This is a genomic window from Brevundimonas variabilis, assembly GCF_014199945.1.
Lineage (GTDB): Bacteria > Pseudomonadota > Alphaproteobacteria > Caulobacterales > Caulobacteraceae > Brevundimonas > Brevundimonas variabilis.
Window position 1 is genome coordinate 1 of sequence record NZ_JACHOR010000004.1, and the last position, 55,356, is coordinate 55,356.

The 55,356-nt window shown below is 67.0% G+C and carries 59 protein-coding genes and 1 pseudogene; 22 read left to right on the plus strand and 38 right to left on the minus strand.

The window, feature by feature from the left end; all coding sequences use genetic code 11:
- The 3 genes from GGR13_RS11350 to GGR13_RS11360 all read left to right on the plus strand — a co-directional run.
- The coding region (locus GGR13_RS11350; RefSeq protein WP_183213670.1) for a response regulator at positions 1-440 on the plus strand (440 nt) is incomplete at its 5' end.
- A 196-nt stretch (positions 441-636) separates the two neighbouring features.
- Positions 637-2,577 (plus strand): HAMP domain-containing methyl-accepting chemotaxis protein, encoded by a 1,941-nt coding sequence (locus GGR13_RS11355; protein ID WP_183213671.1) that lies wholly within the window; start codon positions 637-639, stop codon positions 2,575-2,577.
- Positions 2,578-2,745: 168 nt separating this feature from the next.
- Positions 2,746-2,985, plus strand: coding sequence for a hypothetical protein (locus GGR13_RS11360; protein ID WP_183213672.1), 240 nt, complete (start codon positions 2,746-2,748; stop codon positions 2,983-2,985).
- 133 nt (positions 2,986-3,118) lie between these two features.
- Here the strand turns inward: GGR13_RS11360 and GGR13_RS11365 are convergent, their stop codons facing one another.
- Both GGR13_RS11365 and GGR13_RS11370 read right to left on the minus strand, forming a co-directional pair.
- The gene (locus GGR13_RS11365; protein ID WP_183213673.1) at positions 3,119-3,373 is read right to left on the minus strand and encodes a hypothetical protein; all 255 of its coding nucleotides are present in this window, start codon (positions 3,371-3,373) and stop codon (positions 3,119-3,121) included.
- 3 nt (positions 3,374-3,376) lie between these two features.
- Complete coding sequence (locus tag GGR13_RS11370) at positions 3,377-3,556, minus strand: hypothetical protein (RefSeq protein ID WP_183213674.1); 180 nt, start codon at positions 3,554-3,556, stop codon at positions 3,377-3,379.
- 162 nt (positions 3,557-3,718) lie between these two features.
- Here GGR13_RS11370 and GGR13_RS11375 point away from each other — a divergent pair, with 162 nt between their 5' ends.
- Entirely contained in the window at positions 3,719-3,871 is a 153-nt protein-coding gene (locus GGR13_RS11375) for a hypothetical protein (protein WP_183213675.1), read from the plus strand.
- Between the two features lie 260 nt (positions 3,872-4,131).
- Positions 4,132-4,716 carry a helix-turn-helix transcriptional regulator gene (locus GGR13_RS11380; protein WP_183213676.1) on the plus strand — a complete coding sequence of 195 codons (585 nt, stop codon included), beginning with the start codon at positions 4,132-4,134 and terminating at the stop codon, positions 4,714-4,716.
- A gap of 18 nt (positions 4,717-4,734) precedes the next feature.
- On the opposite strand, the gene GGR13_RS11385 is transcribed toward GGR13_RS11380, so the two are convergent.
- Positions 4,735-4,983: a hypothetical protein gene (locus GGR13_RS11385; protein WP_183213677.1), complete on the minus strand. Its 249-nt coding sequence runs from the start codon at positions 4,981-4,983 to the stop codon at positions 4,735-4,737.
- Between the two features lie 238 nt (positions 4,984-5,221).
- Here GGR13_RS11385 and GGR13_RS11390 point away from each other — a divergent pair, with 238 nt between their 5' ends.
- From GGR13_RS11390 to GGR13_RS11405, 4 genes are all read left to right on the plus strand, one after another.
- Positions 5,222-6,016, plus strand: a complete 795-nt coding sequence (locus GGR13_RS11390; RefSeq protein WP_183213678.1) for an ImuA family protein — start codon at positions 5,222-5,224, stop codon at positions 6,014-6,016.
- Positions 5,901-7,463 carry a Y-family DNA polymerase gene (locus GGR13_RS11395; protein WP_183213679.1) on the plus strand — a complete coding sequence of 521 codons (1,563 nt, stop codon included), beginning with the start codon at positions 5,901-5,903 and terminating at the stop codon, positions 7,461-7,463. The genes GGR13_RS11390 and GGR13_RS11395 overlap by 116 nt, the downstream gene beginning before the upstream one ends.
- Positions 7,460-10,825, plus strand: a complete 3,366-nt coding sequence (locus GGR13_RS11400) for an error-prone DNA polymerase (protein ID WP_183213680.1) — start codon at positions 7,460-7,462, stop codon at positions 10,823-10,825. The genes GGR13_RS11395 and GGR13_RS11400 overlap by 4 nt, the downstream gene beginning before the upstream one ends.
- Positions 10,826-10,959: 134 nt before the next feature.
- Entirely contained in the window at positions 10,960-12,090 is a 1,131-nt protein-coding gene (locus tag GGR13_RS11405; protein WP_183213681.1) for an extracellular catalytic domain type 1 short-chain-length polyhydroxyalkanoate depolymerase, read from the plus strand.
- Between the two features lie 15 nt (positions 12,091-12,105).
- Here the strand turns inward: GGR13_RS11405 and GGR13_RS11410 are convergent, their stop codons facing one another.
- The 3 genes from GGR13_RS11410 to GGR13_RS11420 all read right to left on the minus strand — a co-directional run bounded on the left by GGR13_RS11410 (position 12,106) and on the right by GGR13_RS11420 (position 14,078).
- Positions 12,106-12,831 (minus strand): alternative oxidase, encoded by a 726-nt coding sequence (locus tag GGR13_RS11410; protein ID WP_183213682.1) that lies wholly within the window; start codon positions 12,829-12,831, stop codon positions 12,106-12,108.
- Positions 12,832-12,970: 139 nt separating this feature from the next.
- On the minus strand, positions 12,971-13,546 hold the full coding sequence (locus GGR13_RS11415) for a pyridoxamine 5'-phosphate oxidase family protein (protein WP_183213683.1): 576 nt from the start codon (positions 13,544-13,546) through the stop codon (positions 12,971-12,973).
- A gap of 106 nt (positions 13,547-13,652) precedes the next feature.
- Positions 13,653-14,078 carry a c-type cytochrome gene (locus GGR13_RS11420; RefSeq protein ID WP_221230651.1) on the minus strand — a complete coding sequence of 142 codons (426 nt, stop codon included), beginning with the start codon at positions 14,076-14,078 and terminating at the stop codon, positions 13,653-13,655.
- Positions 14,079-14,199: 121 nt separating this feature from the next.
- On the opposite strand from GGR13_RS11420, the gene GGR13_RS11425 reads away from it, so the two are divergent.
- Positions 14,200-15,033, plus strand: coding sequence for a universal stress protein (locus tag GGR13_RS11425; protein WP_183213684.1), 834 nt, complete (start codon positions 14,200-14,202; stop codon positions 15,031-15,033).
- 3 nt (positions 15,034-15,036) lie between these two features.
- Here the strand turns inward: GGR13_RS11425 and GGR13_RS11430 are convergent, their stop codons facing one another.
- The 7 genes from GGR13_RS11430 to GGR13_RS11460 form a co-directional block, all read right to left on the minus strand.
- A complete protein-coding gene (locus GGR13_RS11430) occupies positions 15,037-15,699 on the minus strand; it encodes a YoaK family protein (RefSeq protein WP_183213685.1) in 663 nt (220 codons plus the stop codon).
- Positions 15,700-15,809: 110 nt separating this feature from the next.
- Positions 15,810-17,270 carry an AMP nucleosidase gene (locus GGR13_RS11435; protein WP_183213686.1) on the minus strand — a complete coding sequence of 487 codons (1,461 nt, stop codon included), beginning with the start codon at positions 17,268-17,270 and terminating at the stop codon, positions 15,810-15,812.
- 52 nt (positions 17,271-17,322) lie between these two features.
- A complete protein-coding gene (locus GGR13_RS11440) occupies positions 17,323-18,180 on the minus strand; it encodes an alpha/beta hydrolase (protein WP_183213687.1) in 858 nt (285 codons plus the stop codon).
- A gap of 71 nt (positions 18,181-18,251) precedes the next feature.
- Complete coding sequence (gene dapD, locus GGR13_RS11445) at positions 18,252-19,109, minus strand: 2,3,4,5-tetrahydropyridine-2,6-dicarboxylate N-succinyltransferase (RefSeq protein WP_183213688.1); 858 nt, start codon at positions 19,107-19,109, stop codon at positions 18,252-18,254.
- Positions 19,106-19,768: a pyrimidine 5'-nucleotidase gene (locus GGR13_RS11450; protein ID WP_183213689.1), complete on the minus strand. Its 663-nt coding sequence runs from the start codon at positions 19,766-19,768 to the stop codon at positions 19,106-19,108. Before GGR13_RS11450 ends, dapD begins: the two co-directional genes overlap by 4 nt.
- Entirely contained in the window at positions 19,765-20,691 is a 927-nt protein-coding gene (gene argB / locus GGR13_RS11455; protein WP_183213690.1) for an acetylglutamate kinase, read from the minus strand. The genes GGR13_RS11450 and argB overlap by 4 nt, the downstream gene beginning before the upstream one ends.
- Before the next feature lie 159 nt (positions 20,692-20,850).
- Complete coding sequence (locus tag GGR13_RS11460) at positions 20,851-21,600, minus strand: Bax inhibitor-1/YccA family protein (protein ID WP_183213691.1); 750 nt, start codon at positions 21,598-21,600, stop codon at positions 20,851-20,853.
- A 126-nt stretch (positions 21,601-21,726) separates the two neighbouring features.
- On the opposite strand from GGR13_RS11460, the gene thpR reads away from it, so the two are divergent.
- Genes thpR through mmcB form a run of 4 tightly spaced genes read left to right on the plus strand, consistent with a single transcriptional unit; the run spans position 21,727 to position 23,945 of the window.
- Positions 21,727-22,263: an RNA 2',3'-cyclic phosphodiesterase gene (gene thpR, locus GGR13_RS11465; protein WP_183213692.1), complete on the plus strand. Its 537-nt coding sequence runs from the start codon at positions 21,727-21,729 to the stop codon at positions 22,261-22,263.
- A complete protein-coding gene (locus GGR13_RS11470; RefSeq protein WP_183213693.1) occupies positions 22,260-22,835 on the plus strand; it encodes a GNAT family N-acetyltransferase in 576 nt (191 codons plus the stop codon). Before thpR ends, GGR13_RS11470 begins: the two co-directional genes overlap by 4 nt.
- Positions 22,836-22,874: 39 nt before the next feature.
- Positions 22,875-23,417, plus strand: a complete 543-nt coding sequence (locus GGR13_RS11475) for a lipocalin family protein (protein ID WP_183213694.1) — start codon at positions 22,875-22,877, stop codon at positions 23,415-23,417.
- A gap of 60 nt (positions 23,418-23,477) precedes the next feature.
- A complete protein-coding gene (gene mmcB / locus GGR13_RS11480) occupies positions 23,478-23,945 on the plus strand; it encodes a DNA repair putative endonuclease MmcB (protein WP_183213695.1) in 468 nt (155 codons plus the stop codon).
- 33 nt (positions 23,946-23,978) lie between these two features.
- On the opposite strand, the gene GGR13_RS11485 is transcribed toward mmcB, so the two are convergent.
- On the minus strand, positions 23,979-24,533 hold the full coding sequence (locus GGR13_RS11485) for an ActR/PrrA/RegA family redox response regulator transcription factor (RefSeq protein WP_183214094.1): 555 nt from the start codon (positions 24,531-24,533) through the stop codon (positions 23,979-23,981).
- A gap of 66 nt (positions 24,534-24,599) precedes the next feature.
- Positions 24,600-26,081: an ActS/PrrB/RegB family redox-sensitive histidine kinase gene (locus GGR13_RS11490; protein ID WP_343060370.1), complete on the minus strand. Its 1,482-nt coding sequence runs from the start codon at positions 26,079-26,081 to the stop codon at positions 24,600-24,602.
- Between the two features lie 55 nt (positions 26,082-26,136).
- Between GGR13_RS11490 and GGR13_RS11495 the strand changes: the two genes are divergently transcribed.
- Both GGR13_RS11495 and GGR13_RS11500 read left to right on the plus strand, forming a co-directional pair.
- On the plus strand, positions 26,137-26,763 hold the full coding sequence (locus GGR13_RS11495) for an SCO family protein (protein ID WP_183213697.1): 627 nt from the start codon (positions 26,137-26,139) through the stop codon (positions 26,761-26,763).
- A complete protein-coding gene (locus GGR13_RS11500; protein WP_183213698.1) occupies positions 26,763-27,572 on the plus strand; it encodes an exodeoxyribonuclease III in 810 nt (269 codons plus the stop codon). Before GGR13_RS11495 ends, GGR13_RS11500 begins: the two co-directional genes overlap by 1 nt.
- 86 nt (positions 27,573-27,658) lie before the next feature.
- Here GGR13_RS11500 and GGR13_RS11505 read toward each other — a convergent pair whose 3' ends face one another.
- The 9 genes from GGR13_RS11505 to GGR13_RS11545 all read right to left on the minus strand — a co-directional run bounded on the left by GGR13_RS11505 (position 27,659) and on the right by GGR13_RS11545 (position 35,060).
- On the minus strand, positions 27,659-28,066 hold the full coding sequence (locus GGR13_RS11505; RefSeq protein ID WP_183213699.1) for a helix-turn-helix domain-containing protein: 408 nt from the start codon (positions 28,064-28,066) through the stop codon (positions 27,659-27,661).
- 106 nt (positions 28,067-28,172) lie between these two features.
- Positions 28,173-29,777, minus strand: a complete 1,605-nt coding sequence (lnt, locus tag GGR13_RS11510) for an apolipoprotein N-acyltransferase (RefSeq protein ID WP_183213700.1) — start codon at positions 29,775-29,777, stop codon at positions 28,173-28,175.
- A 10-nt stretch (positions 29,778-29,787) separates the two neighbouring features.
- Positions 29,788-30,264: an rRNA maturation RNase YbeY gene (ybeY, locus tag GGR13_RS11515; RefSeq protein ID WP_183213701.1), complete on the minus strand. Its 477-nt coding sequence runs from the start codon at positions 30,262-30,264 to the stop codon at positions 29,788-29,790.
- 10 nt (positions 30,265-30,274) lie between these two features.
- Positions 30,275-31,270 (minus strand): PhoH family protein, encoded by a 996-nt coding sequence (locus GGR13_RS11520; RefSeq protein ID WP_183213702.1) that lies wholly within the window; start codon positions 31,268-31,270, stop codon positions 30,275-30,277.
- Positions 31,271-31,275: 5 nt separating this feature from the next.
- The gene (miaB, locus tag GGR13_RS11525) at positions 31,276-32,682 is read right to left on the minus strand and encodes a tRNA (N6-isopentenyl adenosine(37)-C2)-methylthiotransferase MiaB (RefSeq protein ID WP_183213703.1); all 1,407 of its coding nucleotides are present in this window, start codon (positions 32,680-32,682) and stop codon (positions 31,276-31,278) included.
- 66 nt (positions 32,683-32,748) lie between these two features.
- On the minus strand, positions 32,749-33,231 hold the full coding sequence (locus GGR13_RS11530) for a Fur family transcriptional regulator (RefSeq protein ID WP_183213704.1): 483 nt from the start codon (positions 33,229-33,231) through the stop codon (positions 32,749-32,751).
- A gap of 36 nt (positions 33,232-33,267) precedes the next feature.
- On the minus strand, positions 33,268-33,717 hold the full coding sequence (locus tag GGR13_RS11535; RefSeq protein WP_343060372.1) for a GNAT family N-acetyltransferase: 450 nt from the start codon (positions 33,715-33,717) through the stop codon (positions 33,268-33,270).
- Positions 33,714-34,406 carry a tRNA (adenosine(37)-N6)-threonylcarbamoyltransferase complex dimerization subunit type 1 TsaB gene (tsaB, locus tag GGR13_RS11540; RefSeq protein WP_183214096.1) on the minus strand — a complete coding sequence of 231 codons (693 nt, stop codon included), beginning with the start codon at positions 34,404-34,406 and terminating at the stop codon, positions 33,714-33,716. The genes GGR13_RS11535 and tsaB overlap by 4 nt, the downstream gene beginning before the upstream one ends.
- 216 nt (positions 34,407-34,622) lie before the next feature.
- The gene (locus GGR13_RS11545; protein ID WP_183213705.1) at positions 34,623-35,060 is read right to left on the minus strand and encodes a DoxX family protein; all 438 of its coding nucleotides are present in this window, start codon (positions 35,058-35,060) and stop codon (positions 34,623-34,625) included.
- Between the two features lie 44 nt (positions 35,061-35,104).
- Here GGR13_RS11545 and GGR13_RS11550 point away from each other — a divergent pair, with 44 nt between their 5' ends.
- Positions 35,105-36,382: a bifunctional folylpolyglutamate synthase/dihydrofolate synthase gene (locus tag GGR13_RS11550; RefSeq protein ID WP_183213706.1), complete on the plus strand. Its 1,278-nt coding sequence runs from the start codon at positions 35,105-35,107 to the stop codon at positions 36,380-36,382.
- On the opposite strand, the gene trxA is transcribed toward GGR13_RS11550, so the two are convergent.
- The 12 genes from trxA to GGR13_RS11610 form a co-directional block, all read right to left on the minus strand.
- Entirely contained in the window at positions 36,379-36,720 is a 342-nt protein-coding gene (gene trxA / locus GGR13_RS11555) for a thioredoxin (RefSeq protein ID WP_183213707.1), read from the minus strand. The two genes, GGR13_RS11550 and trxA, sit on opposite strands and share 4 nt — an antisense overlap.
- Before the next feature lie 74 nt (positions 36,721-36,794).
- Positions 36,795-40,274, minus strand: coding sequence for a double-strand break repair helicase AddA (gene addA, locus GGR13_RS11560; protein ID WP_183213708.1), 3,480 nt, complete (start codon positions 40,272-40,274; stop codon positions 36,795-36,797).
- Positions 40,271-43,360 (minus strand): double-strand break repair protein AddB, encoded by a 3,090-nt coding sequence (gene addB / locus GGR13_RS11565; RefSeq protein WP_183213709.1) that lies wholly within the window; start codon positions 43,358-43,360, stop codon positions 40,271-40,273. The genes addA and addB overlap by 4 nt, the downstream gene beginning before the upstream one ends.
- A complete protein-coding gene (gene murU, locus GGR13_RS11570) occupies positions 43,357-44,070 on the minus strand; it encodes an N-acetylmuramate alpha-1-phosphate uridylyltransferase MurU (protein WP_183213710.1) in 714 nt (237 codons plus the stop codon). The genes addB and murU overlap by 4 nt, the downstream gene beginning before the upstream one ends.
- On the minus strand, positions 44,067-45,155 hold the full coding sequence (gene amgK, locus GGR13_RS11575) for an N-acetylmuramate/N-acetylglucosamine kinase AmgK (RefSeq protein WP_183213711.1): 1,089 nt from the start codon (positions 45,153-45,155) through the stop codon (positions 44,067-44,069). Before amgK ends, murU begins: the two co-directional genes overlap by 4 nt.
- Positions 45,148-45,606, minus strand: a complete 459-nt coding sequence (gene tsaE, locus GGR13_RS11580; RefSeq protein WP_183213712.1) for a tRNA (adenosine(37)-N6)-threonylcarbamoyltransferase complex ATPase subunit type 1 TsaE — start codon at positions 45,604-45,606, stop codon at positions 45,148-45,150. Before tsaE ends, amgK begins: the two co-directional genes overlap by 8 nt.
- On the minus strand, positions 45,603-46,463 hold the full coding sequence (locus GGR13_RS11585) for a 1-acyl-sn-glycerol-3-phosphate acyltransferase (protein ID WP_183213713.1): 861 nt from the start codon (positions 46,461-46,463) through the stop codon (positions 45,603-45,605). The genes tsaE and GGR13_RS11585 overlap by 4 nt, the downstream gene beginning before the upstream one ends.
- Before the next feature lie 40 nt (positions 46,464-46,503).
- Positions 46,504-47,511: an HlyD family secretion protein gene (locus GGR13_RS11590; protein WP_183213714.1), complete on the minus strand. Its 1,008-nt coding sequence runs from the start codon at positions 47,509-47,511 to the stop codon at positions 46,504-46,506.
- A 20-nt stretch (positions 47,512-47,531) separates the two neighbouring features.
- Complete coding sequence (locus tag GGR13_RS11595) at positions 47,532-48,287, minus strand: ABC transporter ATP-binding protein (RefSeq protein ID WP_183213715.1); 756 nt, start codon at positions 48,285-48,287, stop codon at positions 47,532-47,534.
- The gene (locus GGR13_RS11600; RefSeq protein ID WP_183213716.1) at positions 48,284-49,456 is read right to left on the minus strand and encodes an ABC transporter permease; all 1,173 of its coding nucleotides are present in this window, start codon (positions 49,454-49,456) and stop codon (positions 48,284-48,286) included. Before GGR13_RS11600 ends, GGR13_RS11595 begins: the two co-directional genes overlap by 4 nt.
- Before the next feature lie 99 nt (positions 49,457-49,555).
- The gene (locus tag GGR13_RS11605) at positions 49,556-49,738 is read right to left on the minus strand and encodes a hypothetical protein (RefSeq protein WP_183214148.1); all 183 of its coding nucleotides are present in this window, start codon (positions 49,736-49,738) and stop codon (positions 49,556-49,558) included.
- Positions 49,735-50,184: a hypothetical protein gene (locus tag GGR13_RS11610; RefSeq protein ID WP_183213717.1), complete on the minus strand. Its 450-nt coding sequence runs from the start codon at positions 50,182-50,184 to the stop codon at positions 49,735-49,737. Before GGR13_RS11610 ends, GGR13_RS11605 begins: the two co-directional genes overlap by 4 nt.
- A gap of 175 nt (positions 50,185-50,359) precedes the next feature.
- On the opposite strand from GGR13_RS11610, the gene flbT reads away from it, so the two are divergent.
- Positions 50,360-50,782: a flagellar biosynthesis repressor FlbT gene (flbT, locus tag GGR13_RS11615; RefSeq protein ID WP_183213718.1), complete on the plus strand. Its 423-nt coding sequence runs from the start codon at positions 50,360-50,362 to the stop codon at positions 50,780-50,782.
- Positions 50,745-51,122: a flagellar biosynthesis regulator FlaF gene (gene flaF / locus GGR13_RS11620; RefSeq protein WP_183213719.1), complete on the plus strand. Its 378-nt coding sequence runs from the start codon at positions 50,745-50,747 to the stop codon at positions 51,120-51,122. Before flbT ends, flaF begins: the two co-directional genes overlap by 38 nt.
- A 236-nt stretch (positions 51,123-51,358) precedes the next feature.
- On the opposite strand, the gene GGR13_RS11625 is transcribed toward flaF, so the two are convergent.
- The gene (locus tag GGR13_RS11625) at positions 51,359-51,997 is read right to left on the minus strand and encodes an exopolysaccharide biosynthesis protein (RefSeq protein WP_183213720.1); all 639 of its coding nucleotides are present in this window, start codon (positions 51,995-51,997) and stop codon (positions 51,359-51,361) included.
- 186 nt (positions 51,998-52,183) lie between these two features.
- Entirely contained in the window at positions 52,184-52,450 is a 267-nt protein-coding gene (locus GGR13_RS11630; protein WP_343060374.1) for a DUF6356 family protein, read from the minus strand.
- 139 nt (positions 52,451-52,589) lie between these two features.
- Here GGR13_RS11630 and GGR13_RS11635 point away from each other — a divergent pair, with 139 nt between their 5' ends.
- The 3 genes and pseudogenes from GGR13_RS11635 to GGR13_RS11645 all read left to right on the plus strand — a co-directional run.
- Positions 52,590-53,780 (plus strand): acyl-CoA dehydrogenase, encoded by a 1,191-nt coding sequence (locus GGR13_RS11635; RefSeq protein WP_183213722.1) that lies wholly within the window; start codon positions 52,590-52,592, stop codon positions 53,778-53,780.
- Positions 53,781-53,833: 53 nt separating this feature from the next.
- Positions 53,834-54,532, plus strand: coding sequence for an FtsZ-binding protein FzlA (fzlA, locus tag GGR13_RS11640; protein ID WP_246347827.1), 699 nt, complete (start codon positions 53,834-53,836; stop codon positions 54,530-54,532).
- 501 nt (positions 54,533-55,033) lie between these two features.
- Positions 55,034-55,345 (plus strand): annotated as a pseudogene (locus tag GGR13_RS11645) (glutathione S-transferase family protein); the annotation flags it as partial.
- Positions 55,346-55,356: the final 11 nt, after the last annotated feature.

Genomic DNA, 55,356 nt, shown 5'->3' on the forward strand with positions numbered 1-55,356 from the left:
TCCTCAAGCGCAAACCCGTCGACCTCATCCTCGTCGACTGCGCCATGCCCGAAATGGACGGTTACGACTTCGTCAAATGGCTCAGACGCGAGATGGACGCCCCGCTGAACACCACCCCGGTCGTTATGCTGACCGGCCATGCGGCTTCGTCCAAGGTGTTCAAGAGCCGGGATTGCGGGGCCAGCTTCGTCGTCACCAAGCCGCTGACGCCGGCCGTCCTGTTGCAGCGCATCCGCTGGCTTGCCCGGGACGAACGCGAGTTCGTCACCTGCGACACCTATGTCGGCCCGGACCGGCGCGTGCGGAATCTGGGGCCGCCCATCAATACGGCAGGTCGGCGCGCGAGCGATCTTTCGGCGCATGTCGGCGAGGCGACCGAGGAGAACATGGACCAGTCGGCCATCGACAATCTGATGAAACCCCGGCGCATCTCCTTGTGAGTCCAGCAGGCCCGCGACCCGCCGGGCCAGTCAGTCGGGACCCGGTCCCAGCCTCTGATCGACGGCCGGGTGACTACGTATAAGTCCGTAGTCCTGCGGTTACGCTTGTTTACCATGTTGGCGGCAAGGTTCAGGACCTGTGTCGGAGGGCATCAGGCGTATTGTCGCCGCGCCCCTCCAAGCCAGGAGCACCTCCTTGCGAACCCTGAGTATCCGCAATCGACTGAATCTCGCCTTTGTGGGCGTTCTGGCCATCTCGGTCGTCGTCGCCGCCGTCGCCGCCGTCCAGGTCCATGCGATCAAGGAAAACCTGCAAGCCGTCAACGAGATCAACTCGGTCAAGCAGCGCTATGCGATCAATTTCCGCGGCAGCGTCCATGACCGGGCGATCGACGTCCGCGATCTGACGCTGCTGACGGCGCCCGCCGACATCGAACAGACACTGGCGTCCATCGAGACCCTGACCGCGAAATACGCCGAGTCCGCAGGCCCGCTCGATGCCCTGATGACCGGGGCCGAAGTCACGGCAGAAGAGACGGGCATTCTCGACAGCATCAAGCAGACCGAGACCCGCACGCTGCCGATGGTCGAGCGGATCATTGCCCTGCAGGCCGCCGGTGACATCGACGGTGCCAAGACCCTGCTTCTGACCGAGGCGCGGCCCGCCTTCGTCGAATGGCTCGCGCGCATCAACCAGTTCATCGATCTGCAGGAAGCCCGCAACAAGGCGATCGGTGCCGAGACGACCGAGGCGGTCAGGACCTTTACCCTGCTGATCTTCGGGCTTTGCCTGCTGGGACTGATGCTGGGCGGCGCGATCGCCTACTGGGCGACGCGATCGATCGCCCCGCTGGCACGGTTGACCCAGATCATGGGCGGAATGGCGCGTGGCGAGTTCGAGGTCGATATTCCATCCCGGGCGCGCCAGGACGAGATCGGTTCGATTGCCAATGCGCTGGAGGTCCTGCGTCAGGGGGGCGTCGAGAACGAGGCCCTGAAGGCTGCAGCCCTCAATTTCCAGAACGATCTGGATCGGCAGTTGCGCGAGAAACAGGCCGCGTTCGAGGCCTCGGGCGTCGAGCAGAAAAGGCTGGTCGCAGCGATGGCGCGCGAACTCGACAGGCTTGCGAACGGAGATCTGGGCGCCCGCGTCACGGAAAATCTCGCGACGGAGTACAAGCAACTCCAGGACGACTTCAATCGCGCCGTCTCCCAGCTGGACCAGGCCCTGGGCTCCGTGCGGGAAACGACGGGCTCGATCCGGAACGGGTCGGAGGAAATCGCGGCCGCGTCCGATGAGCTGGCCAAGCGCACGGAGCAGCAGGCAGCCTCGCTGGAAGAAACCGCTGCGGCGCTCGAACAGATTACTGTCACCGTGCGGCGCACAGCCTCGGGTTCCCAACAGGCGGCGCAGGCCGTCGCCTCGGCGCGGGGGGACGCGGAGGCGTCTGGTGACATCGTTCAGCGCGCGATCGCGGCCATGAGCCAGATCGAGGCATCGTCAACCGAGATCAACCAGATCATTGGCGTCATCGACGAGATCGCCTTCCAGACCAATCTGCTGGCCCTGAATGCCGGGGTGGAGGCTGCGCGGGCCGGGGATGCGGGCCGTGGCTTCGCCGTTGTCGCCCAGGAAGTGCGTGCCCTCGCCCAGCGATCAGCCGAGGCGGCCAAGGAGATCAAGGCCCTGATCTCGACCTCCGGACAGCAGGTCAGCCAGGGCGTGTCTCTCGTCGGTGAAACAGGCGAGAGCCTGGCACGCATCGTCGGACAGGTGGCTGCCATCGACGGCCTTGTTTCCGAGATCAGTGCGTCGGCCCAGGAACAGGCTTCCAGCCTCGGCCAGGTCAACACCGCCGTAAGCCAGATGGACCAGATGGTGCAGCAGAACGCCGCCATGGTCGAGGAAGCGACGGCCGCGTCTCACGCGCTGAAGACGGAGTCCGGGGAACTCAACGCCCTGGTGTCGCGATTCAACATCACCGGATCGCCAACATCATCCTCAAGCCATCCTGTCCACGCCGCTCAGGCCCGGATTGCCGACTTTGCGCGTCCCGCGGCAAGACCGGTCTCTCGCCCTGCGCCGCGCTCTGTCGGCAATACCGCCGTCAGGGCCGACGAATGGGAGGAGTTCTAGCCGTGCACCGGCTCCGGTCCGGCCTGTGACGCCAGTCCTGCCGGACCGGACCCTGTTGCATGGATGCCGGTCTGCGTTTGCAGGTCAGGCGATGGAACGCCTTTTCGCATCAGGTCTTGAAGTGCCGAGGCCGTCGGAGTAACGCGCCTCGGCCCCTCGAAGCGCTTCATGATCGACCCATTCGTGCCATCCAAGACCGGACAGACCGACGCCTATCCCGTGCAATGCCGGGCCTGCGGCGACAAGACGGAACTCGTGCTCCGGTGGAACACCGTGGGCGAGGTCCGCAAGGCCTGGGACGGGGTTGGCAAGGCCCGCGTCAACCTCCGTCAGCCGCGCATGTCGACGGGGCAGTGCGGCCAGTGCGGATCAAACGATCTCGCGATCGGAGCGGTGAGAATCGCCTAGGTTGACGGGCACCGGCGATCCGCCCCCGGCTCTCTGTACCGAGCGGCGGGTTCATCCTCCCCTCGAAACCCCGAGGCTCAACGCCGGTCAACAGCCATGACTGGCCTGGCCCTGCGAGGGGCTGCACCGGCCGTCAGGATGACGGTGGCCATTTCCAGACCGTGCGGATCCGACCGCTTGTGTAGGACAGGATCACGATCGTCGGCTGACGCTTTCCGCACTGCTGGCACACCATGCGCGGCTGGATCCGGCGAAGCGGGGTCCGCTTCATTTCTGCAGACCAGAGACCCCAGCAAGGGGCCGCCCGGTGTCCACACAGGCATGAGAGTTCGATCTGGTCGCAACTCAGCTTGTCGGTGACGGTGCAGTCGTCGCCATAGGACGGCATCGTTCACGACCGTTTGCCTGCGGCACGGGACATGCCGGCGCAGAGGCTGGCGATGAAGGCCCGGTGCGCCTCCGGCGAGGCGATGATCTGGCGGGCCTGGTCGTCTGTCAGGCGGGCACTGGCGAGCCTTGCCGTCAAGCCGCTCAGGTCGGCGCCAAGGGGGGATGTGGGGGCCTGTTGCATGGAGGGTCTCCGTTCGGGGCGCCGACCCCGGAAACACCCTAGTCGAAAATAGAACAAAGAAAGAACATATGCCCTGTGGTTTGCTGTGGAAACCGTGGAGAACTTCACGATTCCGGGCGAACAGCTGCAACCGGATTGTCGAGCCTTCCGTATCCTGCTGACATGACGACACCTACCCACGAAGACATCGAACTCGACCAGCAGTGGCGTGAGGTTTTCGGCCAACCCCTTCCGATGCTTGGGGCCTCTGGCATCGCCCGCATGGTCCTTCAGCAGTACCGGGATCAGATCGTCGAGAGCGCCGACGCCCGATAGGATGGATCATTGCGGACCAGGTCCACACAGTCGGGACCGGGTGGTATTTCCGTGTAAGGATCTCGCCCTGGAACCCATCGGCGTCTTGCGCGATCCTTGCGTCCTGGCCTCGATTTGCGCCGGTGACGGTTCGCCCTTAAGGCGAACACTGATACATTGTGTCCATATGACAACGATATAAAATACTCATTATTGAGGACGAGCTTTTCCCTAATAACTGGTTGATAGCGCGTCTAGTGAAGCAGTCAGGGTTGCGGACAATGTACGAAGCGCCGATGCCCGGGACCCTGCAGACGACACCGGCTGAGCTGGCAATCGTCTGTATCGAGTCATGGCCGCATGCCACGCTTTTTCTGGAATCCGCAGAGCCAGCCGTGTTCTGGATGAATCCCGCTGCTGAGAAATGCCTGCGGGATTGGGGGGCGACGCTCGCGGGGCGCCGGATTCAGCTGGCCCAGAGGGAGCGCCAGAAGGCGTTCGAGGACTTCCTTTCGAGAGCGACGTCGGAGGTCTCGTCCTGGGTGATGGACCTGTCCGGAGATGGGCGGGCGCTGGTGTTCCGGTGTCGCCTGATCGGCGAGACGGGGTTCCGCCTGCTGACGGTCTTCCATCCCGAAAACCCTCCCACCTCGGTGCCGGATGTCGGGGCCCTGTTCGGGCTCACGCCTTCCGAGACCCGCATTCTCGAGGGCATCGTCGACGGCCGGCGTGCGGACGATCTGGCCGAGTCTCTGGGTGTCAGCATCGAGACCGTCCGGACTCACATCCGGCGGTTCTACAACAAGCTGGGCGTCAACAGCCGCGAGCAGATGATCGCCAAGGTCAGCGCCTATCGCGTTCCCTGATCCTGATGTCCTGACCCTTTACGGGCGCGAGGCATCATCCGAGATCGACAGCTCGGCCCTGAGAATGAAACGGTTCTGATGGTCGAACACTTCTGCCACGGAACAGTCCCCTGGCCGTGGGCGCGTCTCGACCACGGCGTCCGAAAGACAGGCGACGGCGCGGGTGGCGATCGTATCCGGCGTCGCCGTCACGCCAACGGTGTCGATCCAGCGCTGGCCGTTCTTGACGATGTCGATGCGATAGACGGTGGAAACGTTGCCAGGCACCTGATGGGTCCGCTCGAAGCTATGATTTCGCGATATGGAACCTGCAACCTTTGCGGTCAATGAACGTCGATATCTAACGCGGCGTTTGCCGTGATTGTGATCGCGCCGTCGTGCCGGCTGATCCCCATGGTCCGACGATCCGAAATGAATCGCGGATGGTCTGCCGCACCATGATCGTGAGCTCTTGACTCTAAGCCCCAAGAGAGAGGCATATATGAGAACATAACAGGAACAAATAGTGCCTTCGACGTATCAGATCGCGCAGCTCAAGACCCGCCTGGCCAGCCTTTCCCGTCACGATACGGGCGGCGAGCCGGAAAGGTTTCTGCTCGGGATCGACCGTGTCGATGCGTATCTGGACCCCGGACCTTGCCTCTTTTGCCTGCACGACATTCATGCCCGGACCGCCGCCGATGCCGTGGCCGCCAATGCCTTTGCGCTGGGGCTGGCGACGCGCGCGACGCGGGAGCGACCCATGGTCTGGGTCTTCCAGAACCTGGCCGGACAGGAGGCCGGGGGGCTGAATGGCTCGGGGCTGCACGAATGGGGGGTCTCGCCCGACCGGGTCCTGATCGTGCGGGTCCGCGATGCTACGGCCCTGCTGGCGGCGGGCGAGGAGGCCCTGAAGAGCGGGGCGGTCGGCTCGGTGCTGATGAGTGGCTGGGGCGAGGCCAGGGCCATGAGCCTGACGGCCAGCCGGCGTCTGGCCCTGGCTGCCCGGGCCGGCAGCAGCACGGCCTTCGTCGTGCGGGCAGCATCCATGTCGGCCCCCAGTGCGGCCGAAACCCGCTGGTCGGTGGGCTCGGCCCTGTCGACCGGGCTGGAGGCCGGAGTGCCGGGGCGACCCGCCTTCGTCGCGGCCCTGACCCGCAGCCGTCAGGGGGCGGCCCCCGCCCAATGGACGCTGGAGTGGGATCGTGAGCGCCGCGCCTTCTGCGAGCCCGCGCCGGTATCTGGCCGTCGACTTTCCGTTCCTGTCCCCGGATCGGCTGCGGCGCGAGGCCCTGCGGCAGGGCTCCGCCGAACCGGATGAGGATGCGGTCGTGCTGGTCGAGAAGATCCGGGGGGCCTTGCGGCTTGCGGCGCTGAGCCCGGAGGCCTGTGCGCTGGGCCTGACACGCGGCATGACCCTGGCCGATGCCCGGGCCCGGACCCCCGCCCTGAGCGTTGTCGTGCATCAGCCCGATGCCGATGCCGCCCTGTTGCGGCAGGTGCTGGACGATTTCGGCCGGTTCACCCCGATGGCGGCCCTGGACGGGGATGCCGGCCTGATTCTGGATGTCACCGGCTGCACCCATCTGTTCAGCGACGAGGCGGGGCTGGTCCGGGCGGTGGAGAGGCGCGCCGGTCGTATCGGCCTGGCTGTCCGCACCGCGCTGGCAGGAACGCCCGAGGCTGCGCGGGCCTTGGCCCGGTTCGGGCGGAGCGGGCAGGTTTATCAGCCCGGTCAGGATCGCGACGCGGCGCGCACCCTGCCGATCTCGGCCATGGAGCTGGGGGAAAAGGATCAGCAGGCCCTGACGCGGGCCGGGCTGCGGACGCTGGGGGATCTGGAAGACCGTCCGACCGCAGCCCTGGCGGCCCGGTTCGGGAGCGACCTGCCCGTGCGGCTGGGGCGTATTCTGGGGCGGGAGGATGTGCGGATCACCCCGCTGCGGCCGCCACCCCCCTGTGTCGTCGATCGCATCCTGTTCGAGCCCATCACCGAGACGACCCATGTCGAGGCGGTGATCGGCGATCTGCTGGCCGAGGCCGCGGTGTGGCTGGAGCAGCGCAGCCTGGGCGGGCGTGCGTTCGAGGTAGCCTTCTTCCGTCTGGACGGGGCGACCCGGCGGATCACGGTCCGGACCGGCCGGGCGACGCGGGATGCCCCCGGCGTGATGCGGCTGTTCCGCGAGCGGCTGGCCGCCCTGGCCAGTCCGCTGGACCCCGGGTTCGGCTTTGACCAGTTGCGGCTGTCGGTCCCCGTGACCCAGACCCTGATGGCGGCCCAGCCCGGCTTCGAGGCCCCGTCCACGGCCACGCGGGATCTGGACGGGCTGATCGACCGGCTGACCGCCCGTCTGGGCCCCGAGGCCGTGTGCCGGTTCGAGGCGGTGGAGTCGCATCTGCCTGAGCGCGCGGCGCGTCTGGTCTGGGCCGGGAGGCGCGAGAGCGGCACGCCCTGGCCTGCGCGCGATCCGGAGTCCCCGCCGCTTCGCCCGTTCCAGATGTTCGATCCGCCCCAGCCGATCGAGACCGTGTCCCTGGCCCCCGATGGCCCGCCCGCCCGGTTCCGCTGGCGGCGGGTCACCCATGACGTCGCGCGCGCCGAGGGTCCGGAGCGGATCGGCGGGGAATGGTGGCGACGCCCAAACCATCGCACCCGTGACTACTACCGGGTCGAGGACCGGGACGGTCGTCGCTTCTGGCTGTTCCGGGCCGGTTTCTATGGCGATGACCCGGAGCCGCGCTGGTATATCCACGGCCTGTTCGCATGACCGGGTCCGAGGATGCTCCGGCCTATGCCGAACTGGCGGTCGCCAGCAATTTCTCCTTCCTGCGGGGGGCCTCGCATCCCAAGTCGCTGATCCTGAGTGCGATCCTGCGCGGCCACATCGGCATGGGTCTGGCGGACCGCAATACAGTGGCGGGCGTCGTGCGGGCCTGGACCGCGCTGAATACCCTGAGGGAGGAGGGGCTCTCGCCGCCGGAGAAACTGCGCGACGGCGGCTCGCCCGGCGAGACAGTCTTCGTCGAGGACCCGATGAACGACCCGGCCCTGTCGGAACTGGTCAAGGCGCGTGCTCAGAGCTTCCATCTGGCCACCGGGGCCCGGCTGGCCTTCAACGACGGGACGCCGGACATCGTCGCCTATCCGGAAAACCGCGCAGGCTGGGGCCGGCTGACCCGGCTGCTGACCCTGGGCAACCGCCGCGCCGTGAAGGGCCAGTGCGAGATCGGCCTTGCCGACCTGCTGGCCGATCCGGAAGACCTGCTGCTGATCGTCATGCCCGAGCGCCGGCTGGAGGGTCTGGCCTCCCTGCTGTCCCGCCTCGATGCGGCCGTGCCCGGGTCGGTGTGGATGTCGGCAGCCATGCTGCGCCAGGGCGATGACCGCCGGCGACTGGCGCGGCTGAAAGCGATCGCCGCCGCCGCCGACGTGCCCCTGCTGGCGGTCAATGACGTCCTGTACCACGACCCGTCCGAGCGCGATCTTCAGGACGTCCTGACCTGTATCCGCGAGGGGGTGACGATCGAGGCGGCGGGGCGGCGGCTGCTGGCCAATGCCGAGCGCTACCTGAAACCGCCCCTCGAGATGGCCCGGCTGTTCGCCGATGCACCGGAAGCCCTGGACCAGACCCGGGCCCTGCTGGACCGGGTCCGGTTCGATCTGAAGGACCTGACCTACAACTATCCGCAGGAGCCGACGCCGCCGGGCTGGTCCTCCCAGGCCTGGCTGGAGGACCTGACCTGGCAGCATGCCCGCATGCGCTATCCCGACGGCGTGCCGGCCCGGGTGGAAGAGCTGCTGAACAAGGAACTGGCCTTCATCCAGACGCAGAATTTCGCCCCCTATTTCCTGACCATCCACGACATCGTGCGGGTGGCCAACTCAAAGGGAATCCTGTGCCAGGGGCGGGGGTCGGCGGCCAATTCGGCGGTCTGCTATGTGCTGGGCATCACCTGTGTGGACCCGGCCGAGAACGACCTGCTGTTCGAACGCTTCCTGTCCGATCACCGGGGCGAGCCGCCCGACATCGACGTCGATTTCGAACACGAGCGGCGCGAGGAGATCATCCAGCACATCTATGACCGCTATGGTCGCCACCGGGCAGGCATTGCCGCGACCGTCATCCGCTATCGACCCAAGAGCGCCATCCGCGAGGTGGGCAAGGTGCTGGGCCTGACCGAGGATGTCACGGCCCGGCTGGCCGCCAGCCAGTGGGGCAGCTGGGGCTCCGACATCGGCGATCGCCATGTCGAACAGGCGGGGCTGGATCCCGCCAATCCGATGATTGGCCGGGCGGTGGCCATGGCCACGCGCCTGCTGGGTTATCCGCGCCACCTGTCCCAGCACGTCGGCGGCTTCATCCTGACCCAGGACCGGCTGGACGAGCTGGTGCCCATCGGCAATGCGGCCATGCCGGACCGCACCTTCATCGAATGGGACAAGGACGACATCGACGACCTGCGGCTGATGAAGGTCGATGTCCTGGCGCTGGGCATGCTGACCTGTATCCGCAAGGCGCTGGACCTGATGCGGGACCACGAGGACGCGCCCTATGAACTGCACACCGTCCCGACCGAACAGGGCGATGTCTATGACATGCTGTGCCGGGGCGACTCGATCGGCGTGTTCCAGGTCGAGAGCCGGGCCCAGATCAACATGCTGCCCCGGCTGAAGCCCCGCACCTTCTATGACCTGGTCATCCAGGTCGCGATCGTTCGGCCGGGCCCGATCCAGGGGGACATGGTCCACCCCTATCTGCGACGCAGGGCAGGGCTGGAGCAGCCGGACTATTCGAAGCCCGGCCCCGGCTTCGACCAGAACGAACTGCGCGAGGTGCTGCACAAGACCCTGGGCGTGCCCCTGTTCCAGGAACAGGCCATGAAGGTGGCCATGGTCGCCGCCGAGTTCACGTCCCGGGAGGCCAACGGCCTGCGCAAGGCCATGGGCACCTTCCGCGGCGACGGCACCCTGTGGAAATACGAGGGCCGGATGGTCAACCGCATGGTCGAGCGCGGCTATACCCCCGAGTTCGCCCAGCGCTGTTTCGACCAGATCAAGGGCTTCGGCTCCTATGGCTTTCCCGAGAGCCACGCGGCCAGTTTCGGCAAGCTGGTCTACATCTCGTCCTTCATCAAATGCCGCTATCCGGCGGCCTTCGCCTGTGCCCTGCTGAATTCCCAGCCCATGGGCTTCTATGCCCCGGCCCAGATCGTGCGCGACGCCCAGGAGCACGGGGTCGAGATCCGGCCCATCGATGTGAACCTCAGCGACTGGGACAACACGCTGGAAGGTCGGCCAGGATCGCTGGCGCTGAGGCTGGGCTTTCGCCAGATCGACGGCTTCCGCGAGGCCTGGGCCCGTTCGCTGATGGCTGCCCGTGACCCGTCCTTTGCCGGGGTCGAGACCCTGGCCCGGCGCGCCAGTCTGCCGGCGGCGGCGATGCGCAAACTGGCCGATGCCGATGCCTTCCGCTCCATCGGCCTGGATCGGCGCGAGGCCCTGTGGGCCGTCCGGCGCCTGCCCGACGACGCCCCCCTGCCGCTGTTTGCCGCCGCCGATGCCCGCGAACTGGGCGAGGAGGACGATGCGAACCTGCCCCGGATGCGGCTGGGCGAGCATGTCGCGGCCGACTACCAGACCACGCGGCTGTCCCTGAAGGCCCATCCGATGGCCATCCTGCGTCCGGTGTTCGCCGCAGAGGGCATGCTGACCTGTGCCGGCCTGCAGACGAAACGCAGCGGCACCAGGGTCCGCACGGCCGGTGTCGTCCTGGTCCGCCAGCGCCCGGGCAAGGGCAATGCCATCTTCATCACCCTGGAGGACGAGACCGGCGTCACCAATCTGGTCCTGTGGGCCCGGATGTTCGAGGAATACCGCGGGGTCGTCATGGCCGCCCGGCTGATGGGGGTGGAGGGGGTGGTCGAAAAAAGCCCCGAGGGTGTCGTCCACCTGATGGCGCATCGGGTGTTCGATCGCTCGGACGAACTGGACCGGCTGTCCGACGGGCACAGGCCCGAGATCACCCTCAGCCGCGCCGACGAGATCGTGCGACCCCAGCCGCCCCGGCACCCGACCCATGCCCATCCTCGGAACGCGCGCATCCTGCCGGGCTCGCGCGACTTTCACTGACGGCCGGACGCGTCCGGAGCATCCCCATTTCCCGCCACATCGCGCCGGTCTTCCGGATTGTGCAGTTGCGAACAAGCAATGTTGCGGCGCAATATCCATATGCGGCCTGTCAGCCCTGTGGAGAGACATGAACCATGACCAGCCTCGGCCAGACCGTCGCCGCCCTGACCCGCCGCCGCCGCGAGGCCGCGCGATCGACCGGCACGCAGAATACGCGGATGACCGCGGTCGCGCTGTCATCCAACCCGGGCGACCTGAGGATGCTGGTCCATGTTCCCGAAAGCCTGGCACCCGGAGCACCGCTGGTCGTGGTGCTGCATGGCTGCACCCAGACTGGCGAGGCCTATGCCGCGGGCGCAGGCTGGTTGGCGCTTGCAGATCGGTTCGGCTTCGTGGTGCTGGCTCCCGAACAGGTGCCGGGCAACAATCCGAACCGCTGCTTCAACTGGTTCCAGGCCGAGGATACCGCGCGTGGCCGCGGCGAGGCGGCCTCGATCGCGGCCATGACGCGACAGGTCATCGGGGACCATGGCATCGACCCGGCCCGGGTCTTTGTCACCGGCCTGTCTGCCGGTGGAGCCATGACCGCAGCCATGCTGGCCAGCTACCCGGATCTATATGTGGGCGGGGCCATTATCGCCGGCCTGCCGTTCGGGGCGGCCAACACCCTGTCCGAAGCCATGGGAGCCATGATGCAGCCAAGGGCCCAGGCCAGCGCCGTCTGGGGTGACAGGGTTCGCCAGGCCTCCCCGCACACGGGGCCGTGGCCGTCGATCTCGATCTGGCATGGTGACGCCGACGCGACTGTCCGGCCCGCGTCCGCAGATGCCCTCATCCAACAATGGACGGACGTCCACGGCCTGACGGGAGGTCCACAGCGCGCCCGGACGCCCGATGGGCGGCTGTTCGATGTCTGGCTTTCGCCGGACGGTCAGCCGCGCGTCGAGCATCACCGCATTTCGGGCCTGCAGCATGGGACGCCGCTCAGGACCGACGGACCCGACGGAGTCGGGATCGCAGGTCCTTTCCTGATCGACATCGGCATCTCGTCCAGCCTCGAGATCGCGCTGGGGTGGGGCATTGCGCAGACCGAACCCGGTCTGGCGACCGGGTCTGTTCCACACGGCCGGACTGACCGCGCACCGCCTCAGGCAGCAAAGGAAACGCCGTCAGAAACCGCGCCGACCCGATCGCCGTCACCCCGCGCGGATGGGCTCACAACGGTCATCGAGAATGCCCTGAAGGCCGCCGGGCTCATGCGATAGCCCGGAACGGATGGCTCAGGCGTTCATCCGGATTTCTTCGGCATGGGGCGGGTAGGGCGAGGCTGTGTCCCAGTCGACCGGCGCACCGCTGAGTGTGCTGGCAAATCCGTGGTTGACGTCGCGGTGATGGGCTTCATCCGCCCGCACCTTCAGCACCACATCGCGCAGCGTCGCATCAGCCGGCAGCTTCCAGTAGTGGATCGCGATCGCCGGAGCGGGCACGTTCGGTGACCGGCCCTCGTCGATCTCCTTGAGGTACAGGGTATAGCTGACGACGGCCTCTTCCTCGAAATAGCCGACCAGACGGTGAGCCGTCCGGGCCGACACGAGATAGAGCAGGAAGAAGATGATGTAGAAGATGGCCTGGGCCAGCTGCACGACCAGCCGTTCGAAATAGGTCGGCTTGGCCACCTCGATGAAGGTCATCAGGTGCATCCGCTCGTTCTCGGCCTCCTCCATGAGGGTGCGGATCCAGCCCTCGTCATCCTTCATGCGGCGCAGGCAGGTCAGGTGCTGGATCGTTGCGCCGACCATGCCGGGCACGGCCGCGACGGTTTCCAGCACAATGGCGCGGTGCCCGTATCGCTTGGCAAAGAAGGTGTCGGCCAGAACACGCAGAAGCTTGGTGAAGGCCAGGGCGAACCGGTCGGATAGCCCATGCGGCGCGTGGTGAATGACCGGCTCTGCGTCACGCTCCTCGTCAAGGCCTTGCTTGTCGGGTGTCAGGATGGCGTTGGCCATGGGTCTTCTCGTCTACTGTTTGATCGCGAGTTGCCGCTCGGTCCTCAGACAGGCTGTGCAACGAACGGCAGGGTCCCGGATGATTCCGGTCCTTGGTCTCGCGTCATTCGTGAACGTAGGCGCGCCATATGGGTTCACATCATGTCGGGGCTGAGGAGTGCGTTAATGAGGCTGCGCCCCGGAAGGGCGCTTCGGTTCGGGCCGCATAGCCATCGCCGACAGCGTCGTCAGCAAACGCACCCAGCGAGAAGTAGGCATTGCTACTCTGGCCCTGGACGGCACTGCTGACACAGATCACCTCGGGCCTGAAGCGCAGGACGGCGAGGGCCCGCGAGGTGGGACAATAGACGCTGAAGTCTGGCCAGCGCGCGGACATGATCGCGTTCAGGGCCTGAATTTCGTCGGGGTCCGCCACCTGATGGGCATGGCCCGACATGACCAGGCCGACAGTTCCATCCGTTCTGGCATCGGCGTGGATTGCCAGCGAAACCCGCGAGTCAGCCTCAAGATTGGCGAACTTCTGGCTCTCGCGATCTGTCACGAAGTACAGATCCAGCCCTTCATTGACATAGCCGACCGTCGTGACCTGAGGCCAGCCATCGGGGCGGTTGACGCCGATCGACATCAGCCGCTCCCGGTCAAGGAAGCCTGTGATCGCCGTCACGGCGCGACGGGTAATCGGGGGATAGGGCCGGGTGTTCAGGTCCGTGTGCATCTGGTGATCTCCAGTTGCGGACTTAGATCCGACGGTCCGCCCGTCGCATTGATCCGGCTCAAACACGCGCCGTTGCGACATCTTGACACATTTATCGGAGACAAGCTCAGGAATTCGGGGCTTCGGCCAGGGTCCGATCGGCGGAAGCGGGTCGCCCGACCGTCTGGACGGATTTGAGGTAGGCGATCACGGCGCGGTTATCGTCCGGCGTCAGGATGAACTCGGGCATGTCGGGGTGCGCCGTCACGATACCCTCGGCAAACGCTTCGGAAAGCTCATCGACGGGATAGCGCTTGCCAATGTCCCGGAACGCAGGCGCCCTCGGGTGCGGGCTGTTCCCGGTGGCTCCCAGGGCATGACAGCCCGAGCAGTTTGCCGCGGCAAATGCCGCTCCGCGAGCGACCATCGCGTCCGTGCCAGAATTCTCGGTCGACGCAGGGCCTTCGCCGCGGGGCCGATCAGAGGGAGGCGCAGCGACCGAGGCACAGGCAGACAGCATCAGGATCAGAACAGGCAGGATCAGCGGCTTCACGGTTCGATCTCCCATGGCACAGGCAGTCACTCTGCACGGCGGGGAACGGGCGGTCCTTGATACCGATCAATGCGCGGGCGTCGGCCTTGGTGTCAGGTGTGCCGTGACCGGAGCCGAACCCATGACCTATGCGAGCCTGATGGTTTATGTCGACGAGGGCCCCGAGGCCGAGGCGCGGGTAAAGCTCGCCTGCGATCTCGCGGTCCGGTTTGACGCGCGACTGATCGGCATCTCGGCCAGCTATCCCGATGCACCCCAGGTCGATCCCTATGCGGGCGGTGCCATGCTGGGCGAGATGCTGGGCCTGTTCCGGGATGCTGCAGAGGCGGATGTCAAACGGACCGAGACCCTGTTCTGGGCCGCCGTCGGATCACATGCAGACCGTTGCGAGTGGCGCGGAAGGCTCGGCTTTCCGGCCGACGTCGTGGGGCAGGATATCCGTGCCGCCGACCTGCTCATCCTTGGTCGTCTTTCGCCTGAACGCGGCACGCACCGGTCGCTCGATCCCGGCGATGCCATCATGGCGCTGGGACGCCCGGTGCTGATCGTGCCCCCGCAACCGGCTCGATCGCCGCTCGGCACGGCGGCCGTGGTGGCCTGGAAGGACTGTCGCGAGGCCCAGCGGGCCGTGGCCTCTGCCCTGCCCATGCTCAGGGCCGCGACCCTGACCCACGTCATCGAGATCTGCGGGTCGGAGGCCACAGAGGAGGCACGTGGCCGGACGCATGATGTCGCCGCCTATCTCGAACGTCACGGAATCACGGCCAGTCCGCGCGTGCTGCACGGCGACGGGGGGCCTCGCGCCCGCCAGATCCAGACGTTTGCCGAAGACCAGCATGCGGGTCTCGTTGTTGCGGGCGGCTATGGTCACGCCCGCATGCGCGAATGGGTTCTGGGCGGCGTCACCCACGGGCTTCTCGGGATGTCTTCCGTCTGCCTGTTGCTCAGCCACTGACCGTCACACCGCTTCCAGATCCTGTGGGTGCCGGTCCGGCCCCATCCTTGCCGCCAGAAAAGCCAGCACCCCCGCTGCTCCCGCCGCAATCCACAGTCCGCCGATACCGAGATGCGCGTAGGTCAGGGCTCCGGTTAGCCCGCCAGCGGCCAGGCCCATCCACAGCAGCAGATAGGGCACCCAGCCGAACCGGTCTCCGCCGAGGAGCGCAGAGGTGATCCGCTGCCCCAGCTTGACCAAGGTGCCGGTCATATAGGTCAGGCCGATACGAACCTCGCCGTCGATCTCGAACACGGCGTTCTCGGCCCCCATGGCCAGGGCCATGGCAACCGCCGCCATCCACGGCTGGCCAATCGCGCTCAGGCCTGCCGCCGCCGCGAGCAGCAGCGCCACCATGAGAAGGACCGCAGGCTGTCTGCGGGACAGAAAGATCTGTCCTGTCATCGATCCGAGGACGACACCCACGACAAAGGTCAGCAGCAGCCCGCCGGCCCGTGCCGCATCCGCGGATCCGTCGGCGAGGCTGACGCCCAGACGCGTCGTGTTCCCGCTCATGAAGGAGACGAAGAAGCCACCCAGATGGATGTAGGCCATCGCATCGACGAAGCCGGCGAGGCCCGAGAGACAGGTCGCAAGTGCCCTCGCGCGGGCTGTGTAGAGCTTCATCGGCCCTCCATGCCCCCCGCGTCATGCGCCGGGTCGGGTCACTGTCGAGTGGCCTAGCAGACCCGGGGGACCGTGGCGAACACCGGGCCGGCCTTGGACCCCCTGATGGCCTACCGGAAGGGTGGCTCGTCGAAGGCGCGAAGCTTGCGGGAGTGCAGGCTGGCCCCTTCGTTCCGCAACAGGTCGATGGCCTGGATGCCGATTTGCAGGTGTTCGGAGATCGACCCCTCGTAGAAGCGGTTGGCCTGACCCGGCAGCTTGATCTCGCCATGCAGCGGCTTGTCGGAGACGCAGAGCAGGGTGCCGTAGGGGACCCGGAACCGGTAGCCCTGGGCGGCGATCGTGGCCGACTCCATGTCGATGGCGACGGCGCGGCTCTGGTTGAATCGAAGCGCCGATTTCGAATACCGCAGCTCCCAGTTCCGGTCATCTGTGGTGACGACGGTCCCGGTGCGCAGCCGGCGCTTGATGGCCTCGCCCGGCATGTCGCTGACGGCCTTGGCGGCGTCGTAAAGCGCGCGCTGGACCTCGGCGATGCTCGGGATCGGGATGTCCGGCGGCAGGACCGCGTCCAGAACATGGTCGTCCCGCAGATAGGCGTGGGCCAGGACATAGTCGCCGATCGTCTGTGACGGGCGCAGGCCGCCGCAGTGGCCGATCATCATCCAGGCATGCGGGCGGGTGACAGCCAGGTGGTCGCAGATCGTCTTGGCGTTCGACGGGCCGACCCCGATGTTGACCAGGGTGATGCCCTGCGAGCCCGGCGCCGTCAGATGGTAGGCGGGCATCTGGTGCTTCTTCCAGGCCGCGTCCATGACGGCCGCTTCCGGGTCGGGCGTGTCGCGCGTGATGAGCACGCCACCGGCACAGGACAGGGTGTCGTAGATGCTGTTGGGGTCGCGCAGCTGCTCGCAGGCCCAGCGCACGAATTCGTCCACATAGCGGTTGTAGTTGGTGAACAGGATGTAGGACTGCACATCCTCGACCGGCGTGCCGGTGTAGTGCCTGAGGCGGGCCAGCGAGAAATCCGTGCGCAGCCCGTCGAACTGGGACAGCGGGAAGTCCTCGGCCAGGTCGAACAGGCCGTCGCTGATCTCGTCGCCGATATGGGCCAGGTCGGTGGTCGGGAAATGCCGCGCGATCGCGGCCGTCATCGACCGGTCCAGCACCACGTCTGAGCCGTCCATCACATAGGGGAAGGGAATTTCCTGCTGCGACGGGCCGACCTCGAACACGGCCCCCTCATAGTCCGCTTCCAGCAGGCTGAGCTGCTCCAGCAGATAGGGACGGAACAGATCGGGGCGGGTGATGGTGGTGGCATAGATGCCCGGTCGCGACATCCGGGCATAGGCGCGGGTGGCCAGATTGGCGGGCCGGTCGCCGAACCAGCTGACCTTCAGCTCCGGATAGGCGAACAGGCCTTCGGCGCGCGCCGCCGGATCGGCGCGTTCGCCGGTCTGGACGAAGTGGCGGACGGCGCTGCGCAGATTGGCAACGGACTGGCTGTAGAGGGTTTCGAGGCGGTCCAGGACCGCATGCGCCGTCATCGGCGTGATGTTCGTATCTGTCATGGCTTCCCCTAGCGGAGAAGCGTGACGTTGGCGAGGTGGTCCGTGCAGGGCTCTAGGCGAGTTCGCGCTGCATGAAGGTCGTGACATCATCGAGCACCGGCGCCTTCTTGCGGAACAGGGGCGAGAAGGTCGCGATCAGATCCTCATGGCTCAGGCCGGGATACAGCTTCATCTCGCACCGACCGCCAACCGCCTTCATGCGGGCGTTCAGCAGGATCGTGTCCTCGTCATGGACGGTCACGTCGGCGGTCCCGTGCCCGAGCCACAAGGGCGGGGCATCGGCGCGGGCGAAGGTGATCGGCTGGGTCAGCGTGGGGTCCGGGGCGCGACCGAAGGCATTCCTCGAGGCGGCCACATCGAACGGCAGGAACTCGTACGGGCCTGCCAGACCGGCCGCCGCCCTGATCAGGGACGGCTGGCCGACGGCGGCCATGTACCGACGATCCAGTGCGATCATCAGTGCCAGATGGGCACCGGCCGAATGACCCAGGACCCCGAGCCGCCCGGGGTCGCCGCCATACTGGCTGGCGACCTCTGCAACCCGTGCCGTTGCAGCCGCGGCATCCTCGATGAAGACCGGGAAATGGACGTCCGGCACCAGACGATAATCCGGCACGGCGACGACGAACCCGCGCGCTGCCAGCGCCTGAGCTGCCCAGCCGTAGACCTCGCGCGACCCGCTGTCCCAGCCGCCGCCATAGAAGAAGACCAGCGTCGGAAGGGATGCCGTTGCCGGTCGGGTCGGCGCAAAGATATCGAATTTCTGGCGGGGGTCTGAGCCATAGGTCAGGTCCCGCGCGACCCGGCGCACGCCGCCGTCGCGGGGCCCCAGGGTATTCAGCACGGCCAGGGGGCTGCACGCTGCCAGAACGGCACCGAGGGCGGGGGCGAAGATGCCTCTGCGGGTCATGGGGTCTCGCGTCGGGAGTTGGAACCGGCGCTAGATACGCATGAGATCGCAATCAGCCTCAATGCCGCGTCCTAATCGCGCAGCAGTTCGTTCACCGCCGTCTTGGCGCGCGTCTGGGCATCCACGCGCTTGACGATGACGGCACAGTACAGCGACGGCCCGCCGTTCGGGTCGGGCAGGGCTCCGGGCACCACGACCGAATAGGCCGGGACCTCGCCACGGGTGACCTCGCCGGTGGCCCGGTCCACGATCTTGGTGGTGGCCGAGATATAGACCCCCATCGACAGGACGGCGCCCTGGCGCACGATGACGCCCTCGACCACTTCGGAGCGGGCGCCGATGAAACAGTCGTCCTCGATGATGGTGGGATTGGCCTGCAGGGGTTCCAGCACGCCGCCGATACCCACGCCGCCCGACAGGTGCACATTCTTGCCGATCTGGGCACAGGACCCGACCGTAGCCCAGCCGTCGACCATCGAGCCCTCGTCGACATAGGCCCCGATGTTCACGAAACTGGGCATCAGGACGACGTTGCGGCCAATGAAGGCCCCCTGCCGCACGATGGAGCCGGGCACCGCGCGGAAGCCGGCATCCTTGAAGTCCTGGCCGGTCCAGTCGCCGAATTTGTTGGGCACCTTGTCGTACCAGGGGCCGACACCGGGCGCGCCACTGTTCATGCCCCGGTCGCCCGCGCGCATGATGACATTGTCGTTCAGCCGGAACGACAGCAGCACGGCCTTCTTCAGCCACTGATGCGTGGTCCAGACCCCGTCGTCCGAGCGGGAGGCCACCCTGGCCTGACCGGAGTCCAGCAGGCTCAGGGCCGTTTCGACAGCCTTGCGGGTTTCGCCCTGGGTCGCCGGCGACAGGTCCGCGCGCGCGTCCCAGGCGGCCTCGATGATGGCGGCGAGATCGGTGTGGTCGGTCATGCGGCGTCCTTCAGCGAAAGGGGAGACAGGAAATCCATCAGATAGTCGGACTGGTGATCGACCCAGTCGCCGATCTCGTGGCCATGACCGTCGCCGATCAGGACGGTGGTCATGCCCATGGCCTTGGCCGGAGCCAGATTGCGCGGCGTGTCCTCGAAGAAGATCGCCCGGTGCGGATCGATACCGAAGCGGTCAAGGAACCGGCGGAAGGTCGCGGGCGCCGGCTTGGGCGTCAGGTCCATGTCCTCGATGGCAAAGACGCCGTCGAAGCAATCAGCGATGCCGATATGCTTCAGCACCCGGGCAGCGTGGAAGCGGGCTCCATTGGTCAGGACGAATTTCCGGCCCGGCAGGCCTTTCAGCATGCCCTCGAGCACCGGATTGGGCTCGACGGAATCCAGGGGAACGTCGTGCACCTCGCGCAGGAATTTGTCCGCGTCGATCGCATAGTTGGCCATCAGTCCGGCCAGGGTCGTGCCATGCTCGTTCAGGAACTGGCGCTGCAGGACCTTGGCCTCGGCCTCGGGCAGGCCGACGGCGTCGATCATGAAGGCATTGATCCGGCCCTGAACCAGACCCATCAGCCCCTGCTCGCGGGGGTACAGGGTGTCGTCCATGTCGAACACCCAGGCGTCGAACCGCGAGGGATCCAGCGTCACGCCTTCACCAGGGTGCCGGCGCCGTACTCGGTGAACAGCTCGACCAGCATGGCGTGGGGACGACGGCCGTCCAGGATGACGACGGCCTCGACGCCGGCCCGCACGGCGGCCATGGCGGTCTCCAGCTTGGGGATCATCCCGCCCGAGGCCGTGCCGTCGTCGATCAGCGCCTGCGCTTCGGCCAGGGTCATCTGGCGGATGATGTCGCCGTTGCGGTCCATCACGCCCTTGACGTCAGTCAGCAGCAGCATCCGCTTGGCATGAAGGGCGCCGGCCACGGCACCCGCCACGGTGTCGGCATTGACGTTATAGGTCTGGCCGTCTTCGGCCACCCCGATCGGCGCGATGACCGGAACCCAGTCGTCGGTCTCCGAGGCGATCAGCCCGGCGATCAGCTTTGGATCGACCTTTGTCGGCTCGCCCACGAAACCGAGGTCGACCTCGTGTTCGATCAGGCTGTCGGGGTCGCGTTTTGTCCGGGTGGTCTTCTCGACGGTCAGCAGGCCGGCATCCTTGCCCGACAGGCCGATGCCGCGGACGTCCGCCTCGCGGCCGGCGACAGTGATCCAGTGCGCGATCTCCTTGTTGACCGCCCCGGACAGGACCATCTCGGCGACCGACATCGTGTCGCGATCGGTCACACGCAGGCCGTCGACGAAGGCGGATTTCACACCGGCCTTGTCCAGCATGGCGCTGATCTGCGGCCCGCCGCCGTGCACCACGACCGGATTGACGCCCATCAGTTTCAGCAGGACCACATCGGCGGCGAACTGTCTGGCCACGGCCGTCTCGCCCATGGCATGGCCGCCGTATTTGATGACGACGGTCTCGCGGTCATAGACCTGGATATAGGGCAGGGCCTCGGCCAGCGTCTTTGCCGTCGCCCAGCCGCGTTCTTCCGATTGGCGTTCGCTCTCGTCCATTGGACGGGCTGATAGCGATCCGGCGGCACAGTGTCACGACGAAACGCGGACAGGGCGGGGCTGGCATCGGGTCATCCCCGTGAAGGTTGGCAGGTCCCGATACGAAAAAGGGCCCCGACATCGCTGTCGGGGCCCTTCCGGATGGCTGATCCGCTGCGATTATTCGCGGTTGCCGCCGAGGAACATCATCAGGAACTGGAACAGGTTCACGAAGTTCAGGAACAGGCCCAGGGCACCGAAGCCGGTGGCCACGCCCATGGCGGCCTGGTCACCGCCCAGCTGATAGTAGGTCATCTTCAGGCGTTGCGTGTCATAGGCGATCAGACCTGAGAAGATCAGAACGCCCAGGCCCGAGATAATCAGCGCCAGCGTGCCGGACTGCATGAACATGTTGACGACCATGGCGATCAGCAGGCCGATCACACCCATGATCAGGAAACTGCCCATGGCGGTCAGGTCCTTCTTGGTCGTGTAGCCGACAAGGCTCAGGGCACCGAACGCCGCTGCGGTCACGAAGAAGGTCGAGGCGATCGACCCACCCGTGTAGCGCAGGAAAAGGATGCCCATGCCGGCACCGATGGTCGCGACCACGGCCCAGTACAGCATGTTCACGCCGCCTGCCGTCGGGTTCTTCATGAAGAACATCGAGCCGAACAGCAGCACCAGAGGCGAGAACTGGACGATCATGCCCAGCATTGTCAGGCCGACGCGACCGTCAGGACCTGCCGCAAACAGCAGTTGCTGCACGGCCGGTACGTTTCCGGTCACATAGGCCAGCGCGCCGGCCACGACCAGGCCGAGCGCCAGTTTGTTGTAAACGCCCAGCATGAAGCTGCGCAGGCCTGCGTCCACGGCCATGTCGGCCTTCGCGGGCGCAGTGTTCAAATAGCCGTTTCTAAAATCGCTCATCGCGAGTGAAGTCTCCTGGTTGGCCGGATACAATCCCGGCTTTGGATAGAATATCGGTATGGATGGTCACTCGTGCAAGCGAATCCGGACTTCCGAGGTTCCATCGGGACCGCTACCCTGCGTCGCATGGTCCGTCTGTTCGCTGCCCTGCCGATCCCCTGGGACGTCGCCGAGACGCTGAAACGGCGCCAGACCGGCTTGCCCGGTGCCCGCTGGCGACCGGAGGAAGCGCTCCACATCACCCTAGCCTTCTATGGCTCCGTGGACGAGCGCCGGGCCGAGGATCTGGCCGCCGAACTGTCACGGATTCCGGGCGGAGCCTTCGATCTTGAGCTGAGGGGCGTCGGCGCTTTTGGCGATGCACACCGCAGTCACACGATCTGGGCCGGCCTGGAAGCGTCCGAACCCTTGAACATTCTGGCCGGCCGGTGTCGCAAGGCGGGTGAGCGAGCGGGGATCACGATGGAGCCGCGCCTGTATCGGCCCCACCTGACCCTGGCCTATCTCAAGACCCAGACGGATCCCGCCCGGGTCGGGGCCTGGATCACCAATCACAACCTGCTGCACTCGCCCCCGATGCGGATGGACCGGTTCGGCCTGTATTCCAGCACCCTGTCCGACGAAGGCAGTCACTACGAGCTGGAGCGGGAGTATCCCCTGTGAACGGACCTGTGATCGAGACGGCCCGGCTGATCCTCCGGCCCCCGGCCATGGAGGACTTCCCGCGATGGGCGGATTTCCAGGCCGATGCGGAAACCACCCGTTTCATCGGCGGGCCCCGAAGCCCGGCCGAGGTCTGGCGTTCGATGATGAGCGTGGCCGGGGCATGGGGGCTGACGGGCGTGGGCTTCTTTTCGCTGATCGAGAAGTCGAGCGGCCAATGGATCGGCCGGATCGGGCCCTGGCACCCTCATGGCTGGCCGGGACCCGAGGTGGGCTGGAGCCTGCATGCCGATGCGATGGGCAAGGGCTATGCGCTGGAAGCGGCCATTGCGACCATGGACTATGCCGTCGACGTGCTGGGCTGGACGGACATCGTCCACACCATCGACCCCGCCAATGTCGCCTCGGCGAGGCTGGCGGCGCGTCTCGGTTCGGTCAATCGTGGGCCCGGCCGGCTGCCCGAGCCGTTCCAGGATGCCAACGTCGATGTCTGGGGCCAGACGGCCTCGGACTGGGCCGGCAACCGCCGTTGTTTGATCGATAACGAAACCGCAACCGGAACCGTCGCGTAGTTGATCCCAATCCGTTGCTCCAGCACGTGAAGGATTTGCATGCCCGTTTCAGGAAACCCGACCGTCGCGACCTTCGCGCTCGTCGCCACCCTTCTGGGGCTGAGCGCTGTACCCGCTGCGGCCCAGGCCCCGGCCGTGAACCTGGACCAGTTCGACGGCCGCTGGTTTGAGACCATTCGCAGTCCCAATGATGTCCAGAAGCCCTGCAGCCGGGCCCAGATCGATTTTACGCCCCAGGGCCGTGCCGATCGCTACGAGATCCGCGTCGCCTGCACGCGCCAGTCCGACGGCAAGGTCGAAACGCTGCGCGCCAACGCCCGGATCACCGACACCACCACCAATGCCCGGTTTCGCTTCAGCCTGACCGGCCTGCTGAGCTTCGGCGGTCTGGCCGGGCAGAACTACTGGGTCTGGGACCACGCACCCGACTACAGCTGGGCCATCATGGGCCTGCCGAACAAGTCCGACTGGTGGGTCTGGACCCGAACGCCCACACCGTCCGATGCCGTCCGGACCCGCACACTGGCCCGCGCCCGGGCCCTGGGTTTCGATACCGACAGCGCGGTTCATACCGGGCGCTGACGTCCGTCCGTCTCACAAGCTGGCGCTTGAAGGCGGAACGCAACCGGAACATAAGGAGGGGTGACCGCCACCGCCCTTCATCTCGAACTGGTTTTCAGCCGGCCTGAAACGACCCTGTCCGTGACCCGGGGGGCCGCACGACTGCTGGCCGACATGGGCTATGCCCCGTTGCTGGAGGTCTGCCTGCCCAATGGCCGGCGCGCCGATGTCATGGCGCTGGGACGCAAGGGCGACATCGTCATCTGCGAGGTCAAATCGGGCGTCGAGGACTACCGGGTCGACCGCAAATGGGGCGAATATGCCCCCTTCTGCGACGCCTTCTTCTTTGCGGTCGCGCCGGAGTTCCCCGAGGGCGTCCTGCCCGACGAGCCCGGCCTGATCATCGCGGACGGTTTTGGCGGTGCCGTTGTCCGTGAGGCACCGACCACCCCGCTGGCCCCGGCCCGGCGCAAGGCGCTGACGCTGGCCTTCGCACGACTGGGGGCCATGCGGACCCTTCGGGACGAAGGGTCCGGGAAGCGGGGTTAGGGTGCCGGTCGGACCGGGCCCGGCTCAGGCCGTCTAGCGCGGAGCGCGCTTGGCGAGGATGCGCTGCAGGGTCCGGCGGTGCATGCCCAGGCGACGTGCCGTTTCCGAGACATTGTGGTCGCAAAGCTCATAGACCCGCTGGATATGCTCCCACCGCACCCGGTCGGCGCTCATGGGGTTCTCGGGCGGCTCGGGCGCATCGCCCGTGGCCAGCAGGGCCTTGACGACATCATCGGCATCGGCCGGCTTGGAAAGATAGTCCACGGCACCGGCCTTGACCGCTGCGACGGCGGTCGCGATCGCGCCATAGCCGGTCAGCATGACGATCCGGGCGTCCCCGCGACGCTCGCGAATGGCCTCCACGATCTTCAGCCCGTTCCCGTCATCCAGACGCATGTCCAGCACGGCAAAGGCGGGAAGCTTGTTGCGCAGCGCCTCGTGGGCCTCGGCCACCGATGCGGCGACCGTGACCTCGAACCCGCGCGATTCCAGGGCGCGGCCGAGGCGCGTTCTCAGAGCCTGGTCATCATCCAGCAGCAGCAGCGACCGGTCCGGATGGGCGGCGATGCGATCCTCGATCGACGGCATTGGTGACAGGCTGGTTATCGGCATTGTCTTGGTCTCCCTGAAGTTCCAAGTCGGGGTCGGTATGGCTCAGGTCAAGCGGTGCGGCGATCCGTCACCATCCAGAGCCAGGGCCTCGCGCGGCCAGCGGACCGAGACCCTCGCCCCGCGATTGGTCCCGGGTCCGCCATCGCCGGCCCCGGCCACGACCCGCGCCCCGGTCCGTTCCAGCAATGTCCGCGCAATGAAGAAGCCCAGGCCCATGCCGCCCTGGCTGGGGATGACCTCGGGCTCGACCACGGGGGCCTTCTTGCCTTTCCGGGCCGGCTTGCTGGTCCCGGTGGCGGCTTTCAGCTGGCTGGCCAGCGCCATCCGCGCCTTGCTGTGAGGACGGCTGGTCACATAGGGCTCACCCAGCCGTGGCAGGATGTCGGCCGAGAACCCCGGCCCGTCGTCAACGACCTCGATCACGATCGACGTCCCGTCCACCACGGCCCGTACCGATACACGGGTGGCGGCGAAGTCGGCCGCGTTCTCGACGATCGCGGAAAGGCCGTGGATCACTTCGGCCAGGCGCTTGACGTGCGGCTCGGGTCCGGTGCCGGCCATCGAGACGGTGCACTCGATCGTCAGGTCGAAGCCCAGATGCGGGTCGACGATCTCGGCCAGCAGGGCCTTCAGCCCCACCTCGGTATAGAGGGCGTCCCCATCCTCGGGTCGTTGCGACAGCCGCTGCAGGATCTCGCGGCACCGCTCGGCCTGTTGCAGCATCAGTCGCGCGTCCTCTGCAATGGGACCATCGGCCGGCGATGCGCGCAGCAGTTCCTTGGCGACCACCTGGATCGTGGCCAGCGGCGTGCCCAGTTCATGCGCCGCCGCAGCCGCCAGCCCGCCCAGTGCGGCCAGACGCTGCTCGCGCTGCAGCACGTCCTGGGTCGTGGCCAGGGCCAGCTCGAGCTTTTCGGCATCGGCAGCCACGCGCCAGGCATAGGCTGCCGTGAAGACGACGCCGGTGATCAGGGCCAGTCCGATCCCGAACCGGTAGAGGGCCGGCAGCTGCAGCCGTGTTCCGGCCTCCCAAGGCAGTGGCAGCGACCAGAAGAAAAGCGCCCCCGTCGACAGCAGCACCAGCAACCCGAGCCCGATCGCCTGTCGGCCCGGCAGGGATGCTGCGGCCACTGTGACCGGGGCCACCAGCAGCAGACAGAAGGGGTTCTCGAGCCCGCCGGTCAGCGCCAGCAGGGCTGTCAGCTGCAGGATGTCGAAGCCCAGATGCATCGCGGTCTGCCGTCCATCGGGCAGTCGGCCCTCGACGTGGCGGAGGCGGGCCATGGCGAGCACATTCGCCACCACGCTGGCGCCGATCACCAGAAGGCACTGCCAGACCGGCAGGGGGAAGTTCAGCATCCCCACCGCAACAATCACCGTCGCGGTCTGGCCCGAGATGGCCAGCCAGCGCAGGATGATCAGGGTGCGCAGGCCGAGGCCCCGGCTTCGGCGCGGCAACTGGCGCCACGCGCCTGCCGGGCGATCTGAAAACTGCGACGATGGTTCGATTTCGCTGATGGCCACGCCCGGTCTATAGACCCGTCGCGCCGTTCTGTCGGCGTGTTGAATGAGAGACACGATGCCACGCCGTTCCGTCATGCTGTTTGCGGGTGCCTGTGCGGCCATCGCCGCTGCCCTCGCCCTGACCACGGTCTTCGTGGTGACCGGCCGCGAGCGCGCTGCAGAGACGATGATCACGGATGCCGGCACGGGCCAGGCCCTGGTCGGCGGCCCGTTCGAGATGGTCGACCAGACCGGCAAGGCGGTGGATCAATCGTTGCTGGACGGCAAATGGAGCCTCGTTTTCTTCGGGTTCACCTACTGCCCCGACTTCTGTCCCACGACCCTTGCGGCGATCGAGGCCACAAAGGCGCGGATGGGCGCGAAGGGCGACGATATCCAGGTCGTCTTCATCACCGTCGACCCGGAGCGTGACACCCCCGAAGCCCTGAAAGCCTATCTGTCGAGTGACGGCTTTCCCGAGGGCGTGGTCGGCCTGACCGGTACGGCCGAACAGGTCGCAGCCACCGCCCGCGCCTATCGCGCCATTTACGAGAAGGTCGGAGAGGGCGATGCCTACACGATGAACCACTCGCTCACCGTCTATCTGATGGGGCCGGACGGGAAGTTCCGCTCTGCACTCGCCCATGACCTTGGACCGGAACGTTCGGCCCAGCTGATCGAACGCGTGATGGCGCGCGGTTGATGGCGTCGGGCAAGCCGCTGCGGGTCGCGACCTGGAACATCAATTCGGTTCGTCTGAGGGTCGATCAGGTCGCCCGGTTTGTCGCCGAAAGCGACACCGACGTCCTGTGCCTGCAGGAAATCAAATGCCTCGAGGACCAGTTTCCGGTCCGCGCCTTCGAGGCGATGGGCATGCCCCACCTGCGGATCGCGGGCCAGAAGGGCTGGCACGGGGTCGCCATCGCCAGTCGCCGGCCGATTACGGACAGCCCGAAGCTGGATGTCTGTCGCCAGGGACACGCGCGCTGCGTCTCTGCCACGGTGTCCGGCGTCGAGATCCAGAATTTCTACATTCCGGCCGGCGGTGACGTTCCCGACCGGACGCTGAACCCCAAATTCGATCACAAGATGGACTACTACGAGCGGCTGACGGCCGAGATGGCGAGCCGTGATCGGCGGGCACCGCTGCTGCTCGCGGGTGACTTCAACATTGCGCCCGGAGAGTTCGACGTCTGGAACCACCGCTACATGTCGAAGATCGTGTCGCACACGCCGCTGGAGGTTGAGACGCTGAACCGGCTTCAGGACGTGGGCGGATTCTCAGACGTGGTTCGCGATGCTCACCCCGACCCGCAGAAACTGGCCAGCTGGTGGAGCTATCGGGCGGAGGATTTCCGGAAGTCGGCACGCGGGCTGCGCCTCGATCACCTGTGGACTTCGCCAGGGCTGACGCCGGCGGTCGTGGCCGGCAGCGCCACGATCCACGAGCCCGTCCGCGCCTGGACCCAGCCCAGCGATCACTGTCCGATCACCGTTGACCTCGACGTCTGATCGGGTCGGCGGTTCCTGAAACAGCGCCGCGTAGGCTGCTGTCCGACATCCCGTGGCAGGGCCAGCAGGATGCCCGCAGGATCGTTCTACTCCGCGGGCCGGTCGGCCATTTCGCGAATGAGTTCAAGCGCCAGCTTCTGCTGCCGGTTGGACAACTGAGGGGCTAGACGACCGATTTCTATGGTGTGGCGCGTCGACGGGAAGTCGTGATCGAACGCATCGGCATCGCCCTCGGCCATGCCGGGCTGGACTGCGCCGAGACCCTGGAAGAAGTAGGACACGTCCACCTTGAAGAAGCGGGAAATGTCCCAGAGCTTCGACGCTGAAATGCGGTTCGCCCCTTTTTCGTATTTCTGGATCTGCTGAAACGTCAGGCCCAGCGCCCGGCCCAGATCGCTCTGGTTATAACCGAGGCTGATCCGTTTTTCGCAGACCCTCCTGCCGACATGGCGGTCCACCGGATGGGGTCCGTCCTCGCCTGTTCCTCGCGCCATTCTTCTCTCGCCTAGATAGTTCGCAATGCAATGATTGACATGCGCCAGTCGCGCACCGCTGTCATCACAATTCGCGGAAATGGCGATGCCTGTAAAGCTTGATCTCCTAATGGGCGGGTTTCATGGGCCGTTTTGGCCATGGTCCGGAAAGGACCAGGGCCAAACCCAGCAATATCCAGAAGCCGAGGTCTCCGAATCGTCCAAACAGCGTCCGTGAGGCCGGACGCGGAAGCAGGGAATCGATGACTCCGCTCTGGCCCGACCCGAGCTGGTTCTCGCCGACAATGCGCCCCCAGGGATCAATCATTGCCGACACACCGGTGGGGGTCGCGCGCACAACCGGCAGCCCCGTCTCGATGGCCCGATAGCTGGCCAGGTTCAGGTGCTGGAGCGGCCCGGAGGTTGCGCCAAACCAGGCGTCGTTAGAGGCGTTGACGATCCAGTCTGGGCGTCCGGCTCCGCCGGGCGTGAACCCGGGGTACAGGCTCTCGTAGCAGATCAGCGGCTGGACCCGTGGCGCGTTGGGCAGGTCGATCGGTGCAGGGGTTGGCCCGGCGCTGAAGTCGGAAGGCATGTGGACCAGACTGCGGATGCCCAGCGCCCCCATCAGCGATCCGAGGGGCAGGTATTCGCCGAACGGCACCAGGCGGTGCTTGTCATAGATCGCCGCGATGGTCAGGCCCGGCCCGCCCGTGTCGTGAAGGGCAAACAGGGCGTTGAAATAGCGCGCCCCATCAGGAGCGGTCGGGTCGGCCTGACCACGCCCCAGACCCATGAGCAGGGTCTGTCCGGGCTGCACGGCCTGGGCAATCAGCACCCCATCCTGCGAAGCCGGTCCGAAAACCGTGTCTGCGGCAGCGGGCAGGGCACCCTCGGGCCAGACGACGACGTCGGGCAGGGGTGAACCGGGTAGGGTGCTGGGCTGGGCCGTCAGCGCCAGATAGCGGTCGACGATTCCGCGATAGGCTTCCGGGGTCCATTTGGACTCCTGTTCGACATTGGCCTGGACAATGCGGATCAGGGTGTCTGTCGGCTCGACCCGTGCCTCTGACAGGCGGCCGGCACCGAATGCGATCACGGCGATCAGGCCTACGAACCCCAGCCCGGCTGCGGTGATGCGGCTTCTGCGCGGTCCCGGAGCGGCCAGCGGCGCGAACGCAGCGAAAATGGCGACCGTGACGAGGCTGAGACCATAGACTCCGATCACCGACGCCAGTTGCGATGCGGCCGACCCGGCTTTCCAGCTGGCCCCGGCCGGGTTCCAGGGGAAGCCCGTCAGCACATGGCCCCGCAGCCACTCGAACAGGGCAAAGAGACCTGCGAACATCAGGACCCGCAGCACACCCCGCGGTGCCAACCGTCGGTAGAGGGCGGTCGCGGCTCCCCAGAACAGCCCGATGCCGGCAGGCAGAAGACTGGCCGCGAACGGGGCCATCCAGGCCTGATCCGGATTGACGAGAAAGGCCTCTGCCACCCACCAGCAGCCGAGCCCGAAATAGGCAAAACCCGCCAGCCAGCCCATCCAGAAGGCGCCGCGCGTGTTGCCGGACCGTTCGGCCAGCAGCATCAGCAGGCCATAGCCCAGCAGTCCCGGCAGGATCCCGAATGGCGGATGCGCAAGCGCGGCCCCCAGCCCGGCCAGCAGGGCCAGGCCGATACGGCTCCACCGGCCCGTCAGCGCTCGGTCCCAAAGTCCTGCAGTGGTCTTCATGCGAAAGGCCTCAATGGTCGTCGATCAGGACATAGGGGTCGGCGATACCCAGAGCCGCGAGGATCGTCTTCTCTTCTGCCTCCATGGCCTCCGCCTCGGGATCGGTCCCGTGGTCCCGGCCCAGAAGGTGCAGAACCCCATGCACGACCAGATGTGTCAGATGACTGGACAGGGTCTTCGACTGGGCCACGGCCTCCGCAGCGCAGACGCCGTAAGCCAGGACGATGTCTCCCAGATGCGGTGCCGAACCCGGCATCGGCATGTCAGCCCCCGGAAAGGACAGGACATTGGTTGGCCTGTCCTTGTCGCGGAAGCGGGCGTTCAGGTCACGAACCGTGTCGTCGTCGGTCAGTAGAATGGCGATCGAACCATCAGATCCATCTGCTGCTGCCTGGGCCGCACGCATCACGCAGGCCTCGACATCGGGCACGGTCGACGTCCAGTTCGTATCCTCGACGTCGACATCGATTTCCAGAGCCGCATTCATGGAAAACCGGTCAGATCGCGACGGTGGTAGGGACAGTCTCTTCCAGATCCGGCTTTGGCCGTCCGCCGGCGGCATCCGCGTCATAGGCCCGGACGATGCGCTCGACCATCGCGTGGCGCACCACGTCCTGGGCCTCGAACTCCAGCACCCCGACACCCTTCACATCGCGCAGGATGCGCAGCGCATGGGCCAGTCCGGAATCGCGCGGATTCAGCAGGTCGATCTGCGATGGGTCGCCGGTTACGACCATGCGCGCGCCTTCGCCCAGACGGGTCAGGACCATCTTCATCTGCAGCCGCGAGGTGTTCTGGGCTTCATCGACGATGACGAAGGCGTGGCTGAGCGTCCGGCCCCGCATGAAGGCGATCGGGGCGGCCTCGATCTCGCCCTTGTCGCGCCGACGCTGGACGTCCTCGGCCCCCAGGATGTCGTTCAGAGCTTCCCAGATCGGGGCCAGATAGGGATCGACCTTTTCGTTCAGGTCGCCGGGCAGGAAGCCCAGCTTCTCGCCGGCCTCCACGGCCGGGCGGGTGATGACGAGCCGGTCGACCTGGCCCCGGCGCAGCAGGGACGCGCCATAGGCTGCCGCCAGGAAGGTCTTGCCTGTGCCCGCCGGACCGACCCCGAACGACAGCTCGCAGCGGGCCAGGGTTTCCAGATAGCGGGCCTGGGCGTTGGTCTTGGGGACGATCGCGCCCCGCTTGCCGACGGGCAGGGCCATCGGGTCGCTGGGGTTTGTGCCGCCGCCCCGGACCGTGCCCAGCGCCGCGCGGACATCGGCCTCGGTGACCGTGGCTCCCTTTTCGGCCCGGTTGATCAGGGTATTGACCACGGCCTTGGCATTGGCCCGGTCGCGCGCGCCGCCATTGATCGAGAGACCGCCGCCCGGCGTCTCGACCAGCACCTTGAACGCATCCTCGATCAGGGCGATGTGGCGGCTCTGCGGTCCGATCACGGCCCTGAGTTCCGTGTCGTTCAGGGCCAGAAACTCGGATTCACGCGCCATACTGTTTAATCCTGCCGTTCCGCCTGCGGCGGAGGGGTGTCTGTCAAAAGCCGTCCGGCCAGGCTGTTCTGCTGGCCCCGCTCGATCGCGACTGGAACGATCTGGCCGATCAGATGATCCGCCCCTTCGACATGAACCGACTGCAGATAGGGCGAACGGCCGATGGCCTGTCCCGCGTTGCGACCCGTCTTCTCGAACAGGACGTTCAGGGTGCGGCCAGCCTGGGACATGTTGAAGGCGGTCTGCTGTTCGAACAGCAGGGCCTGCAGCGCATGCAACCGGGGCCGGGCCACCTCGTCCGGCACCGGGGCCGCCATCGTCGAGGCCGGCGTACCGGGACGCGGCGAATACAGGAAGCTGAAGGCCGAGGCATAGCCGACCTCGCGCACCAGGCTCATCGTGTCCTCGAAATCGCGGTCGGTCTCGCCGGGGAAGCCGACGATGAAGTCACCGGAAATGGCGATGTCGGGACGGACCTCGCGGAAACGGCCGATCAGGTCGATGTATTTCTGGCGCCCGTGCTTGCGGTTCATCAGCCGCAGGATCCGGTCCGACCCCGACTGCACCGGCAGGTGCAGATAGGGCATCAGGGCCTCGATCTCGCCATGAGCCGCGATCAGGTCGTCCGACATGTCGTTCGGATGACTTGTCGTGTAGCGGATGCGATCGATGCCCGGGATGTCCGCCAGGGCCCGTGCCAGTCGTGCCAGCGACCAGATGCCATCTTCACCCATGCCGTCATAGGCGTTGACGTTCTGGCCCAGCAGGGTGACTTCGCGGACCCCCTGTTCGGCCAGCCCCCGCGCCTCGGTCAGCACATCGGCGACCGGACGCGACCACTCCGCGCCGCGCGTGTAGGGCACCACGCAGAAGGTGCAGAATTTATCGCAGCCTTCCTGCACTGTCAGGAAGGCGGTCGGGCCATCCACGCCACGAACGGCGGGCAGGGCGTCGAATTTCTCGTTCGGGGCAAAGTCGGCGCCGATCCGTTCGCCCCGGGCCCGGGCGGTGCGGGTCAGCAGTTCGGGCAGCTGGTGATAGGCCTGAGGGCCAACGACCAGATCGACGGCGGGTTGCCGGCGCATGATCTCCTCGCCCTCGGCCTGGGCGACGCACCCGGCCACGGCGATGGTCATCACGCCGTCGCCAGCCGCCGCCTTGTCCTGTTTCATGAGCCGCAGCTTGCCCAGTTCGGAATAGACCTTTTCGGCGGCCTTCTCGCGGATGTGGCAGGTGTTCAGGATGACGAAATCGGCCATCTCCGGTGTCTCGGTCGTCGCATAACCCAGCGGGCGCAGGACATCGGCCATGCGCTCGGAGTCATAGACATTCATCTGGCAGCCGTAGGTCTTGATGAACAGGCGCTTTGGCGCGCCTGTCCCGTCGGCTGGCTGAACAAGGGTGTCGGTCATCGCGGCGGTTCTAGTCGGCTATTGCGCCGGACGCTACTCGGGGCCGGACGGCCCGGACGACCGCGATCAATAATCGATCTTCGCCGGGTCAACGCGTGCGGCCTGACGCGTGAAGATCAGTCCCTCGCGTTTTGCGGGCTCGGCCCCTTCGATAGCCTTGCCGTAGAGTTCGAGCTTGTGACCGACCAGTTCGAAGCCGAGGCGCTCGGCGATCTCGGACTTCAGCCGTTCGATCTCGGCATCGAAGAATTCGATGACCTCGCCGGTCCGGGTGTCGATGAGGTGATCATGGTGATCGTCGCCGGCCTCTTCATAGCGGCTGCGACCGTCGCCGAAGTCATGCTTCTCGACGACGCCCGCCTCTTCGAACAGACGCACGGTGCGATAGACGGTAGCGATCGAGATGTGCGGATCGATGCCGGACGCGCGGCGATACAGTTCCTCGACGTCCGGGTGGTCCTCGGCGTTGGACAGCACCCGGGCGATCACCCGCCGCTGTTCGGTCATTCGCATGCCGCGATCGGCGCAGAGTTTTTCGATACGGTCCATGCCGACAAGATAGGCGGGCAGACAGTCCGTGGGAAGTCACCCTGCCAAGTTGAGACTCAGAATCAGGGCGTCGACCGCGGGGGCGCCGCTGCGGGCATAGTAGGCCTTGCGCCGACCTTCGATCCCGAACCCGGCTTTGGCGTACAGCGCGCGGGCGGCGGCATTGTCCTCAGCCACCTCGAGGAACAACCGAAGGGCCTGAATCCGCGCCGCAAACGTCGCCGCAGCCTCGACCAGTCGCAACCCCAGCCCCGACCGACGCGCCATCGGCTTGACCGCCAGGGTCAGGATTTCGGCCTCGTCCAGAATGACCCGGAACAGGATGAAGCCGTCGGCGTGTCGGATGCCGACCACCCCCTGCTGTCCGAGCAGGGTCTCGAAGGCGGCTTCGTCCCAGGGTGCGTCGAAGCTCTGGCGATGCAACGCGGCCAGCCCCGCCCCGTCGCCCGGTTCGGTCAGATGCAATGCGCCATCGGACAGGGTCACGCCACAGGCGTCCGGGCCTGTCCGGGCAGCCGGGTCGGCGGGGTTGCATCCGGTGCGCGGAGATACAGGGGGCGAGGCGGACTTCCTGCCGGGTCCGCCAGCCGGGTCAGCCGTGCCAGGGCTGGCGGCGATGGATGGATGATCGGCGGGTCGGGCAAGGGCAGGGGCTTCATGGATCGCTCCCCGCGTCTGGCGTTCAGGATCGCGGCTCCCGTCCCGACCACGCCGGCACAGCCCAGTTCGGCCACAAGATCGACCGCGGCATCGATCGCCACGGCCTGGGGCGGACAGAGCGGCTGATCTCCCCTGAAGGCCTGCAGATAGACCTGGCCGCGGCGGGCATCGACCACCGCTGCGAACGGGGCGGCATCGGGCGTCGGTCGCGAGGCCGCGAGCGCCGCCAGGGTCGACAGGCCGATCACCGGGCGGTCCAGCGCCTCACCCAGACCCTGGGCAAAGGCCAGTCCAACGCGCAACCCCGTGAACGATCCCGGCCCGACCGTCACGCCGATGCGGTCAAGGGCATCGAACCCGATGCCCGACGCGGCCATGACATCGCGGACAATGCCGCCAATCCGCTCGGAGTGGCCCTTGGCCATCGGCTCCGACCTCATGGCCAGGGCCTGATCGGCCTCGAACACGCCGACGGTGCAGGCACCGAGGGCGGTATCGATCACGAGCACTTTCATCGACCGGTCATCCAGAGGGTTCCGCTGTTCAGGTCGGGACGCCAGCGCGGCCCCGATCCGGGCGAGGGCTCTTCGCACCCTTTCGTCCCGAATGGCCAAGAAATACTCCAGCACGGCCCTGCCATCCAACATGCCGTGCATATGCCCCAGCCCCGGCCTGGCTCAGGCCCCTGCAGCCTGCAGCGTAGCGAAATCGGGCCATCGACTGAAAATGCCCTATTCGCCCGGCGCTTTCGAGGACGCGTTGGTCTCATGGCGAACCGGCCATTCGATCGCCGCGCTGACCCAGAGGCACAGCCAGATGATCACCGGCTGCAACAGCAGCCTCGGCCCATGATAGGCCCAGCCCAGGGTCGGCAGCGACACGTCCGGATCGAAGGCATGACGGACATTGGCCGGGAACACGCACAGGGCATAAAGCGCAAGGCCAATGCCCGCCGCCACTCGAAACCGCCGCGTCAACAGTCCGATGGCCCCGGCGATCTCGGCCACCCCGGTGAGGCGGATCACGGTCTCGGGCCGGGGTACCCAGTCGGGCGTGATGGCCAGGAACGGCCCCGGGACGACCAGATGCAGCACGCCCGCCGCCAGAAAGGCGACGGCGAGCACGATCCGCAGGGCCGTGCGTGTTCTGCTGAAGGGGGTCCTGTCCATGATCGGCCATAGCATGGGCCGGGCGCGATCGGTTATGGGGAGGCATGGATCCCATCGCCGCCCGGCTCCTCGCCCGGCACCCCCAGAAGATCGACCTGTCGCTGGACCGGATGCGGGCCCTGTGCGCAGCTCTGGGCAATCCTCAGGACGTTCTGCCGCCGGTGGTCCATGTGGCGGGCACCAATGGCAAGGGGTCCACCGTCGCCCTCCTGCGGGCCATGGCCGAGGCCGCGGGGCTGAAGGTCCATGTCTATACGTCGCCCCATCTCGTCCGGTTCAACGAGCGGATCCGGCTGGCCGGGGTGCTGATCGAGGATGCGGCTCTGGACGCAGCCCTGACGCGCGTCGAGGCCGTGCAGGGCGTCGAGGCCACGGTGTTCGAGACGACGACGGCCGCCGCGTTTCTGGCGATGGCGGAGACCGCCGCCGACCTGGCCATCATCGAGGTCGGGCTGGGCGGACGTCTGGACGCGACCAATGTCATTGATCGTCCGCTGCTCAGCGTCATCACGCCGGTCGATCTGGACCACGCCGAGTTTCTGGGCACGTCCCTGCCGGGTATCGCTGCGGAAAAGGCCGGTATCCTGAAGGCCGGGGCCCACGGTCTGGTGGCCCGACAGCGCGAGGATGCCATGGCCGCGATCGAGCGCGCCGCCCTTTCCGTCCATGCGCCCCTGACGGTCATGGGGGTCGATTTCGACGCCTGGGCCGAACGCGGCGGCATGGTGTTCCAGGACCAGGAACGCTTCCTCGATCTGCCGGCACCGGCGCTCTACGGCCCGCATCAGGTGGACAATGCCGGACTGGCCATCGCGGCCGCTCTGGAACTCGACCTTCCCGAGGCCGCGATCGCGACGGGTCTGAAGGCTGCACGCTGGCCCGCCAGGATGCAGCGGCTGGCGTCAGGGCCTTACGGCGATACCGCGCGCCAAGCCGAGGCCGAACTCTGGCTTGACGGAGGCCATAACCCTCACGCGGCGCGGGCGCTGGCCGAGGCCCTGACGGATCGTCACGCCAAGGCTCCACGCCCCCTGGCCCTGATTGTCGGCATGCTCGCCAACAAGGATGCATCCGGATTCTTCGAGGCATTCCGGGGGTCGGGCGCCCATGTCTTCACGGTCGGCTTCGAAGGCGCGGCGGCCGGCCCCGACGCCCTGGCCGCCCTGGCCCAGGCCCATGGCCTGGGGGCCCAGAGCGCGCCGTCGGTCGAAGCCGCGCTGGATCGCGCACTGCGACTGGGGGCCGGACGGGTGGTGATCTGCGGCTCGCTCTACCTCGCGGGCGAGGTTCTGGGCGCGAGCCGCGAGACCTGGCCGGACTAGGTCGCGGCCTTGGCGGCAATGCCGGATTCGGCAAGCCATTCGACGATCTTGCCCTTGGGCATGGCACCGACCTTGAGCGAGGTCATCTGGCCATCCTTGAACAGCATCAGCGTCGGGATGCCCTTCACGCCCAGCTTCGACGGGACCATCGGGCTGTCATCGATATTGACCTTGGCGATCGTCACCTGACCGGCCAGTTCGTCGGCGATCTGTTCCAGCGCCGGGCCGATCTGCTTGCACGGTCCGCACCATTCCGCCCAGAAATCGACGAGGACGGGGGTCGTGGACTTCAGGACGTCGGTCTCGAAGCTGTCGTCGGTTACCTTGACGGTGGCCATGTGCGTGTCTTTCTTCTGGGTGCGCTCGACCTGAACGCGTTCGGGATGGGATGTGGGAGTGATTCCGACGGAAATCAACGCGCCCCGCTCAGGGCGGCGTCCATCATCTCGGCAGGGATGGCCATCAGTCTCGGCCCGTCCGTCCAGACCAGCGCCGCCTCGACGGCCCGATCGGGGTACAATTGCTGCAGCACGGCGCGGTAGACGGCCTGCTGCAACACATAGGCGAGGTCTGCATCCTCGATCCGCTGCGGCGCAGGGCGGTTGGTCTTGTAGTCGACGATCAGCACGCGTTCGGGCGTGAGCACCAGCCGGTCGATCCGCCCGGAAACCGAAACACCCGGCGGCAGGCTGGGTGCGGACCCGGTCAGAGCGACCTCGGCGCGGGACCCTGGGCCGAACACCGGGGCAAAGCGGTCGTCGTCCAGCACGCCGAAGGCCGCCTCGATCATCTCCGCCCGCTGCTCGGGGCTCAGGTCCGGTTCGCGGGCCAGGATGCGGCGGGCGGCGTCCTGTCGATCAGCGGCGTCGATGTCGGGCAGTCGCTCCAGCAGCCGGTGGATCAGGTCGCCGCGCCGGAACCGCCCCAGACCTTCGCCAACCACGGCCAGGGGCGAGGGAGCCGGCATCCGGATGCCGCCCTGCATCTGGGATGGCGAGACGAAACGGGCAGCAGGATCGCTGGCCGGCGTTGTGCGGGTCCATGCCGGGATCTCCACCCTCTCGGGTGCGGCAGCCGCAGTCCGCAAGGCGACGACCGGGTCCACACCGAACCTGAGGCGTCCGTCACCGACGTCGCGCACGGCAGTCCCGTCATTGGCCTGCAACCGGGCAAAGGTCTCCGCCAGGCTGTCCCACCAGCTTCCCTCCTCGAAGCCTTCCTTCCTGTTGCCCAGGGCCCGGCCCAGAATGATCACCCGGTCCCTCGCACGGGTCAGGGCCACGTACAGCAGCCTGAGAGACTCGGCGTCGGTCCGGTCGATCCGGGCCTGTCGCGTCTCGGCCGACGTGTCGCAGTCGTCGGACTTGTCGCCCGGGCACATCAGCCAGCCTTCGCTCCCGTCATCAAGGGCAACCGGCATCAGGCTCGGCCCCTGCGGCTTGGACCGGCTGGTGGTGTCAGGCAGGATGACGATGGGGGCTTCAAGACCCTTGGCCCCGTGCACGGTCATGACCCGCACCTCGGCTCGTGCTCCGTCCATCTCGCGCTTGACCTCGACGTCCGCGCTTTCCAGCATCGCGACGCAGGTTTCCAGATCAGTCGCGCCACGATCCTCGGCGGACAGGACCTGGGCGAGGGTCTCGTCGATCGCTTCCTCGGCCTCGCGACCCAGACGGGCGAGGATGCGTGCCCGACCCGATTGGCCGGCGTCATCCACCCGGTTCAGCACGCCCGCGAAGAAGGCGAACGGGTCCCGGTCCCGACTGTCGATGGCGAATTGCATCAGCGCCCGGGCCCGGTTCCAGGCCGGCTGTTCGTCGCCCCGCCGGCGCAGCTCCCGCCACAATCCGTCCCGCTTTTCGCGCCCGGCCAACGCATAGAGGCTGTCGATACCGTCGAAATCGGGCACATCGCAGAAGGGACTGCGCAGGACACCGGCCAGGCTGAGGTCGTCGTCGGGGAACAGGGCAAACCGGGCCAGGGCGATCAGGTCGTCAAAGACGATATGGGTCGACAGCTTCAGCCGGTCCGCCCCCGCGACCGGCACACCCAGCGTCTTCAGCGCACGGATGATCTCTTCAAAGGTCCCGTCGCGACGTCGCACCAGGATCAGGAAGTCGTCATAGCCGCAGGGCCTCAGGGTCGGCTGTCCGTCGTCACCGCGCGCGTGAACGGCGACGCCGGTCTCGACCTGTCGCCGGATTTCCAGCGCCAGGGCCACGGCCAGCCGCTTGCGACCGCTGGTGCTGGATTCCAGATCGACCGGGTCCAGCCAGCCGTCACGTTCGGGGGCCTTCTCGTCCTCGAACAGGGGCCAGAGCTCGATCGACCCGTGCTGCCCAACGCGGGCCGGATGGTGCTGGATGCGGTCTCCGGTCTCGCCAACCAGGGCCCGGGTCCGCTCGGGTGAATGGAAGACGGCATCGACGAACCCGAGTACCTCCTCCGTGGACCGATAGGAGGTGTCGAGCGGCACATGCTGGAACGCCAGTTCCGCCCCTTCGACCAGGCTCGTGAATCGCTGAGCCTCCTGCCTCAGCCGCTCGGGCCGGGCCCCCTGGAAGGAATAGATGGACTGTTTCTCGTCTCCGACGGCGAAGACGGTGCGGGGAATGCGCGGCACCGTCCCCGGCCTTGGCCCACCCTCTCCGGAGAAGAATGCGTCGGTCAGGGCATGGACGATCGACCACTGGTCGGGGGCCGTGTCCTGGGCCTCGTCGATCAGGACGTGCTCGATCCCGCCATCCAGCTTGTACAGGACCCATGCCGCCGCCCCGTTCTGCGTCAGCAGCCGGACCGCCCGGGTGACGAGGTCGGGAAAGTCCAGTGCCCCGCGCGCTGCCTTGGCGGCCTCGTAGAAAGCGGCATGAACGCTCGCGAGGGTCAGCAGCCGTTCCGTATCCTCTGCGACGCGCGCGGCCCGGACCGAGCTCAGGGTCGCGCAGTATTTCATCTGCAGGTCTTCGAGCCAGGCCGCAGCATCCCGATCGGCACCCTTCGTGGCCATGGATTTCCGCGGACTGCCCTTGGTCAGAAAGACGTCGCCGATCCCGCCAAAGGTCCAGCTCGCTTCCCGCATCCGGCCCGCACAGCCCTGGTCATTGGCTGAACCGGCCATCATGGCCGTGGCCGTCTCGTCCCACACCTCGCGGTCGAGGAAGGCCATGAACTCGGTTTCCAGCTCCGATGCCGATCGTCCGGGGAGCGCCCCGGCCAACGCATGGGGACCCGGAGCCATGCCCGACGCGACCCGATCCAGATAGTCCGTCAGGGACTCGCGCTGGGTCTCGATCATGCCCAGCAGGGACTGAAAGGCCTTCCAGTCCAGAGCCACGGCGAAGTAACTGTAGGCCCGACCGATTGGACCCTCCGGGTTCCGGATCGCCTCGCGCGCCAGATCGTCCCGGGCCTGGCGCGACAGGGTCAGCGCCGCCTCGTTCTCCAGCACGGTGAAGCGCGGCGAGACGTCGGCCTCGATCGGGAAACGCCGCAACAGCTTTTCGCAGAAGGCATGGATGGTCTGGATCTTCAGACCACCCGGCGTTTCCAGCGCGCGGGCGAACATGCTGCGGGCGGCCGTCAGGTCGGCTTCGGTGAAGCTGGCGGGATCCCGGCCGTCGAGGCGACTCAAGGCCCCCGGCAGGTCGCGGTCATCCATGACCGCCCAGAGGCCCAGGGTCTCGAACAGCCGGGCCTGCATCTCGGCGGCGGCGGCCTTGGTATAGGTGATGCAAAGGATCTCGCCGGGCGCCACGTCGTGCAGCAACAGGCGCGCCACGCGGTTCACCAGGGTCGAGGTCTTTCCCGATCCGGCATTGGCCGTGACGAAGACCGACAGGCCGGGGTCGGCGGCGCGGATCTGGTGGTCGGAGGCGGAGGGAAGGTGGCTCATGTCTCGGCCTCGCCCTCGCCGATGACATGCCACTCCCAGACCCGGGCGAGGTGGTCGTAGTTGCCGCCGAAACTGCCCATGAACTGCGGCGCAACCCAGGACACATAGGGTGTCTCTTCATTGTCGAACTGGGCGATCCGGCTGCGCAGGCCCTCCAGTGCCAGCTCTGCCATCTCGGCTGCAGTCGCCGGATCGGGAGCGGCCTTTGTCGGATCGGAGACCGTGACGACCTCGCCCGGCACCCGCCGCCCGACCACCTTCAGGTAGGTCAATTCATTCGCCATGATCGGTCCGGCTTCGGGAAATCCGCCAGCCGCCAGAATGGCTGCTGTCAGGGTCAGCTGCGGCGCGAAGCCGGCCAGGACTTCCTTGCGCTTCGGGGTCTGTCCGGTCTTGAAGTCCAGCACGGCCCCGCCGTCGGCTCCGCGCTCGATCCGGTCGGCATAGGCCTTGAGCGTGAAGGGGCCGCCCGGCGTCTCGATCGTCAGCTGCCCCTGCTGTTCGACCATCAGGTCGACGCCCCGCGCGCGGCGCTGCGCCTCGATCCCGGTCAGCCAGACCGCCGCATTGCGGGCCAGCGGCGCCTCGCGTGCCATGGCAGCGTCGTCGAAGCCGCGTTCCGTGAGCTCGGCGATCATTGCGGCTTCCAGCTGTTCGGCATGGTCGGGCGGCAGGTCGCGCGGGAAGGCGAGCGTCAACCGCTCCACCGCCTTGTGAATGGCATTGCCGCGCTCCAGCGCCTGGGTCGATGCGCCCGGTCGCTCCATCGGTTCCAGACCCAGGACCCACTGGGCATAGAGGGCATAGGGGTCGCGGACCCAGCGTTCGATCCGGGTGACATACAGGCTGCGCGGTCGCCGCCCGACTGGAGGGCGGGGCGCGGGGCGTCTGGCATAGCGCGGCGGGCCCGGTGGTGGGGCGTCCAGCGACCGGGCCAGTTCAGTCATTTCGACGGGCCGGTTCAGGTCAACGCGTGTCGCCTCGGTGTTGGCCCCGCGCGTCAGCATCTCCAGACGCCACAGCCAGCGCGACCGCACGGCCGGCTGGCCGCCCCGGCGCTCGGAGTGCACGAGGATCGCCTCCTCGCCACAGGCGGCCTGGACGAAATCCTGAGCCGTCTGGCCCAGCCGACGCTCGGGCGGCGGCAGGCCCAGCACCCCGCGCATAGGCCGGGACAGGAAGGGATCGACCGGTGCGGCATTGGGCCAAACGCCTTCCTCCAGCCCGGCCAGGATCATCCGGTCGGCCCGAACCAGTCGCGCCTCGATGGCCCCGAGGATACGCAGCCGGGGATGGGTCGCCCCACCGGTGCGGACGGTCTCCTCCGTCAGCAGGTTGTGGACCAGGTCGGCAAAGTCCCGACGCGTGATGCCGCCCAGCGACGCGCCGCCCGCGATCAGTCCGGACATCAGGGCCGCCGCCGCCTCGCCGTCGGGCCCGGCCCAGACGTCCTGACCGGCCAGCGCCTCGACCAGCCGGGTCAGGGTCCGTGCCGCCTCGTCCAGCGGTGCATGGCCATCAACGAACGGGGCCTGCGCCGCTTCGGACAGGGCCTCCAGCCGCTCGGCCAGCGCACGCGCCCCGGCCAGTCGGGCCGCCCGCCACTCGGGCAGGGGCTTGCCGCCCCGGCGCGGTTCGCCCGCCTTGTCCAGCCGCTTCAGCAGATCGCCGCTGGTACGCGGCGCCGGCCCCCGCAGCGCATGTTCCTCCAGCGTCGCGACAGCCTCGGCCGTGTTCGCCCCATCGAGATCGAAATACGTCAGGGGGGACTTGATCAGGGCCAGCAGCGTCTGCGGGTTCAGGGGATCCGCGATCCATCGCGCCGCCAGATCGAGAAATCCTCCGGCCGGCATCCGCGACAGCGGCGTGCCCGACGACGAGTCTGCCGTGATTCCCCACCGCTCCAGCCGCGCCGCAACCCGGCGACCCAGCGCGAGGTCGGGCGTCACCAGGGCGCAGGTCTTGCCGGGTGTTTCCAGTGTCTCTCGCATCATCAGGGCCAGGGTCGCGGCGGCGTCCTCCTCGGCCCCGAGGCTCACGACCGACAGCCCTACGAGACCGAGGGCGATCGGGTCGACGGAGGTCAGCGGCGCGGCGATCTCGCGGATACGGGCGATCTCCTTGCGCCAGTCGCTGGTGGCGCGGGCAGGACGCAGGGCCTCGTTGAGCAGCCGCTGCCGCGCCAGACCGCGCGCCTGATCTTCCGCCGTCGTCGGCGGCTGATGCCAGGGCCGAACCGCTTCGCGCGACACCTCATGCCGGTGCAGCAGCCGCCACAGGGCGTTCTGCGGATGCTGCTCCTCGTCCTTCAGCAGGGCCCAGACACTGTCGGCCAGATCGCGATCGAGGCCGGGGAGGACGACACAGCCCTGCGGTGCCCGCGCCACGGCCGCCAGCACATCGGCTGCGGCGGGGGCCGACCCCGTCGATCCGGCCGCGATCACGGGTCCCTTTGGCGGGTTTTCGCTCCAGCGCGTCGCCAGCAGCCGCAGCAAGGAGGCCCTGCGCCAGGCCGGATCGACCAGACCCATCGCCGCCAGCCGCCTTGGCCAGGCCTCGACCGCCAGCCCCAGAAACCGCGCCGACTCCTGCCAGTGGATCGCCAGATCGCCCTCGACCAGATCGACCACCCGGCCCGGATCCTCGATTTCTTCCAGCTGGCAGGAATCGAGGAAACCGCCCAGGGCATCGGCCATCTCGAGCGCCCTGAGCGGTCGCATGCCGGGTTCGAAATCCTCGACGATCATCCGCGCCATCTCGAACCGCCGCGTCAGCGGGGCGATGGCGGGCGGCAGGTCGAGACCCAGGTCTCCGGGCGAGAAGGGCGGTTCGTCCTCCTCCAGATCGCCCAGCGGCCGGACCTGGGGCAGGAGGACGGGCCGGTCGCCGCTCAGCCGGGTCAGGGCCGAGGTAAAGGCGCGCGCCGCGCGCCGGTTGGGCAGCAGGATGGTCGCATCCGAAAGCGCCTCGGGTGGCGCATCGCCCAGCCAGGCCAGCACCCCGGCCGCAAGGTCGTCGAGAAAGGGCCGGTGCGCGGGGATGGCGAACCAGCGGGGACCGTCCGGATGGAACGGGTCGAAGCTCATCCTTCGCCGCGCAGACGGGCTTCGGCCTGATCCCGCGCCATCGGGTCACCGACATGCATCCAGTCGCCGTCCATCACGCAGCCATACAGCCGCCCGGCCGCCGCCGACGCGCGCCACAGCGGGCTGAGCGAGAACGGCCCCTCCGGTCCCTGATCGGCATAGTCCGGACGGGTGATGTGGACGCCCATATAGGCGAAAGGGGCCGAGGCCGCCGTCCCCCGGAACGTGAGGCGATGATCGTCGCCGAGGAAGAAGTCTCCATTCCCCTCGAAGCCGATCGAACCCTCGCGGCGGGCCAGCAGCAGGGCGGCATCCATCCGTTCCGGGTCCCACAGCCGGGCCAGATCACCCAGGGCGTCGCCCCGGTCGATCCAGACACTGTCGATATTGGCCACGAACACCGGCTCGGTCCCCAGCAGGGGCGCGGCCTTCCTCAGCCCGCCGCCGGTCTCCAGCAGCTCGGCCCGCTCGTCCGAGATCGTGATGGCCGGACGCTGCCGATCCGCCAGATGTCCTTCCAGCCGGTCGGCGAACCAGTGGACGTTCACCACCGCCCGCTGGACGCCCGCCTCGGCCAGTCGGTCCAGCACGTGATCGATCAGCGCCCGGCCGCCGAGCTCCACCAGGGCCTTGGGCCGGTCGTCCGTCAGCGGACGCATCCGTGTGCCCAGACCGGCGGCCAGCACCATGGCGGTCTTGGGAGCCGTCATTGGCGAACATCCTCCGGAACGTACCGGGCGAACCAGTCACGCACGGACTCCAGTCCCGGCTTGCCGAGATTGGTCTCCAGATGCGCCCACATCCGGGGCATGAAGGCCCGGTAGCGCGGCTTGCCGTCCCGCGCGATCAGACGTGCAAAGATGCCCAGGATGCGCGCCTCGTTCAGGGCCGCCAGCCCGGCATAGGCCTGCAGGAAGGGCTCGCGATCCACATCCGGTCTAAGGGTGAAATAATGATCCAGCGCGAGGGCCTCGAGCGCTGGCGACACATCACGCCGGGCGTCCTGCAGCAGGGAATGCAGGTCCCAGCTCGGATGGGCGCGCACCGCATCCTGGAAATCGATCATGCCGACGCTGCGCGGTCCCTGCAGGCCCGGCAACAGGATCAGGTTCTCGGCGTGATAGTCCCGGTGCGCCATGACCGTCGCGCCCGCCTCTCCGGCCGCCACGATGGGCGCCCAGGCGGCGTGCCAGTCCGCGATAGCTGCGTCGTCAAAGCGGAGGGCAGGCACCAGTTTCGGCATCCACTGGACGAACAGATCGGCCCCGCCCTGCAGGGCCGTGGCGTCATAGGTCAGCAGTGGCCAGTCGCCGCCCGGGCCCGTCAGGACCTCCGGCGTCGGGGCGTCATGCAACAGGGCCAAAGCCTCGGTCGCCGCCAGATACAGCGGCGCTTCGGGTTCGCCGTCCTCGATGACCCGGGCGAACAGGGCGTCACCGAAATCCTCCAGCACGGCCAGACCGTTCGGCGCATCCAGCGCTACCACCTCGGGGGCCGACAGACCCAGGCTGCGCAGATGGGCGGCGACGGCGGCGAAGGCCTCAATCTTCCCGGCCGACAGCCGCGCTATGGCATTCCACCCTTCCGCATGGCGACGTTCCGGCGACCAGGAGGGATCGGCCGGCGGGCTCTCCGCCGCCGGGGCCTGATCCATCAGCATCAGGGTCTGGCCCGAAGACGTGATCAGGCGCTCATAACGGCGCGTCGAGGCATCGCCGGGCAGGGGCGTTCGCGCCGCGTCCGCCAGCCCGGCGGTCTTCAGGAAGTCGAGCCTCAGGGCTTCGCGGTCAGACATTCAGATCCATCATTCTGGCTTCCCATGCCCCTACGCCAGAAACGGTCGCAAGGCGTCCCTCGCCGTCTTCGGACAGCACGATTGTCAGGATATCCGGCCCCAGCACGGCGCCCGGATCGTCGCCCAGCCGTTCCGGCCATTCGATCACGGCGGCCCCTTCGTCCAGGGCTTCGTCCAGCCCGATCTCGAACGCCTCTTCCGGACGGCTGAGGCGATAGAGGTCGAAATGGGCCACGGGCGGGTCGGACGGATAGAACTGCACCAGGGTGAAGGTCGGAGACGGCACGTCCTCGTCGGGTCGCGTCATGGCCCGGATCAGCCCGCGCGCCAGCGTCGACTTTCCCATGCCGAGCGGCCCGTACAGCAGCACCGCATCGCCAACCGACAGCAGGGGCGCAATGGCCTCGCCCAGCCGCGTGGTCGCTTCAGAATCGGCCAGCAGGATCCTCATGCGAACACGGCATCCGGCTGTGACGGCAGGACCCGCTCGGTAAAGGCCTTCAGCCCGGACGTCGCCCGGGCCGCATCGTTGTCCAGTTGCGCCGGGTCGATCGGCAGGCCGACGCTGAGCCGGAACGGCGTCTTCCGCTTGTTCAGCAACTCGTGAAACAGGGTGATGTCCCGGAGCTCCGGCGAGATCCGGTTGAACAGGTGAAACAGGTGTGAGGTCGGCCCGCTGACATGGATCGGCACCACCGGGGCTGCATATTTCCGCGCCAGCGATGCCGCGGTCGGGGCCCAGTCGGGATCGATCAGCGTGCCCCCCTTGCCGGCCCGCGCCAGCCGTCCGGCCGGGAACATGACCACACATCGTTCAGCCTCGAACGCCGCCCGGGCGGCCTCCAGCGTGGCGCGGGTCTTTTCCCGGGTCCGCTTCTGGACCACCCACTCCACCGGGATCAGGACCTCGGACAGGCGCGGCGACACCCTCAGGGCATCGGCATTTGCAAAGAAGATGGCGTCCGGTCGCCGGGCCTTGATGGCATCGAACACGGCCATGCCGTCGGCAATCCCGGTCGGATGGTTGCACACCACGACACAGCGACCGGCCTGCGGCAGACGGTCAAGGTTCAGGGTCGAGACCTGCAGGTCCAGCAGGTCGGACATATAGGCCAGGGTCCCGGCCCCCGGCCGGTCTGCGATGGCATCGGCCATCCGGCGCGCCGCCGGATAGTTCAGCAGCCGGTACAGAAAGGGCCGAATCAGCGGCCAGACGGGCGACGCCGTCAGCCGTGGCGCACGCTCGGCGATCAGCACATCGACGATATGGGCGCGACGCGGAGCGGGAATCGGAGAGGGCTCTGACACCCGCTCCTTGTCGCCGGTTCGGCTCGGGCTCGCAAGCCGATCAGCCGGTCTTGCGCATCGCCCGGTCCGGAGACACGCCCACCGTGGGTGCGCGCGGTGCACCCGCCGTCTCGCCCGGCTTCATGAATTTCACCAGCACCCGCTGGCCGATCAGCAGCGGCGCGTCACCGGCCGAAACCACGACCTCGACGACCCGCTCGTCGGAGCGCTGCGAGGGGTCGTCCGACGCCAGCTTCCGGGCCCCGAACACCGCGGCGCGACGGATGACCGAGCCGACATAGACCTTGGAAGGATCACCCTCGGGCGTGATCTCGACCGCCTGTCCGGCGACGATGTTGGGGATGTCGCTCTCGACGATTTCGGCGCGGGCGATCCGGGGGGCATCGGGCTCCAGATCGAACATGGTCGAGACGTTCAGGGTCGAGGCCCCGGCACCCGGGTTGGCATAGCGGCGCACGATCCGGCCCGCGGTCGGCGCGCGAATGACAGTCAGTTCCTGGTTGTAGCGGGCCTGCGCCAGCTGGGCCCGGGCGGTCTGGACGCCGGCCTGCTGCGAGCCGAGGCGGGCGCGAGCCGTGGCGATGGCATCGCGGGCCTGATCCATCCGCTGGGCCGCGACGAAATTTGTGGCGACCAGCTGCGCAAGGCGCTCGTATTCACGCTCGGCGGTCGAGATGTCGACGCGGATCTGGGCCAGCTGGCTTTCGGCCTGGGCGACCTGGGCGGCCGCCGACTGGACGGCCAGACGCGCCTCGTCGTCCTCCTGGCGGGCCAGGATCTGTCCGGCGACGACGGTGTCACCTTCCTGGACCAGGACTTCCCGGACGATCCCGCCGCGCCGGGCCGCGACCTGGATCAGCCCGCCCTCGATATCGACCTTGCCATTGGCGATGGCGGCATAGGGGCTGACCGGCTGATTGGCCTCGGCCTGAGCCGCTTCGGCCTTCTTGGCCGCGCCCGCGTTCTGCATGAAGACGTAGCCGACGACGATCACGATGATCAGCAGAAGGCCGATCCAGAGCCATTTGTTCTTGAGGAAGGCGGGCATGGGCAGGTCCTGACAGAAATCTAGTGCGAGGCCAGAACGGCGTCGGGGTTGGGAATGCGACGCTGGTCGTCGATGATGACCCCGTCCTCGATCTTGATGACGCGATCGGCCCACTCCTCCAGACGGGGGTCGTGAGTCACGCAGATGACGGCCGCGCCATGCTCGCTGGCGGCCCGCCGAAGAAGACGGATGACGATCTGCCCGTTCTCGCCGTCGAGGGCCGAGGTCGGTTCGTCGGCAAACAGGATCTTGGGGTCCTTGGCCAGGGCGCGCGCGATCGCCACGCGCTGCTTTTCGCCACCCGACAGTGCCGAGGGCCGCTGACCCAGACGATGACCCAGCCCGACCTCGGTCAGGGCCTCGGTCGCGCGCTTCTTTGCCTGTGCCGGGGTCAGGCCCTGGAATTTCAGCACGACCTCGACCTGTTGCAGGGCACTGAGCGCCGGGAACAGGTTGAAGCCCTGGAAGATGAAGCCGCAGTGGTCGAGGCGGAATTTGTCGATCCGTCCGGACGACAGCTTCCACAGATCGTCGACATCCAGCGCATCGACGCGTCCCTGTTCGGGGCGCAACAGGCCCGACAGGGCCGCGATCAGGGTCGATTTGCCCGAACCCGAGGGTCCCATGACCATGGTCAGGTCGCCATGGCGGGCATCGAAATCGACACCTTTCAGGACCTCGACAAAGCCCTTTCCGGACTTGAAGCGCTTGACCAGGCCTGTGGCCTCGATCGCGAAATCGCCGTGCTTGCCGTGAACGTTGGTGTGAAGGCTCATCGCAGCAGGTCCGCAGGCTGGCTGTTCTTGAGGACGCCCAGCGACAGCATGCCCGACAGCATGGCGATCAGGATCAGGCCTCCGCCGACGATGGCCAGCAGCAGGGGCGGCAGGGCGATGATCACCGCCCCCGACATGGCCAGCCACTGCACCGCAAGCGTCAGCAGGATCGCCGCCGCAACGCCGACGCAGCCGACCCAGAAGCTCAGCTCCATGACGATGCGGTTCAGCGACCCCATGCCGACGCCGAGCGCCCGCAGCGAGGCGAATTCCTTGATATTGGCCATGATGGCCCCGCGCAGGGTCTGCCAGGTGATGGCGATGCCGATGATGGTCCCCAGGACCACGCACCCGCCGATGATGATGACCAGGATGCCCTCTTCGAACATCGCCATCTGGTTGGCATCGGCCAGTTCCTGGCGCGTCCAGGCCTTCCACTGGCCATTGCCGGCGGTGTTCAGCTGTTCAGCGACCGCCACGGCCCGGGTCGGGTCGCGGAGCTTGACCATCAGGGGGCCGACCCGCGGACCGGTGTCTGCCTGTCCGAGCATCCGAAGGGTGTCGCGGGACATGATCACGGTGGACTGCATCATGTTCGGATAGCCGCGGGTAATGCCGACCACGGTCACCGTCTGGCCGTTGTAGAGGGCTTTCTCACCTAGTTTGACGCCCAGTTTGGCCAGGGCCGTCTCGTCGATGGCGACGGTGTAGGGCTGGCGGAGGGCGTCGACCAGTTCGGGTGAATAGTCGGTCGGGATCGTCACGGCACCGGGCGTGGTGTCGATGATCGAGGCCTGGACGAACTCCTGCCGGGGCGCGCCCTGCTTGGCCCGTTCCGCCTGAGACATCGTCGGATCGACATTCTTGACCGACTGGAAGCTGCCGCCCGCTCCGTCCAGGGGCTGGACCTCGATCACGGCGGGATTGTTGTACACTTGGGGAATGAAGCGGCGCGGCACGCCCGACGGTCCGCCGATCAGGCTCTTGGCCCCCGGCTGCATGATGATGATGTCGGCGCTGGATCGCTCGATGGTGGCGGTAAAGCCCTTGCCGATGCCAATGAACACCCCGGTCATCGCCAGCACCAGAAGACCGGACAGGGCCAGCGCCATCACCGCCGCCATATAGCGACGCCATTCGAACAGCAGTGTGGAAAGCGCGAGTGACATGGACGTCCGAAAACCCCGTTACGGGGCTATCTGACGCCGACAGGGATGAGGGCCAAGTTAAATCGGGTTAAGGGAAAATTCCCGGTGGCCGCTTTCCGGTCAGGTCGTGCGCTTTACCGAGACCGGATCGCTGGCCGGAAAGGTTTCCTCCAGACCCTGGTCGAGCAGATCTTCCTGATGGTCCTCGCCCTTTTCCTTCACGGAAGCGCCATCGGGATCGGGATCGGTGGCCGGCACGGCGTGAGGCGTATGGACGTCGTCATCGCGATCGCGTTCGGTCATGCCTTGTCTCCATCAGCGGACTTGGCGTCGCCGTCCGGGCCGTAACCGAGGTCCTCGATATCGTCGTCTGAAAGGGTCTTGGCCTCCCAGTGGGCGGCACTCGCCTGGGCACCACGGGCGTCTTCCATCAATCCGGAATAGACCAGTTCGACCTCGTCGGGCCCGCGCAAGCCATCGCTCTCGCCATCGATCTTGTTCAGCCGTTCGCCATCGATTCCCAGCAGGGCGTCCGCCTCGGCCTCGATCCCGGCGGATCCGAGATTTTCCTCGAGATCCAGGTCGTCCTCGTCGAAGTCTTCTTCGTCGGCATCGCCGGCGGCCTGGGTCACGTCGAACACCAGTTCGGCCTCGTCCGGCAGGATGTCGCCGTCGCCCTCGTCGTCGACATGGGTTTCGTCGAAGACTTCCGACTGGTCCTGTTCGTCGGGGATTTCGATGTCTGGCATGGGCTCGTCCTCGGTTCAGAACCCTCAACGTCGTCCGGTCAGAAGCTGTTCCGCATGGGGACTACGCGAAATCCCCGAAGCGCATTACAAGTCCCCGTTAACCGCTCCCGGTCTAGGTTGTTCTGGCTGGGCTCCGCGCAACGGAGGCGGCGGGCCAATACGGAGAACGCGCCCCATGCCCTTGAAGCTGTCGTTGAAGCCCGGAGAGAAATTCGTTCTCAACGGAGCCGTCGTCCAGAATGGCGACCGCCGCGGCGTGTTGATCCTTCAGAACAAGGCGTCCGTCCTGCGCGAAAAGGACATCATGCAGCTGGACGAGGTCACCTCACCCGCAAAGCGCATCTATTTCCCCGTCATGATGATGTACCTCGACGAGGCCGCGGCCTCGAAGGTCTATGACGAGTTCGCGCTGCGACTGACCGAGTTCATGGGGGCCATCAGCAATCCGGCCATCCTGACGGAATGCGTCGCGATGTCGAAATACGTGATGAGCCGGGAATACTACAAGGCGCTGATGTCAGCGCGAAAGATCGTCGACTACGAAGAGCAGAGGCTGGGCAATGTATCAGGCGTACAGACAGGCGACGACGCGGAGTGAATCGCCGCGGGACCTCGAGTACCGCCTGTTCGGCCAGGTCACCCGGGCGCTGATGCATGCGCAGTCGGTCGACAAGTCCGACCTTGCGACGCGCATCGATGCCCTGGACTGGAACAGGCGGCTCTGGTCGACCCTGGCGTCCGACTGCAGCGAACCGGGCAACGGCCTGAACGCACCCCTGCGCGCCCAGATCATCTCGATCAGCCTGTTCGTGAGCCGCCATTCCTCGGCCGTGATGCGAGGCGAGGACGACTTCTCGACGCTGATCGACATCAACCGGTCCATCATGCAGGGCCTTGCGGCCGGTGGTGCCGATGGCGGGGGCCAGCAGGCGGCCTGACCCGACGCGATATTGGCCCTTGGCGAAACCCGCGACGCATGACTACCTTCAACGTCCCTGTTCAACAGCGAAAGGAGGTGATCCAGTGATCTCATTGTCCCCAACCCGTACGGTGACCGTCTGCTGGTCCTCTGGCGAGGTCCGGGCCTGATCCTTTCAGGCTGAAGCTACCGGTCGACCGTTCGCGGTCAGACAATGAAGAGCCGTCGGGGCAACCCGGCGGCTCTTTTTTGTGGTCAGAACAGGCCAGTCAGCCAGCCGTAGATCCGTTCACCCACGGCCACGACGGCGGCCCACACCAGCACCAGATAGACGCCGCAGATCACGGTACCGATCGCGCCGGCGATGACGGCCAGGCCGTCGCGCTGGGTCATGGCCAGGCCGAAGATGACCAGGGTCAGGGCCGGCAGCATGTCGCCCAGCGGCACCGGCAGGGCCAGCATGATGGCCAGCAGGACGCAGACGAGGCCGGTGATCACATCGGCGACCTCGCCCGTCAGCATCGGCAGGCGAGGCTTCGACAGCCGTTCGACCCAGCGGATCGGCTTGATCACCTTCTGGCTGGCCTGGCGATAGATGGCGCGGCTGACCGAGGCCTTCAGCAGCCAGCGCGGCAGCCAGACCGTGTCGCGCTGTACCGCCAGTTCCACCGACAGCAGGATGATGGGGGCGCTGAACACGGCCTTGCCGCCCGGAGGCCACGGGAACAGCGACATCAGCGCCAGGATCAGGATCAGGGCCCCGAACGCCCGCTCGCCGAAGGCCTCGACCAGTTCGGCGACGCTCAGTTGCGGGTTGTCGCCATAGCCCAGGCTTTCGATGACATCGGTCAGCGTCCGCATTTCATCGTCGGCGATGATCGCGGGGAGGGTCATTCAGGCGAACAGGTCCAGAGATGCGGGCGTCAGGGTGAGCACTTAGGGATGCCGGTACGGGGGCGCTATGGCTGGCGCGCCACGACCTCACGAAATCGTGAGCCGCAGCCTGCGGCATCCATGCACCACGCCTGCGACGGTTTCATCAAGGCCAGGGCCTGGCACCTGAAAGGCCCGAACCCGCGCCTAGAGACCCGGGTCCCAGACGCCGGCCTCGCGCATGCGGGTGTCGCGGGCATCCTCGGCGCGGCCGCCGATCTCGCGGGCCATGCGCTGGATCTCGTCGGACACCGCGGTCTTGGCCACGCCGGGCACCACGGCATGCAGAAAGGCGAGCCCGGCCAGGCGGCTGAGACGGAGCCCGAAGCGTGACGCCGCTGCCATATGTTCGAAATAGCCCTCGTTGACCTCACGAGGGTGGTCGGCGAACAACCGGCTTAACGTCCTGCGCACAATGACCATCCTGAACCTGCGTCGGGCGGGCCCCTACCCGACGCAGCCATTTTGCCCTAAACCGCGCGACAGAACAGGGGCTGCGTGCACGCGCGCGCCGATCGACAGACCCCGCTGCCTTTCAGGATTGAGACGCTTCATGGCCGACGGTGCAACCCAGATTCAGAAGACCTTCCAGTGGGCCGACCCGCTGGACCTGACGTCCCGCCTGACCGAGGACGAGCGCGCCATCCAGGACGCAGCGAAAACCTATGCCCGCGAGAGCCTGCTGCCACGCGTCGTGGCCGCCTTCCGGGACGAGACCTTCGACCGCGCCATCATGACCGAGATGGGCCAGATGGGCTTTCTGGGGGCCATGCTGCCCGAGCAGTACGGCGGCTCGGCCGTCAGCCACGTCGCCTATGGCCTGATCGCGCGCGAGATCGAGGCCGTCGATTCGGGCTATCGCTCGGCCATGTCGGTGCAGTCGTCGCTGGCCATGTATCCGATCTATGCCTTCGGGTCCGAGGAACAGAAGATGCGCTTCCTGCCCCGGATGGCGGCGGGCGAGCTGGTCGGCTGTTTCGGCCTGACCGAGGCCGACGGCGGCTCCGACCCGGCCTCGATGAAGACCAGGGCCGTTGCGGTCGAGGGCGGCTATCGCCTGAACGGCGGCAAATACTGGATCACCAACTCCCCGATCGCCGACCTGGCCATCGTCTGGGCCAAGCTGGATGACGTCATCCGCGGCTTCATTGTCGAGCGTGCGTTCGACGGCTTCACCACGGGCAAGATCGGCGACAAGCTGAGCCTGCGCGCCTCCATCACCGGCGACATCGGCCTGAACGACGTCTTCGTGCCCGAGGCCAATCTGCTGCCGGGCGTCAAGGGTCTGCGCGGGCCCTTCTCCTGCCTGAACAAGGCCCGCTACGGCATCGCCTGGGGAGCCATGGGCGCCGCCGAGGCCTGTTTCCACCTGACGCGCGACTATGTCGGCGAGCGGATGCTGTTCGGCCGCCCCCTGTCCAGCCGCCAGCTGGTCCAGAAGAAGCTGGCCGACATGCAGACCGAGATCTTCCTCGGCCTCGAGGGCGCCTTCGCCCTGGGTCGCCTGCTCGACACCGGGGCCTGGGTGCCGGAGGCCATCTCGATGATGAAGCGCAACAACTGCGGCAAGGCCCTGGCCGTCGCCCGCGAGGCGCGCGACATGCATGGTGGCGCCGGGATCACGGGCGAGATGCACGTCATGCGCCACGCCATGAACCTCGAGACCGTCAACACCTATGAGGGGGCCCACGACGTCCACGCCCTGATCCTGGGTCGCGCCATCACGGGCCAGAGCGCCTTCTGAGCGAAATCTCCCCGCTCCGGCCATCGCAGTAAACGCGGTCTTAACGCCGGCCGATGCAATCAGGCGTGATGGCGGCCCTCGAATTGTTCCACTTCCCCTTCGACCCCGGCTCGCGCGCGGCCCGGCTGGCGCTGGGCGAAGCGCGGCTGGAGTGGACCGAGACCCTGGTCCGTCCGTGGGAGCCCGACTGCGTCCTGGGCCAGTTCAATCCCTCCGGCATGCCCCCCGTCCTGCGCGTCACCGATACGGGCAAGCCCCTGATCCTGTGCGAGGCCCCGGCCATCCTCGGCTGGCTGGAAGACGCCCAGAAAGCCCCGCTGCTGCTGCCCGCCGACCTGTCGGAGCGCGCCGAGGCCCGGCGCCTGACCGGCTGGTTCGACCGCCGCTTCATGGATGAGGTCAATGCCGTCCTGCTGCACGAGCGGATGGAGAAACCGTTGCTTCGGCTCGGCCCGCCCGAGGCCCGGGCCCTGCGCGAGGGCCGCGACGCGCTGAAGGGCCATCTGGCCATGATGGAAGCTTTGCTGAACGAACGCGACTGGCTGACCGGCCGCCGCATGAGCCAGGCCGACCTCGTCGCCGGCGCCCACATCTCGATCCTGGACTATTTCGGCGAGGTCTCCTGGAAGGCCTGGCCGGGCCTCAAGACCTGGTACATGCGGCTGAAGTCGAGACCGAGCTTCAGGCCCCTGCTGGCGGACCGTTTCCAGGGGCTGGCACCGGTGGCGCACTATGCGGATCTGGATTTTTAGGGCTGTGCAACAGGCGGGGTCGGCAGCAGCGCTGAACGCCTGAAAGACTTCTATTCCAAGTCAGTTATGTTTAATCTCGTCAGGGAAGACGAGCCTGTGACGTCTTTGAAGTAGTAATCCGGCCCGGTCTTGTAAAGGTATCGGCACATACGGGCGTCTTCACCGGAACGTGTGACGCAAATCTGGTCATTAGAGACGTGATAGCTTCCCTTTCTTCGGACGCGATCGCCATTATCGGTGTACCTGCCGTCCCGGTAAAAGCGTTCTGCCGCGCCTGACGTCAATGGGGCACCGCGATCATTGACCATCAACGCTGACCGCCCGGCGAGAGCATGGACGATCTGAAGGCCGTCGAGCCTCACTTCCTGGCCTTGGGCGCAGAGAGCCGAAAGAGCCGCTAGGCAGCCTATCAAACCAGACATTGGTGATCCCTCCGGAGGCGAAGAGGCCACAACACCGTCGTCGCGTCAAGCGTGTAAGCATCGGACCCCTTCAGGTTGACTCCTGCGCCTCGGCCCGCCCGAGGCCCGGGCCCTGCTCGAAGGCCGCGAGGCGCTGAAGGGCCATCTGGCCATGATGGAGGCCCTGCTGAACGAACGCGACTGGCTGACCGGCCGCCGCATGAGCCAGGCCGACCTCGTCGCCGGCGCCCACATCTCGATCCTGGACTATTTCGGCGAGGTCTCCTGGAAGGCCTGGCCGGGCCTCAAGACCTGGTACATGCGGCTGAAATCGAGACCGAGCTTCCGGCCCCTGCTGGCGGACCGGTTCCAGGGGCTGGCGCCGGTGGCGCATTATGCGGATCTGGATTTTTATGGGGTGGG

Bases quoted from the DNA above. Each gene is read 5' to 3' on its own strand.
- GGR13_RS11360 (WP_183213672.1), top strand. From the start codon at position 2,746: ATGATCGACCCATTCGTGCCATCCAAGACCGGACAGACCGACGCCTAT.
- GGR13_RS11365 (WP_183213673.1), bottom strand. From the start codon at position 3,373: ATGCCGTCCTATGGCGACGACTGCACCGTCACCGACAAGCTGAGTTGC.
- GGR13_RS11370 (WP_183213674.1), bottom strand. From the start codon at position 3,556: ATGCAACAGGCCCCCACATCCCCCCTTGGCGCCGACCTGAGCGGCTTG.
- GGR13_RS11375 (WP_183213675.1), top strand. From the start codon at position 3,719: ATGACGACACCTACCCACGAAGACATCGAACTCGACCAGCAGTGGCGT.
- GGR13_RS11380 (WP_183213676.1), top strand. From the start codon at position 4,132: ATGTACGAAGCGCCGATGCCCGGGACCCTGCAGACGACACCGGCTGAG.
- GGR13_RS11400 (WP_183213680.1), top strand. From the start codon at position 7,460: ATGACCGGGTCCGAGGATGCTCCGGCCTATGCCGAACTGGCGGTCGCC.
- GGR13_RS11405 (WP_183213681.1), top strand. From the start codon at position 10,960: ATGACCAGCCTCGGCCAGACCGTCGCCGCCCTGACCCGCCGCCGCCGC.
- GGR13_RS11410 (WP_183213682.1), bottom strand. From the start codon at position 12,831: ATGGCCAACGCCATCCTGACACCCGACAAGCAAGGCCTTGACGAGGAG.
- GGR13_RS11415 (WP_183213683.1), bottom strand. From the start codon at position 13,546: ATGCACACGGACCTGAACACCCGGCCCTATCCCCCGATTACCCGTCGC.
- GGR13_RS11425 (WP_183213684.1), top strand. From the start codon at position 14,200: ATGACCTATGCGAGCCTGATGGTTTATGTCGACGAGGGCCCCGAGGCC.
- GGR13_RS11430 (WP_183213685.1), bottom strand. From the start codon at position 15,699: ATGAAGCTCTACACAGCCCGCGCGAGGGCACTTGCGACCTGTCTCTCG.
- GGR13_RS11435 (WP_183213686.1), bottom strand. From the start codon at position 17,270: ATGACAGATACGAACATCACGCCGATGACGGCGCATGCGGTCCTGGAC.
- GGR13_RS11440 (WP_183213687.1), bottom strand. From the start codon at position 18,180: ATGACCCGCAGAGGCATCTTCGCCCCCGCCCTCGGTGCCGTTCTGGCA.
- dapD (WP_183213688.1), bottom strand. From the start codon at position 19,109: ATGACCGACCACACCGATCTCGCCGCCATCATCGAGGCCGCCTGGGAC.
- argB (WP_183213690.1), bottom strand. From the start codon at position 20,691: ATGGACGAGAGCGAACGCCAATCGGAAGAACGCGGCTGGGCGACGGCA.
- GGR13_RS11460 (WP_183213691.1), bottom strand. From the start codon at position 21,600: ATGAGCGATTTTAGAAACGGCTATTTGAACACTGCGCCCGCGAAGGCC.
- thpR (WP_183213692.1), top strand. From the start codon at position 21,727: ATGGTCCGTCTGTTCGCTGCCCTGCCGATCCCCTGGGACGTCGCCGAG.
- GGR13_RS11475 (WP_183213694.1), top strand. From the start codon at position 22,875: ATGCCCGTTTCAGGAAACCCGACCGTCGCGACCTTCGCGCTCGTCGCC.
- GGR13_RS11485 (WP_183214094.1), bottom strand. From the start codon at position 24,533: ATGCCGTCGATCGAGGATCGCATCGCCGCCCATCCGGACCGGTCGCTG.
- GGR13_RS11495 (WP_183213697.1), top strand. From the start codon at position 26,137: ATGCCACGCCGTTCCGTCATGCTGTTTGCGGGTGCCTGTGCGGCCATC.
- GGR13_RS11500 (WP_183213698.1), top strand. From the start codon at position 26,763: ATGGCGTCGGGCAAGCCGCTGCGGGTCGCGACCTGGAACATCAATTCG.
- GGR13_RS11505 (WP_183213699.1), bottom strand. From the start codon at position 28,066: ATGGCGCGAGGAACAGGCGAGGACGGACCCCATCCGGTGGACCGCCAT.
- lnt (WP_183213700.1), bottom strand. From the start codon at position 29,777: ATGAAGACCACTGCAGGACTTTGGGACCGAGCGCTGACGGGCCGGTGG.
- ybeY (WP_183213701.1), bottom strand. From the start codon at position 30,264: ATGAATGCGGCTCTGGAAATCGATGTCGACGTCGAGGATACGAACTGG.
- GGR13_RS11520 (WP_183213702.1), bottom strand. From the start codon at position 31,270: ATGGCGCGTGAATCCGAGTTTCTGGCCCTGAACGACACGGAACTCAGG.
- miaB (WP_183213703.1), bottom strand. From the start codon at position 32,682: ATGACCGACACCCTTGTTCAGCCAGCCGACGGGACAGGCGCGCCAAAG.
- GGR13_RS11530 (WP_183213704.1), bottom strand. From the start codon at position 33,231: ATGGACCGTATCGAAAAACTCTGCGCCGATCGCGGCATGCGAATGACC.
- tsaB (WP_183214096.1), bottom strand. From the start codon at position 34,406: ATGAAAGTGCTCGTGATCGATACCGCCCTCGGTGCCTGCACCGTCGGC.
- GGR13_RS11545 (WP_183213705.1), bottom strand. From the start codon at position 35,060: ATGGACAGGACCCCCTTCAGCAGAACACGCACGGCCCTGCGGATCGTG.
- GGR13_RS11550 (WP_183213706.1), top strand. From the start codon at position 35,105: ATGGATCCCATCGCCGCCCGGCTCCTCGCCCGGCACCCCCAGAAGATC.
- trxA (WP_183213707.1), bottom strand. From the start codon at position 36,720: ATGGCCACCGTCAAGGTAACCGACGACAGCTTCGAGACCGACGTCCTG.
- addA (WP_183213708.1), bottom strand. From the start codon at position 40,274: ATGAGCCACCTTCCCTCCGCCTCCGACCACCAGATCCGCGCCGCCGAC.
- addB (WP_183213709.1), bottom strand. From the start codon at position 43,360: ATGAGCTTCGACCCGTTCCATCCGGACGGTCCCCGCTGGTTCGCCATC.
- murU (WP_183213710.1), bottom strand. From the start codon at position 44,070: ATGACGGCTCCCAAGACCGCCATGGTGCTGGCCGCCGGTCTGGGCACA.
- amgK (WP_183213711.1), bottom strand. From the start codon at position 45,155: ATGTCTGACCGCGAAGCCCTGAGGCTCGACTTCCTGAAGACCGCCGGG.
- tsaE (WP_183213712.1), bottom strand. From the start codon at position 45,606: ATGAGGATCCTGCTGGCCGATTCTGAAGCGACCACGCGGCTGGGCGAG.
- GGR13_RS11590 (WP_183213714.1), bottom strand. From the start codon at position 47,511: ATGCCCGCCTTCCTCAAGAACAAATGGCTCTGGATCGGCCTTCTGCTG.
- GGR13_RS11595 (WP_183213715.1), bottom strand. From the start codon at position 48,287: ATGAGCCTTCACACCAACGTTCACGGCAAGCACGGCGATTTCGCGATC.
- GGR13_RS11600 (WP_183213716.1), bottom strand. From the start codon at position 49,456: ATGTCACTCGCGCTTTCCACACTGCTGTTCGAATGGCGTCGCTATATG.
- GGR13_RS11605 (WP_183214148.1), bottom strand. From the start codon at position 49,738: ATGACCGAACGCGATCGCGATGACGACGTCCATACGCCTCACGCCGTG.
- GGR13_RS11610 (WP_183213717.1), bottom strand. From the start codon at position 50,184: ATGCCAGACATCGAAATCCCCGACGAACAGGACCAGTCGGAAGTCTTC.
- flbT (WP_183213718.1), top strand. From the start codon at position 50,360: ATGCCCTTGAAGCTGTCGTTGAAGCCCGGAGAGAAATTCGTTCTCAAC.
- flaF (WP_183213719.1), top strand. From the start codon at position 50,745: ATGTATCAGGCGTACAGACAGGCGACGACGCGGAGTGAATCGCCGCGG.
- GGR13_RS11625 (WP_183213720.1), bottom strand. From the start codon at position 51,997: ATGACCCTCCCCGCGATCATCGCCGACGATGAAATGCGGACGCTGACC.
- GGR13_RS11635 (WP_183213722.1), top strand. From the start codon at position 52,590: ATGGCCGACGGTGCAACCCAGATTCAGAAGACCTTCCAGTGGGCCGAC.
- fzlA (WP_246347827.1), top strand. From the start codon at position 53,834: ATGCAATCAGGCGTGATGGCGGCCCTCGAATTGTTCCACTTCCCCTTC.